This is a genomic window from Streptomyces sp. NPDC017979 (genome assembly GCF_044328175.1).
GTDB lineage: Bacteria > Actinomycetota > Actinomycetes > Streptomycetales > Streptomycetaceae > Streptomyces.
The window spans coordinates 1-57,334 of sequence record NZ_JBIRGU010000006.1; the positions used below are offsets into that span (position 1 = coordinate 1).

The 57,334-nt window shown below is 72.4% G+C and carries 44 protein-coding genes and 1 tRNA gene; 24 read left to right on the plus strand and 21 right to left on the minus strand.

Features of this window, described 5'->3' with window-relative positions:
* Positions 1–263: 263 nt before the first annotated feature.
* Positions 264–336, plus strand: a tRNA-Thr gene (locus ACH4E8_RS18070).
* A gap of 51 nt (positions 337–387) precedes the next feature.
* Here ACH4E8_RS18070 and ACH4E8_RS18075 read toward each other — a convergent pair.
* Positions 388–3,039: a SpoIIE family protein phosphatase gene (locus ACH4E8_RS18075; protein WP_398449243.1), complete on the minus strand. Its 2,652-nt coding sequence runs from the start codon at positions 3,037–3,039 to the stop codon at positions 388–390.
* A gap of 288 nt (positions 3,040–3,327) precedes the next feature.
* Between ACH4E8_RS18075 and ACH4E8_RS18080 the strand changes: the two genes are divergently transcribed.
* From ACH4E8_RS18080 to ACH4E8_RS18125, 10 genes are all read left to right on the plus strand, one after another.
* The gene (locus ACH4E8_RS18080) at positions 3,328–8,823 is read left to right on the plus strand and encodes a HAMP domain-containing protein (protein WP_398449245.1); all 5,496 of its coding nucleotides are present in this window, start codon (positions 3,328–3,330) and stop codon (positions 8,821–8,823) included.
* 317 nt (positions 8,824–9,140) lie between these two features.
* A complete protein-coding gene (locus ACH4E8_RS18085) occupies positions 9,141–9,818 on the plus strand; it encodes a two-component system response regulator (protein ID WP_398449247.1) in 678 nt (225 codons plus the stop codon).
* 157 nt (positions 9,819–9,975) lie between these two features.
* On the plus strand, positions 9,976–12,798 hold the full coding sequence (locus ACH4E8_RS18090; RefSeq protein WP_398449249.1) for a DNA translocase FtsK: 2,823 nt from the start codon (positions 9,976–9,978) through the stop codon (positions 12,796–12,798).
* A 306-nt stretch (positions 12,799–13,104) separates the two neighbouring features.
* On the plus strand, positions 13,105–13,935 hold the full coding sequence (locus ACH4E8_RS18095; protein WP_398449251.1) for a helix-turn-helix domain-containing protein: 831 nt from the start codon (positions 13,105–13,107) through the stop codon (positions 13,933–13,935).
* A 104-nt stretch (positions 13,936–14,039) separates the two neighbouring features.
* Positions 14,040–15,671, plus strand: coding sequence for a 30S ribosomal protein S12 methylthiotransferase RimO (rimO, locus tag ACH4E8_RS18100; protein WP_398449253.1), 1,632 nt, complete (start codon positions 14,040–14,042; stop codon positions 15,669–15,671).
* Positions 15,668–16,342: a CDP-diacylglycerol--glycerol-3-phosphate 3-phosphatidyltransferase gene (pgsA, locus tag ACH4E8_RS18105; RefSeq protein ID WP_398449255.1), complete on the plus strand. Its 675-nt coding sequence runs from the start codon at positions 15,668–15,670 to the stop codon at positions 16,340–16,342. Before rimO ends, pgsA begins: the two co-directional genes overlap by 4 nt.
* A gap of 8 nt (positions 16,343–16,350) precedes the next feature.
* Complete coding sequence (locus tag ACH4E8_RS18110) at positions 16,351–16,869, plus strand: CinA family protein (RefSeq protein WP_398449257.1); 519 nt, start codon at positions 16,351–16,353, stop codon at positions 16,867–16,869.
* Positions 16,870–16,978: 109 nt separating this feature from the next.
* Positions 16,979–17,362 carry a helix-turn-helix transcriptional regulator gene (locus ACH4E8_RS18115; protein WP_361970588.1) on the plus strand — a complete coding sequence of 128 codons (384 nt, stop codon included), beginning with the start codon at positions 16,979–16,981 and terminating at the stop codon, positions 17,360–17,362.
* 215 nt (positions 17,363–17,577) lie between these two features.
* On the plus strand, positions 17,578–18,048 hold the full coding sequence (locus ACH4E8_RS18120; RefSeq protein WP_398449259.1) for a Dps family protein: 471 nt from the start codon (positions 17,578–17,580) through the stop codon (positions 18,046–18,048).
* Between the two features lie 170 nt (positions 18,049–18,218).
* Complete coding sequence (locus ACH4E8_RS18125) at positions 18,219–18,491, plus strand: hypothetical protein (RefSeq protein WP_398449261.1); 273 nt, start codon at positions 18,219–18,221, stop codon at positions 18,489–18,491.
* Positions 18,492–18,608: 117 nt separating this feature from the next.
* Here the strand turns inward: ACH4E8_RS18125 and ACH4E8_RS18130 are convergent, their stop codons facing one another.
* Together ACH4E8_RS18130 and ACH4E8_RS18135 are read right to left on the minus strand one after the other, a co-directional pair.
* Positions 18,609–19,436 (minus strand): DNA-formamidopyrimidine glycosylase family protein, encoded by an 828-nt coding sequence (locus tag ACH4E8_RS18130; RefSeq protein ID WP_398449263.1) that lies wholly within the window; start codon positions 19,434–19,436, stop codon positions 18,609–18,611.
* A 102-nt stretch (positions 19,437–19,538) separates the two neighbouring features.
* Positions 19,539–24,215, minus strand: coding sequence for an ATP-dependent helicase (locus tag ACH4E8_RS18135; protein WP_398449265.1), 4,677 nt, complete (start codon positions 24,213–24,215; stop codon positions 19,539–19,541).
* Positions 24,216–24,317: 102 nt separating this feature from the next.
* Between ACH4E8_RS18135 and ACH4E8_RS18140 the strand changes: the two genes are divergently transcribed.
* From ACH4E8_RS18140 to ACH4E8_RS18150, 3 genes are all read left to right on the plus strand, one after another.
* Positions 24,318–25,154 carry an AraC family transcriptional regulator gene (locus ACH4E8_RS18140; protein WP_398449267.1) on the plus strand — a complete coding sequence of 279 codons (837 nt, stop codon included), beginning with the start codon at positions 24,318–24,320 and terminating at the stop codon, positions 25,152–25,154.
* 70 nt (positions 25,155–25,224) lie between these two features.
* On the plus strand, positions 25,225–26,010 hold the full coding sequence (locus ACH4E8_RS18145; protein ID WP_398449269.1) for an AzlC family ABC transporter permease: 786 nt from the start codon (positions 25,225–25,227) through the stop codon (positions 26,008–26,010).
* The gene (locus ACH4E8_RS18150; RefSeq protein ID WP_398449271.1) at positions 26,007–26,315 is read left to right on the plus strand and encodes an AzlD domain-containing protein; all 309 of its coding nucleotides are present in this window, start codon (positions 26,007–26,009) and stop codon (positions 26,313–26,315) included. Before ACH4E8_RS18145 ends, ACH4E8_RS18150 begins: the two co-directional genes overlap by 4 nt.
* Before the next feature lie 13 nt (positions 26,316–26,328).
* On the opposite strand, the gene ACH4E8_RS18155 is transcribed toward ACH4E8_RS18150, so the two are convergent.
* On the minus strand, positions 26,329–27,273 hold the full coding sequence (locus tag ACH4E8_RS18155) for a hypothetical protein (protein ID WP_398449273.1): 945 nt from the start codon (positions 27,271–27,273) through the stop codon (positions 26,329–26,331).
* Between the two features lie 78 nt (positions 27,274–27,351).
* Here ACH4E8_RS18155 and ACH4E8_RS18160 point away from each other — a divergent pair, with 78 nt between their 5' ends.
* Together ACH4E8_RS18160 and ACH4E8_RS18165 are read left to right on the plus strand one after the other, a co-directional pair.
* A complete protein-coding gene (locus ACH4E8_RS18160) occupies positions 27,352–27,546 on the plus strand; it encodes a DUF3046 domain-containing protein (protein WP_398449275.1) in 195 nt (64 codons plus the stop codon).
* A 366-nt stretch (positions 27,547–27,912) separates the two neighbouring features.
* Complete coding sequence (locus ACH4E8_RS18165; RefSeq protein WP_398449744.1) at positions 27,913–29,052, plus strand: AI-2E family transporter; 1,140 nt, start codon at positions 27,913–27,915, stop codon at positions 29,050–29,052.
* A 104-nt stretch (positions 29,053–29,156) separates the two neighbouring features.
* Here ACH4E8_RS18165 and ACH4E8_RS18170 read toward each other — a convergent pair whose 3' ends face one another.
* From ACH4E8_RS18170 to ACH4E8_RS18180, 3 genes are all read right to left on the minus strand, one after another.
* A complete protein-coding gene (locus tag ACH4E8_RS18170) occupies positions 29,157–32,219 on the minus strand; it encodes a tetratricopeptide repeat protein (protein WP_398449277.1) in 3,063 nt (1,020 codons plus the stop codon).
* On the minus strand, positions 32,216–34,084 hold the full coding sequence (locus ACH4E8_RS18175) for an HSP90 family protein (RefSeq protein ID WP_398449278.1): 1,869 nt from the start codon (positions 34,082–34,084) through the stop codon (positions 32,216–32,218). Before ACH4E8_RS18175 ends, ACH4E8_RS18170 begins: the two co-directional genes overlap by 4 nt.
* A gap of 185 nt (positions 34,085–34,269) precedes the next feature.
* A complete protein-coding gene (locus ACH4E8_RS18180) occupies positions 34,270–34,461 on the minus strand; it encodes a hypothetical protein (RefSeq protein WP_398449280.1) in 192 nt (63 codons plus the stop codon).
* A 270-nt stretch (positions 34,462–34,731) separates the two neighbouring features.
* Here ACH4E8_RS18180 and recA point away from each other — a divergent pair, with 270 nt between their 5' ends.
* Positions 34,732–35,859 carry a recombinase RecA gene (recA, locus tag ACH4E8_RS18185; protein ID WP_398449282.1) on the plus strand — a complete coding sequence of 376 codons (1,128 nt, stop codon included), beginning with the start codon at positions 34,732–34,734 and terminating at the stop codon, positions 35,857–35,859.
* 2 nt (positions 35,860–35,861) lie between these two features.
* Positions 35,862–36,431 carry a recombination regulator RecX gene (gene recX, locus ACH4E8_RS18190; protein ID WP_398449284.1) on the plus strand — a complete coding sequence of 190 codons (570 nt, stop codon included), beginning with the start codon at positions 35,862–35,864 and terminating at the stop codon, positions 36,429–36,431.
* Between the two features lie 129 nt (positions 36,432–36,560).
* Here recX and ACH4E8_RS18195 read toward each other — a convergent pair whose 3' ends face one another.
* From ACH4E8_RS18195 to ACH4E8_RS18230, 8 genes are all read right to left on the minus strand, one after another.
* The gene (locus ACH4E8_RS18195) at positions 36,561–37,034 is read right to left on the minus strand and encodes a rhodanese-like domain-containing protein (protein WP_398449286.1); all 474 of its coding nucleotides are present in this window, start codon (positions 37,032–37,034) and stop codon (positions 36,561–36,563) included.
* A complete protein-coding gene (locus tag ACH4E8_RS18200) occupies positions 37,031–37,501 on the minus strand; it encodes a cysteine dioxygenase (RefSeq protein ID WP_398449746.1) in 471 nt (156 codons plus the stop codon). Before ACH4E8_RS18200 ends, ACH4E8_RS18195 begins: the two co-directional genes overlap by 4 nt.
* A gap of 215 nt (positions 37,502–37,716) precedes the next feature.
* The gene (locus tag ACH4E8_RS18205; RefSeq protein WP_361543929.1) at positions 37,717–37,803 is read right to left on the minus strand and encodes a putative leader peptide; all 87 of its coding nucleotides are present in this window, start codon (positions 37,801–37,803) and stop codon (positions 37,717–37,719) included.
* 33 nt (positions 37,804–37,836) lie between these two features.
* Positions 37,837–39,438, minus strand: a complete 1,602-nt coding sequence (locus ACH4E8_RS18210; RefSeq protein ID WP_398449288.1) for an FAD-dependent monooxygenase — start codon at positions 39,436–39,438, stop codon at positions 37,837–37,839.
* A 432-nt stretch (positions 39,439–39,870) separates the two neighbouring features.
* Complete coding sequence (locus tag ACH4E8_RS18215; protein WP_398449290.1) at positions 39,871–40,755, minus strand: amino acid ABC transporter permease; 885 nt, start codon at positions 40,753–40,755, stop codon at positions 39,871–39,873.
* Positions 40,752–41,426, minus strand: a complete 675-nt coding sequence (locus ACH4E8_RS18220; RefSeq protein WP_398449292.1) for an amino acid ABC transporter permease — start codon at positions 41,424–41,426, stop codon at positions 40,752–40,754. Before ACH4E8_RS18220 ends, ACH4E8_RS18215 begins: the two co-directional genes overlap by 4 nt.
* A 90-nt stretch (positions 41,427–41,516) precedes the next feature.
* Positions 41,517–42,344: a glutamate ABC transporter substrate-binding protein gene (locus ACH4E8_RS18225; protein WP_398449294.1), complete on the minus strand. Its 828-nt coding sequence runs from the start codon at positions 42,342–42,344 to the stop codon at positions 41,517–41,519.
* A gap of 197 nt (positions 42,345–42,541) precedes the next feature.
* On the minus strand, positions 42,542–43,336 hold the full coding sequence (locus tag ACH4E8_RS18230) for an amino acid ABC transporter ATP-binding protein (RefSeq protein WP_398449296.1): 795 nt from the start codon (positions 43,334–43,336) through the stop codon (positions 42,542–42,544).
* Between the two features lie 299 nt (positions 43,337–43,635).
* Between ACH4E8_RS18230 and ACH4E8_RS18235 the strand changes: the two genes are divergently transcribed.
* Positions 43,636–44,355 (plus strand): response regulator transcription factor, encoded by a 720-nt coding sequence (locus tag ACH4E8_RS18235; protein ID WP_398449298.1) that lies wholly within the window; start codon positions 43,636–43,638, stop codon positions 44,353–44,355.
* Between the two features lie 7 nt (positions 44,356–44,362).
* The gene (locus tag ACH4E8_RS18240) at positions 44,363–45,778 is read left to right on the plus strand and encodes a sensor histidine kinase (RefSeq protein WP_398449300.1); all 1,416 of its coding nucleotides are present in this window, start codon (positions 44,363–44,365) and stop codon (positions 45,776–45,778) included.
* Between the two features lie 111 nt (positions 45,779–45,889).
* Here the strand turns inward: ACH4E8_RS18240 and ACH4E8_RS18245 are convergent, their stop codons facing one another.
* The 5 genes from ACH4E8_RS18245 to ACH4E8_RS18265 all read right to left on the minus strand — a co-directional run bounded on the left by ACH4E8_RS18245 (position 45,890) and on the right by ACH4E8_RS18265 (position 52,555).
* Positions 45,890–46,894, minus strand: coding sequence for a TAXI family TRAP transporter solute-binding subunit (locus ACH4E8_RS18245; RefSeq protein WP_398449302.1), 1,005 nt, complete (start codon positions 46,892–46,894; stop codon positions 45,890–45,892).
* A gap of 235 nt (positions 46,895–47,129) precedes the next feature.
* Positions 47,130–48,704 (minus strand): class I adenylate-forming enzyme family protein, encoded by a 1,575-nt coding sequence (locus ACH4E8_RS18250; protein ID WP_398449748.1) that lies wholly within the window; start codon positions 48,702–48,704, stop codon positions 47,130–47,132.
* Positions 48,704–49,597 (minus strand): arylamine N-acetyltransferase, encoded by an 894-nt coding sequence (locus ACH4E8_RS18255; RefSeq protein ID WP_398449304.1) that lies wholly within the window; start codon positions 49,595–49,597, stop codon positions 48,704–48,706. Before ACH4E8_RS18255 ends, ACH4E8_RS18250 begins: the two co-directional genes overlap by 1 nt.
* Positions 49,598–49,754: 157 nt before the next feature.
* Entirely contained in the window at positions 49,755–50,981 is a 1,227-nt protein-coding gene (locus ACH4E8_RS18260; RefSeq protein ID WP_398449306.1) for an IS701 family transposase, read from the minus strand.
* Positions 50,982–51,247: 266 nt separating this feature from the next.
* Entirely contained in the window at positions 51,248–52,555 is a 1,308-nt protein-coding gene (locus ACH4E8_RS18265) for an MFS transporter (RefSeq protein WP_398449308.1), read from the minus strand.
* Positions 52,556–52,815: 260 nt separating this feature from the next.
* Here ACH4E8_RS18265 and ACH4E8_RS18270 point away from each other — a divergent pair, with 260 nt between their 5' ends.
* Entirely contained in the window at positions 52,816–53,490 is a 675-nt protein-coding gene (locus tag ACH4E8_RS18270) for a TetR/AcrR family transcriptional regulator (protein ID WP_398449310.1), read from the plus strand.
* Positions 53,491–53,553: 63 nt separating this feature from the next.
* Here ACH4E8_RS18270 and ACH4E8_RS18275 read toward each other — a convergent pair whose 3' ends face one another.
* Complete coding sequence (locus ACH4E8_RS18275; protein WP_398449312.1) at positions 53,554–54,057, minus strand: MarR family winged helix-turn-helix transcriptional regulator; 504 nt, start codon at positions 54,055–54,057, stop codon at positions 53,554–53,556.
* Positions 54,058–54,288: 231 nt separating this feature from the next.
* Here ACH4E8_RS18275 and ACH4E8_RS18280 point away from each other — a divergent pair, with 231 nt between their 5' ends.
* The 3 genes from ACH4E8_RS18280 to ACH4E8_RS18290 all read left to right on the plus strand — a co-directional run bounded on the left by ACH4E8_RS18280 (position 54,289) and on the right by ACH4E8_RS18290 (position 57,271).
* Positions 54,289–54,852 carry an NADPH-dependent FMN reductase gene (locus ACH4E8_RS18280; protein WP_398449313.1) on the plus strand — a complete coding sequence of 188 codons (564 nt, stop codon included), beginning with the start codon at positions 54,289–54,291 and terminating at the stop codon, positions 54,850–54,852.
* Between the two features lie 391 nt (positions 54,853–55,243).
* Complete coding sequence (locus ACH4E8_RS18285) at positions 55,244–56,287, plus strand: 3-oxoacyl-ACP synthase III family protein (protein ID WP_398449315.1); 1,044 nt, start codon at positions 55,244–55,246, stop codon at positions 56,285–56,287.
* A gap of 159 nt (positions 56,288–56,446) precedes the next feature.
* The gene (locus tag ACH4E8_RS18290) at positions 56,447–57,271 is read left to right on the plus strand and encodes an arylamine N-acetyltransferase (RefSeq protein WP_398449317.1); all 825 of its coding nucleotides are present in this window, start codon (positions 56,447–56,449) and stop codon (positions 57,269–57,271) included.
* Positions 57,272–57,334: the final 63 nt, after the last annotated feature.

Consider the following 57,334-nt stretch of genomic DNA (forward strand, 5'->3'; position numbering starts at 1 on the left):
GGGGGACCCTGTGGGAGAGTAGGACGCCGCCGAACAATTTTTAGCCGTGGTCCCCTGGAGTTTATCTCCAGGGGACCACGGCCTTTTTGCGTTTCAGTGCTGCATTCCCAGAGTTGGTGACCGATCCACTGCCCCGGGACGGACCGGTGCCACGGCCACCCTGTGGGCCTTGCCGCAGCGGTCCAACCAACTCGGGCGGCTCAGGTGGTGCAGAGCACGACCCAACTCGGGGTATGATTTACCTCGTTGCCACAGCGCAGCAGGCCCCAATAGCTCAGTCGGTAGAGCGTCTCCATGGTAAGGAGAAGGTCTACGGTTCGATTCCGTATTGGGGCTCAGTACCACGAAGGCCCCCGCCACTGGCGGGGGCCTTCGTCATGTCTGGGGTCAGCCCCGGCGGGGCTCAGGGATGCGCATCGCCAGGATCGCCATGTCGTCCGAGGCCGGTTCCGCGGCGAAGCGCTCCACCGCGCGGAGCACGCGGGAGGCCACGGCGCCCGCCGTCAGTCCCGTACAGGTGGTGAGGACTTCGGCGAGGCCGTCGTCGCCCAGCATGCGGGAGCCCTCGCGGCGCTCGGTGACGCCGTCCGTGACGCACAGCAGGACGTCGCCGGGGTCGAGGGTCACCATCTGCTCGAACAGCTCCAGGTCCTCCATGACGCCGAGCAGCGGCTGGGATTCCGCTGCGGACTCCACGGAGCCGTCCGGGCGCAGGCGCAAGGGGAGCGGGTGGCCCGCGCACACGACCTTGAGGTGGGCGCTGCCGTCCTCCTGCGGCCACAACTCGCCGTAGAGCAACGTCAGGAAGCGGCTGCGGGCGCCCTCGTCGAGGATGGCCGCGTTCAACCGCTCCAGGACCGCGGGGCCGCCGAAGCCCTCACGGGCCAGCAGGCGCAGGGCGTGCCGGGCGAGGCCGGTGACCGCGGCGGCCTCCGGGCCCGTACCGCAGACGTCGCCGATGGCGAAGCCGTACGCGCCGTCGCGGATGGGGAACACGTCGTAGAAGTCGCCGCCGACCTCGTTGCCCTCGCCGGCCGCGCGGTAGATCACCTCGACCTCGACGCCCGGGATCTGCGGGGACTCCGGCGGCAGCAGGCTGCGCTGCAGCGACTGGCTGATGGCGACGCGCTCCGAGTACAGACGGGCGTTGTCCAGGGCCAGGGCGGCTCTGCGGGACAGGTCCTCGGCCAGTTCCAGGATCTCCTGGCGGAAGTGGTCGTCGGAGGGCTTGCCGAGGGTCAGCATGCCGATCACGCGGTTGCGGGCCACCAGCGGAAGGACGACCGTCTCACCGCCGACGGCGGCCGCGGTGGCCAGTGTGGTCGCGATGCCGGAGGAGACCGGCGATGAGGAGCCGAGGCCCAACTCGCGCTTGGACGTCTGGAGGGCGGCCTCCTGGGCCGCCCGGGCCGGCGCGTGCCAGACGCGGGCGCCCGGAGTGGGCACCGGGTCCGGCGGGGCGATCTTGGCCAGCAGGTCCTTCAAGCCGTCGATGCGGTCCTCGTCCTCGTGGAGCACATAGCTGAGGTACGGGTCGGACGCCTGGTCGGCGATGGTGTAGACGGCACACCAGGTGGCGAGCGTGGGGACCGTCATCTGCGCCATCAGCGCGAGGGTCTGGTCCCGGTCCAGCGTGCCCGCGAGCAGGTCGGACGCCTCGACCAGGAAGGACAGCGAGCCGCGGCGCAGGCGCTCCAACTCGCCGAGGCGGGCGGACTCGACGGCGAGCGCGATGCGGTCGGCGGCGAACTGGAGGCGAAGGGCCTCCTCGTTCGTGTACCGGCCGGCCGATTCCGCCGCGACGCCCAGGGAGCCGGTGAGACGGCCCTCGACCTTGAGCGGGACGGTGACCACGGAGCGCATCCCCGTGGTGTTGAGCAGGGGTACGGCTCCGGGCACCGAAGTGAGGTCGTCGTGGACGGCGGGCATCCGGGCGGAGCCGTACCGCCCGGTGCCGGCTTCGACGGGGACGCGGGCGAAGCGCTGGCGGGCCGACGGCAGCCCGGTGGTGGCCCGCACCTCCAGTTCGGTCTCGTCGTCCGTGGCCAGCAGCAGGAAGGCCGAGTCGCCGTCGAGCATGTCGCGGGCGCGTTCCACCGTGCGCTGGAGGAGGCCGTCGAGGTCGTCGGGGGCGGGTGAGCCGATGAACACCTCGAAGGGGTCCTGGCTGTGGGGCTCGGTGCCGGTTTCGGCGCCGGCGCCGCGCTGCGGGGTCTGCAGGACGGCGCGCTCCTCGTCCCGTACGAGGAGGCAGACCGTCGACGGTTCGCCGTTGGTGTCGCGCACCCGCAGGTGGGAGGCGTACACGGGGACGACGCGGCCGTCGGTGTTCCGGATGCCGTAGCTGCCCTCCCAGCGGGAGAGCTGGAGCGCCTCGGCGATGCCGGTGCCGATGCCGGGGGTGTGCGGCCAGGCCGCGAAGTCGGTGAGCGGCTTGCCGACGACCTGGTCAGCGGGGTAGCCGAAGAGGCGCTCGGAGTCCTCGTTCCAACTGGAGATGGTGCCGTGCCGGTCGATCTGGACGACGGCGACGCGGACGCGTTCGTCCGCGACGGGCAGCATGGGGGTGGGCAGGACGGGGCCGGCGGAGCGGGTGCCCACCGGACGTTCGGGCAGGTCGAGCTGGAACCAGACCTGCTTGGAGGTGGGAGCGTACTCGACGCCCCAGCGGGAGGCGAGGGCGGAGCACAGCAGCAGCCCGCGGCCGTTCTCGCTGTCGAGCGGGGCGAGGACGTGGCTGCCCTGGATGGGGATCTCGCGCTCCGGGTAGCGGTCGGCGACTTCGATGCGGACGCTGTCGTCCGTGCGCAGGCAGAGCACGTCCGCGGCGGTGCCGGCGTGGATCACCGCGTTGGTGACGAGTTCGCTGGTCAGGACGACGGCGTCGTCCACGATGTCGGAGTGGCCCCAGCCCTGGAGGGTGTCGCGGACGAAGGCGCGGGCGGTCGCCACGGACCGTCCGACGGGGTCGAAGGTGGCGGCGGCCCGAGCGGTGATCACTGAACTCCTCGTACGCGTCTCGACGCCCGGCTCTGCCATGATCGGCCTGCCCCTCCCGGTGCCCGGTACATTCCTCGTGCCCTGGTCGCCCAGGCCGGGCGGACCGGGGCGGTTGGACAGCCGGATGCCAGGTTACTTACCTTCGCAGTCCGAGCGGATGCCGGTCGCCGCTGTTTCCGCCCTCCGGGGGCGGGGACGCTGTGCGAAGCTGCCGAACTGTTATGGCCTGGTTCGGTACGAGTGAAACACTGGGCACGCATTCGATGCGGGCTCGGGCACTCTGACAAGGACCCGAGCAGTACGGTCAACCCCTGCGGGAGGGACACGGTGGAGTCTGGCGTGGCGGCGCGCGGGAGGAACTCGCGCGCGAAAGGCGGACGGTCCCGGAGCAATGGGACGGTCGAGGTGGACGCGGTGGCCCTCAACCGGCTGCTGACCGCCTTGACGTCCATGCGCGACGGGAACTTCCGCAAGCGCCTGACCGTGTCGGGCGACGACGTGATGGCCGAGATCGCGGCCGTCTACAACGAGGTCGCCGACCGCAATCTCCACCTCACGGGTGAGCTGGCCCGGGTCCGCAGGGTCGTGGGACGCGAGGGCAAGCTGACCGAGCGCTTGGACACGGGAGCCTGCGAAGGGTCCTGGGCGGCGGCGATCGACGCGTCGAACGCGTTGGTCGACGACCTGGCGCGGCCGGTGTCCGAGGTCGGCCGGGTGCTGTCCGCGGTCGCCGACGGCGATCTGGTGCAGCGCATGGAGCTGCGCTCGGAGGGCGCGGACGGGGTCGTACGGCCGCTGCGCGGCGAGTTCCTGAAGGTCGCCCGTACGGTCAACAGCCTGGTCGACCAGTTGTCGGCGTTCACGGACGAGGTGACGCGGGTCGCCCTGGAGGTGGGCACCGAGGGCAAGCTCGGCGGGCAGGCGCAGGCGCGGGGGATGTCCGGGTCGTGGAAGGACCTCACGGACTCCGTCAACACCATGGCGCAGCGGCTCACCGCGCAGGTGCGGGACATCGCGCTGGTGACCACGGCGGTGGCCAAGGGCGATCTGTCGCAGAAGGTGACGGTGCACGTCGCCGGGGAGATGTTGGAGCTGAAGAACACCGTCAACACGATGGTGGACCAGCTCCAGTCCCTGGGGTCCGAGGTGACCCGGGTGGCCCGCGAGGTGGGCACCGAGGGCGAGCTGGGCGGGCAGGCCGAGGTGCCCGGCGTCGCTGGCGTGTGGAAGGACCTCACCGACTCGGTCAACATGATGGCCGGCAATCTGACGTCGCAGGTGCGGGCGATCGCCGAGGTGACGACGGCGGTCGCGAACGGTGACCTGACGCAGAAGGTCACGGTGAACGCGCGGGGCGAGGTGGCGCAGCTCGCCGAGACCGTGAACCAGATGACGGAGACGCTGCGGACGTTCGCGGACGAGGTGACCCGGGTCGCCAGCGAGGTCGGCGGCGAGGGGCTGCTGGGCGGCCAGGCGCAGGTGCCGGGCGCGGCGGGGACGTGGAAGGACCTCACCGACTCGGTGAACACGGTCTTCCGCAACCTGACCACTCAGGTGCGGGACATCGCGGCGGTGACCACGGCCGTGGCGAACGGCGATCTGTCGCAGAAGGTCACGGTGGACGTGGCCGGGGAGATGTTGGAGTTGAAGAACACCGTCAACACGATGGTGGACCAGCTCCAGTCCTTCGGGTCCGAGGTGACGCGGGTGGCCCGGGAGGTCGGCATCGAGGGCCGGCTGGGCGGCCAGGCGCGGGTGCCGGGCGCGGCGGGGACGTGGAAGGACCTCACGGACTCGGTGAACACCGCGTTCCGCAACCTCACCGGTCAGGTGCGGGACATCGCCCAGGTGACGACGGCGGTCGCGAACGGCGATCTGTCGCAGAAGGTCACGGTGGACGTGGCCGGCGAGATGTTGGAGTTGAAGAACACCGTCAACACGATGGTGGCGCAGCTCTCCTCGTTCGCCGAGCAGGTCACGCGGATGGCGCGGGACGTGGGCACCGAAGGCAGGCTCGGCGGTCAGGCGCGGGTGGACGGCGTCAGCGGCACGTGGCGGGAGCTGACGGACTCCGTCAACTTCATGGCGGGGAACCTGACGTGGCAGGTGCGGCAGATCGCACAGGTCACGACGGCGGTGGCGCGCGGTGACCTGTCGCAGAAGATCGACGTGGACGCCCGGGGCGAGATCCTGGAGTTGAAGAACACCATCAACACGATGGTGGACCAGCTGTCGGCGTTCGCGGACCAGGTCACCCGGGTGGCCCGGGAGGTCGGCACGGAGGGCCGGCTCGGCGGGCAGGCGCAGGTGCCCGGCGTCGCCGGCGTCTGGCGCGATCTGACGGACTCGGTGAACGGCATGGCCGGCAACCTCACCGGTCAGGTGCGCAACATCGCCCAGGTCGCCACGGCGGTGGCGCGCGGTGACCTGTCGCAGAAGATCGAGGTCGACGCGCGGGGCGAGATCCTGGAGTTGAAGAACACCATCAACACGATGGTGGACCAGCTCTCGAACTTCGCCGAGCAGGTCACCCGGGTGGCGCGAGAGGTGGGCACCGAGGGCATGCTCGGCGGGCAGGCCGAGGTGCAGGGGGTCTCCGGCACCTGGAAGGACCTCACCCAGTCCGTCAACTCGATGGCGAACAACCTCACCTCGCAGGTGCGCAGCATCGCCGAGGTCACCACGGCGGTCGCCAAGGGCGACCTGTCGAAGAAGATCACCGTCGACGCCAAGGGCGAGATCCTCGAACTGGTGACGACGGTGAACACGATGGTCGACCAGCTCTCCGACTTCGCCGACGAGGTCACCCGGGTGGCCCGGGAGGTGGGCACCGAGGGCGTGTTGGGCGGCCAGGCCCGGGTGCGCGGCGTCACCGGCATCTGGAAGGACCTCAGCGACAACGTCAACCTGATGGCGAACAACCTGACGAACCAGGTGCGGAACATCGCCCGGGTCTCGGCGGCCGTCGCCAACGGCGATCTGACGAAGAAGGTGACGGTCGAGGCGCGCGGCGAGTTCGCCGAGCTGGCGGAGACCGTCAACACCATGGTGACGACGCTGTCCTCGTTCGCTGACGAGGTCACCCGGGTGGCCCGGGAGGTGGGCACCGAGGGCGAGTTGGGCGGCCAGGCGCAGGTGCCGGGCGTGTCGGGCACCTGGAAGGACCTGACCGAGTCGGTGAACTCGATGGCGTCCAACCTCACGTGGCAGGTGCGCCAGATCGCCACCGTGACCACCGCCATCGCCAAGGGCGATCTGACGCGGAAGATCGACATCGAGGCGCGGGGCGAGATCCTGGAGCTGAAGACGACGATCAACACGATGGTCGACCAACTGTCGTCGTTCGCCGGCGAAGTGACCCGGGTGGCCCGCGAGGTGGGCACGGACGGGCAGCTCGGCGGTCAGGCGCGGGTGCGGGACGTGGACGGCACCTGGCGGGACCTGACGGAGTCGGTGAACGAGATGGCCGGCAACCTGACCCGTCAGGTGCGGGCGATCGCCGCCGTGGCCACCGCGGTGACACGTGGCGATCTGAACCTCAAGGTCGACGTGGACGCGGCCGGGGAGATCCAGGTCCTCCAGGACAACATCAACACGATGATCGCCAAGCTGCGCGACACCACCCTCGCCAACGAGGAGCAGGACTGGCTGAAGGGCAACCTGGCCCGGATCTCCGGTCTGATGCAGGGGCGCCGCGACCTCGACGACGTGGCGTCGCTGATCATGAGCGAGCTGACGCCGGTCGTCTCGGCCCAGCACGGCGCGTTCTTCCTGGCCATGCCCGCGGGCGGCATCTCGGAGGTGCCGGGCGAGGAGGAGACGTCGTACGAACTCCAGATGCGTGGGAGCTACGGCTATTCGGCGGGGCTGATGCCGACGTCCTTCCGGCCGGGGGAGACGCTGATCGGGACGGCCGCCGAGGAGAAGCGGACGATCCAGGTCAGCGTGCCGCCGGGATACTTGAAGATCTCCTCGGGGCTGGGTGAGGCGTCCCCGGCGTACGTGATCGTGCTGCCGGTGCTGTTCGAGGGCAAGGTGCTGGGCGTGATCGAGCTGGCGTCGTTCCAGCCGTTCACCCAGATCCAGCGGGACTTCCTCAACCAGTTGGCGGAGATGATCGCCACCAGCGTCAACACGATCAGCGTGAACACCAAGACCGAGGTCCTGCTGATGCAGTCGCAGGAGCTGACGGAGCAGCTTCGGGAGCGTTCCGCGGAGTTGGAGAACCGGCAGCGGGCGCTGGAGGAGTCCAACGCCGAGCTGGAGGACAAGGCGGAGCTGCTGGCCCAGCAGAACCGCGACATCGAGGTGAAGAACACCGAGATCGAAGAGGCCCGGCAGGTGCTGGAGGAGCGCGCCGAACAGCTCGCGGTCTCGATGCGCTACAAGAGCGAGTTCCTGGCGAACATGTCGCACGAGCTGCGCACTCCGCTGAACTCGCTGCTGATCCTGGCGAAGCTGCTGGCGGACAACGCGGAGGGCAACCTCTCGCCGAAGCAGGTGGAGTTCGCCGAGACGATCCACGGCGCGGGGTCGGACCTGTTGCAGCTGATCAACGACATCCTGGACCTGTCGAAGGTCGAGGCCGGCAAGATGGACGTCTCGCCGACCCGGATCGCGCTGGTGCAGTTGGTGGACTACGTGGAGGCCACGTTCCGGCCGTTGACCGCGGAGAAGGGGCTGGACTTCTCCGTACGGGTCTCCCCGGAGCTGCCGGCGACGCTGCACACCGACGAGCAGCGGCTGTTGCAGGTGCTGCGCAACCTGCTGTCGAACGCGGTGAAGTTCACCGACTCGGGCGCGGTGGAGCTGGTGATCCGGCCGGCCGGCGCGGACGTGCCGCAGTCCATCCGGGAGCAGTTGTTGGAGGGCGGCTCGCTCCAGGACGCGGACTCGGAGCTGATCGCGTTCTCCGTGACCGACACCGGGATCGGGATCGCGGCCGGCAAGATGCGGGTCATCTTCGAGGCGTTCAAGCAGGCCGACGGGACGACGAGCCGCAAGTACGGCGGCACGGGGCTGGGCCTCTCCATCAGCCGGGAGATCGCCCGGCTGCTCGGTGGCGAGATCCACGCGGCGAGCGAGCCCGGCCGCGGTTCGACGTTCACGCTGTACCTGCCGCTGCACCCCGTCGAGCAGTCGACGCAGGGGCAGGGCGGGCACGGCGGCGAGGGTGCGGAGGCAGGCGTTCCGCTGGAGCGGCCGGAGCGCATCGTGCCGGGTGACACCGGTCCGGGCGCGCTGTTCCGCCGGCGGCGCAAGGCGCTGAGCGGGCTGCCGCAGAAGCCGGCGCTGCCGAGCACGGCGACGGGTGCGGGCGGCGACGTCAGCCCCAACGGCGTCGCGTCGGTTCCGGTCGCCGTGCCGGGCTTCGGCTCAGCGGTGGGCCGGGAGCCCCAGTCGCCCGGTCCGCAGGAGTCGTCGGAGCCGCGCCGCACCTTCGTCTTCGACAACGAGAAGGTGCTGATCGTCGACGACGACATCCGCAACGTCTTCGCGCTCACGAGCGTGTTGGAGCAGCACGGGCTGTCGGTGCTGTACGCGGAGAACGGCCGGGAGGGCATCGAGGTCCTGGAGCAGCACGACGACGTGACGGTCGTCCTGATGGACATCATGATGCCGGAGATGGACGGCTACGCGACGACGACGGCGATCCGCAGGATGCCGCAGTTCGCCGGGTTGCCGATCATCGCGCTCACCGCGAAGGCGATGAAGGGCGACCGGGAGAAGGCCATCGAGTCGGGTGCGTCGGACTACGTGACCAAGCCGGTGGACCCGGACCACCTGCTGTCGGTGATGGATCACTGGATGCACGAACAGTGACCGCGAGTGACCGTGGTGTGATCACGCAAGGGCGAAATCGTTGCCGGTACCTGACGTTTCCGTGTCGGTTGCTGACTGACTCTGCCTGAAGGTGTGTGCGACGGTGGTTTTCGGGGAACGTTTTCGTCTCACCGTCCGTTTCAGCTCCGGGCACTGTGACATCGCGGTGACAGGGTGTGGCGACCGGCGGGGTGCGGCTACCATGACCGGCACAAGGGCGGGCGGCGCAAGGGAGCCGTCCCCCGGGGCGGCGCCCGGTGTGTTTCCCGTGCTCAAGGAGTCGGGGAGACCCCAATCCGGGGCGAGGAGGACGGGGCATGGTGCAGAAGGCCAAGATCCTCCTGGTCGATGACCGGCCGGAGAATCTGCTGGCGTTGGAGGCCATTCTCTCCGCGCTCGATCAGACGCTGGTGCGGGCATCGTCCGGGGAGGAAGCGCTCAAGGCGCTGCTGACGGACGACTTCGCGGTCATCCTGCTGGACGTCCAGATGCCCGGCATGGACGGGTTCGAGACGGCCGCGCACATCAAGCGCAGGGAGCGGACCCGCGACATCCCGATCATCTTCCTCACCGCGATCAACCACGGCCCGCACCACACCTTCCGCGGGTACGCGGCCGGCGCGGTCGACTACATCTCCAAGCCGTTCGACCCGTGGGTGCTGCGCGCGAAGGTCTCCGTCTTCGTCGAGCTGTACATGAAGAACTGCCAACTGCGCGAGCAGGCCGCGCTGCTGCGCCTCCAGCTCGAAGGCGGCGGTCAGGGCGCGGTGGGCGCGCTCGGCCGGGAGCCCGTGGCGCTCCTCGCCGAACTCTCCGCACGCCTCGCCGCCGTCGAGGAGCAGGCCGAAGCGCTGTCCAAACAGCTCGACGACGAATCCGCCGACGCGGCGGCCGTGGCGACCGCGGCCCACCTCGAACGCAAACTGACCGGGCTGCGCAGGGCGCTGGACGCCCTGGAGCCGGGCACCGGCGGCCACTCCGCCCCACCGCTGTAGCCGACGCCCCCGCGGGAGCGCCGCGAGGGCTGCCGGGGCGCGTTCCGCACCGGCCCGGCTGAGCGGGCGTCACCTTTGCGCCGCGGCAAGGCGACACGTTGGGGTGAAGCGGTGGGCACGCGTGTCCACCGCCCTTCACACCGGTAACCTCACCCCCATGGCCTCACGTACGTCCGGCAAGGGTTCCCAGGGCACGTCGGGCACCGAAAAGCCGCGCCCCGGCCGTACGAACGGTGCCCCCGCCGCCAAGAAGGCGGCGCCCGCGAAGAAGTCCGCCGCCAAGAAGCCCGCGGCGAAGAAGACGGCGAAGCCTGCCCAGGCGGCGCCCGCGAAGAAGGCACCGGCCAAGAAGGCCGCGGCGAAGAAGCCCGCGCCCAAGCCGGCACCGTCGCCGACCGGCGGCGTGTACCGGGTGGTGCGCGCGGTCGGCGTCGGCGTCGCCCACGGCGTCGGGGCGATGTTCCGCGGCATAGGGCGCGGCGCGAAGGGCCTGGACCCCGCACACCGCAAGGACGGCCTCGCGCTGCTGCTGCTGGGCCTGGCCCTGGTCGTCGCGGCGGGCACCTGGTCGAATCTGCGCGGCCCGGTCGGCGACCTCGTCGAAATGCTCGTCACCGGCGCCTTCGGCCGGCTCGACCTGCTGGTGCCGATACTGCTGGGCGCGATCTCGATGCGCCTGTTCCTCTATCCGCAGCGCCCGGAGGCCAACGGACGGATCGTCATCGGTCTGTCCGCGCTCGTCATCGGCATTCTCGGGCAGGTCCACATCGCCTGTGGCTCACCGGGTCGCGGCGACGGCACCGAAGCCATGCAGGACGCCGGCGGCCTCATCGGCTGGGGTGCCGCCAAGCCGCTGATCTTCATGATGGGCGAGGTGCTGGCCGTACCGCTGCTGGTGCTGTTGACGGTCTTCGGGCTGCTCGTCGTGACGGCGACACCGGTGAACGCCATTCCGCAACGGCTCCGCCTGCTCGGCGTCAAGCTGGGCCTGGTCCAGCCGCTGCACGAGCCGGGCGACGCGCAGGGGGCGTACGGCAGCGACGACGACCGGCGCTACGACGAGCAGTGGCGCGATGCGGTGCCCGCGGGCCGGAGCCGCCGCCGCGGCCAATCCGCGCACGACGCCGCCGACGCCTTCGACGCCGACGAGGCGGAGTCGCAGGAGCTGTCGCAGCGGCGCCGGCCGCGCCGGGGCTCCGTGCAGCCGGCGATGCACCGGCCGATGGACGCCGTGGACGTGGCCGCCGCTGCCGCCGCCGCGCTGGACGGCGCCGTCTACAACGGGCTGCCGCCGTCCCCGCTGGTCGCCGATCTGACGAAGGACGTCACCGCGGACATCCGCCGTGCCGCCTCCCCCGTACCGCCCGCGCGCGAACCGCGGCCGGGCGGTGCCAAGGCGGCGGAGCCCGAGGCGGAGCGCTCGTCGTCCGTGCCCGACCTGACCAAGCCGGCGCCCGCCGAGGACCGGCCGCTGCCGCCGCGGGCGGAACAGCTCCAACTCGCCGGTGACATCACGTACGCGCTGCCCTCGCTCGACCTGCTGGAGCGCGGCGGTCCCGGCAAGACGCGCAGCGCCGCCAACGACGCCATCGTCGCCTCGCTGACGAACGTCTTCACCGAGTTCAAGGTGGACGCCGCCGTCACCGGCTTCACCCGCGGTCCGACGGTCACCCGTTACGAGGTCGAGCTCGGGCCCGCGGTGAAGGTCGAGCGGATCACCGCGCTCACCAAGAACATCGCGTACGCCGTGGCCAGTCCGGACGTGCGGATCATCTCGCCCATCCCCGGCAAGTCCGCGGTCGGCATCGAGATCCCGAACACCGACCGGGAGATGGTGAACGTCGGCGACGTGCTGCGGCTCGCCGACGCGGCCGAGGACGACCACCCGATGCTGGTCGCGCTCGGCAAGGACGTCGAGGGCGGCTACGTGATGGCGAACCTCGCCAAGATGCCGCACGTGCTCGTCGCCGGCGCCACCGGCTCCGGCAAGTCCTCCTGCATCAACTGCCTGATCACCTCGGTGATGATAAGGGCGACCCCGGAGGACGTCCGGATGGTGCTGATCGACCCCAAGCGGGTCGAGCTCACCGCCTACGAAGGCATCCCGCACCTGATCACCCCGATCATCACCAACCCCAAGCGGGCGGCCGAGGCCCTCCAGTGGGTCGTCCGCGAGATGGACCTGCGCTACGACGACCTCGCGGCCTTCGGCTTCCGCCACATCGACGACTTCAACCAGGCCATCCGCGCGGGCAAGGTCACCCTGCCCGAGGGCAGCGAGCGCGACCTCCAGCCGTATCCGTACCTGCTGGTCATCGTGGACGAGCTGGCGGACCTGATGATGGTCGCGCCGCGCGACGTCGAGGACGCCATCGTGCGCATCACCCAGCTCGCCCGCGCCGCCGGCATCCACCTCGTCCTCGCCACCCAGCGGCCGTCCGTCGACGTCGTCACCGGTCTGATCAAGGCCAACGTGCCGTCCCGGCTCGCCTTCGCGACCTCCTCGCTCGCCGACAGCCGGGTCATCCTCGACCAGCCCGGCGCGGAGAAGCTGATCGGCAAGGGCGACGGGCTCTTCCTGCCGATGGGCGCCAACAAGCCCACCCGCATGCAGGGCGCGTTCGTGACGGAGGACGAGGTCGCCGCCGTCGTGCGCCACTGCAAGGACCAGATGACGCCGGTCTTCCGCGACGACGTCACCGTCGGCTCCAAGCAGAAGAAGGAGATCGACGAGGACATCGGCGACGACCTGGACCTGCTGTGCCAGGCGGCGGAGCTGGTGGTGTCCACGCAGTTCGGGTCCACGTCCATGCTCCAGCGCAAGCTGCGCGTGGGCTTCGCGAAGGCGGGGCGGCTGATGGACCTGATGGAGTCGCGGAACATCGTCGGGCCGAGCGAGGGCTCCAAGGCGCGCGACGTGCTGGTGAAGCCGGACGAACTGGACGGGGTGCTGGCCGTGATCCGCGGGGAGTCCGCCTGAGGAACGGGCAGAACGGGCGGAGCGCACCGCAGCGGACGGAGGCGGCTGCGACACGCCGGAGGCCGTTGCGGGGCCCCGCGGAACTTCGCCCTCCGAAGGCTTCGGCACCGCGTTCGACGTTCGAGCAACCGTTTCCCTTGTCCGTACGTCAAGTTGGGAGGAGGGGCAGGATAGACCGGCCCCGACGCCCGGGTGCACCGGCCATTCCGATGGCGTACAAAGTCCCGCCGCCCGGTTGCCCCACCCTTTCGTACCACCCTTAGACTGAACCTCCAGCAGGTGGTTACACGCTCGAAAGGCGCCCCCGTGTCCATCGGCAACTCCCCCGAAGACGACCGGCCTTCCGCCCGGGACGAACAGCCGCCCATCGGCCGCGTCCTCCAACAGGCCCGCATCGCGGCCGGCCTGACCGTCGACGAGGTCAGCGCCACCACCCGCGTCCGGGTCCCCATCCTCCAGGCGATCGAGCACGAGGACTTCTCCCGCAGCGGCGGCGACGTCTACGCCCGCGGACACATCCGCATGATCGCCCGCGCCGTGGGCCTCGACCCCGATCCGCTCGTCGAGCAGTACGACTCGGAGCACGGCGGGCGGCCCGCGCCGACCCCCGCCGCGCCCCTGTTCGAAGCCGAACGCATCCGCCCCGAGCCGCGCCGGCCCAACTGGACCGCGGCCATGGTCGCCGCGATCGTCGCCGTCGTCGGCTTCGTCGGCTTCACCCTCTTCTCCGGCGGCGACGAGGGCGGCGACCATGGCCCCGTCGCCAAGGGGCCGGAGGCGGAGCGCTCGGCGTCCAGCAGCACGGGACCGTCCAAGGGACGGACGGGCGCCCCCGCGCCGGTGCCCTCGGAGTCCGCGATCGCAGGGGCGCCCGCGGACAAGGTCACCGTCAAGCTGACCGTGGTGAACAACCGGAGCTGGATCCAGGCCAAGTCGGCCACCGGCAAGCAGATCTTCGACGGGACGCTGAACAAGGGCCAGACCAAGACCTTCCAGGACGACCGGCGCATCGACCTCATCCTCGGCAACGCCGGCGCGATCGAGCTGTTCGTCAACGGCAAGAAGATCGAGGACGACTTCCGGCCCGGTCAGGTCGAACGGGTGTCGTACACGAAGGGTGACCCCGAGGCCGGCTGACCGGCGGCCCGGCGGCCCCCGGGGGACCGCGACGAGGGCGCGTACGCCCTGGTTGGACGGGCTGGGGGAGAGGGGGCGGCTCGGGACGAAGTAGTCTTGAGCCCATGCCCGAACGCCGTACCGTCGCCCTTGTCACTCTTGGCTGCGCCCGTAACGAGGTGGACTCGGAGGAGCTAGCGGGCCGTCTGGCAGCGGACGGCTGGGAGCTGGTCGAGGACGCCGCCGACGCGGACGTCGCCGTCGTCAACACCTGCGGCTTCGTCGAGGCCGCGAAGAAGGACTCCGTCGACGCCCTGCTGGAAGCCAACGACCTCAAGGACCACGGCAAGACCCAGGCCGTGGTCGCGGTCGGCTGCATGGCCGAGCGCTACGGCAAGGAGCTGGCCGACGCCCTGCCCGAAGCCGACGGGGTCCTCGGTTTCGACGACTACTCCGACATCTCCGACCGCCTCCAGACCATCCTCAGCGGCGGGAGCCACGCCGCCCACACCCCGCGCGACCGGCGCAAGCTGTTGCCGCTGAGCCCGGTGGAGCGGCAGGCCGCCACCGGCGTCGCACTGCCCGGGCACGGAGCCCCCGCCGAAGAGCCGGCCCAGGCCCCCGCGGACCTGCCGGCCGGCGTCGCGCCCGAATCCGGTCCGCGCGCCCCGCTCCGTCGCAGACTGGGCAGCAGCCCCGTCGCCTCCGTGAAGCTCGCCTCCGGCTGCGACCGGCGCTGCACCTTCTGCGCGATCCCCTCCTTCCGCGGCTCCTTCATCTCGCGGCGCCCCGCCGACGTCCTCGGCGAGACCCGCTGGCTGGCCGAGCAGGGCGTCAAGGAGGTCATGCTCGTCTCCGAGAACAACACCTCGTACGGCAAGGACCTCGGCGACATCCGGCTGCTGGAGACGCTGCTGCCGGAGCTGGCGGCCGTCGACGGCATCGAGCGGGTCCGGGTCAGCTACCTCCAGCCCGCGGAGATGCGGCCCGGGCTGATCGACGTGCTGACCTCCACGCCCAAGGTCGCGCCCTACTTCGACCTCTCGTTCCAGCACTCCGCGCCCGGCGTGCTGCGGGCGATGCGCAGGTTCGGCGACACGGAGCGGTTCCTCGAACTGCTGGAGACGATCCGCGGCAAGGCGCCGCAGGCCGGTGTGCGCTCCAACTTCATCGTCGGCTTCCCCGGCGAGAGCGAGGCGGACTTCGCCGAGCTGGAGCGCTTCCTCACCCATGCACGGCTGGACGCCATCGGCGTGTTCGGCTACTCCGACGAGGAGGGCACGGAGGCCGCGACGTACGACGACAAGCTGCCCGACGACGTCGTCGCCGAGCGGCTGGCGCACCTGTCGCGGCTGGCGGAGGAGCTGACCGCGCAGCGCGCCGAGGAGCGGCTGGGCGAGACGCTGGAGGTGCTGGTCGAGACGGTGGCTTCGGGGCCCGACGACGGCGAGGAGCCGGCCGTGGGGCGCGGTGCCCACCAGGCGCCCGAGACGGACGGACAGGTCGTCTTCACCTCGACCGAGGGCCTCGCGCCCGGCCGGATGGTGCTGGCGAAGGTGGTCGCCACGGAGGGCGTCGACCTGGTGGCCGAGTACGCCGGCCTGCCGACGGAGGCCCCTGCGCCGTCGGGCACCACCGCGGCCGCCGGCGGCCGCTCGGCCCTGGACGCGCTGGTGACCGGGGCCACCGCCCTGGGCGCCCGCGGAAAGGCCCGGGACGGCGGCCCGCGCGCGGTGGGCGAGGAGGCGGCCAGATGACCGGAGTGCCGGCATCCGCGGGGGGTGGCACCGGCAGGCCCGGTCGACCCGCGCCCGGAGGAAAGCTCGGCGCTGCGGCCGTCAATCAGGCCAGCCTGTGGAACATCGCCAACATCCTCACCATGCTCCGGCTGGTGCTGGTGCCCGGCTTCGTCATCCTGCTGTTCCAGGACGGCGGCTACGACCCCGCCTGGCGCGCCTGGGCCTGGGCGGCGTTCGCCGTCGCCATGATCACCGACATCTTCGACGGCCATCTGGCCCGTACGTACAACCTGGTCACGGACTTCGGGAAGATCGCCGACCCCATCGCGGACAAGGCGATCATGGCCGCGGGGCTGATCAGCCTCTCCATCCTCGGGGACCTTCCGTGGTGGGTGACGGGCGTGATCCTCTTCCGCGAGCTGGGGATCACCCTGATGCGGTTCTGGGTGATCCGGCACGGAGTCATTCCGGCCAGTCGCGGCGGCAAGATGAAGACCCTCGCGCAGGGCACCGCGGTCGGCATGTACGTGCTCGCGCTCGTCGGACCGCTGGCCACCTTGCGCTTTTGGGTGATGGGGCTCGCGGTCGTGCTGACCGTGGTCACCGGTCTGGACTACGTGCGACAGGCGGTCCTGCTGCGGCGCAGGGGGCTCGCCAAGGAGCGCAGCGCGGCCCCGGGCGGGCGGTGAGGGACCCGATGGCGGACGGCACTGCCGCGGCACGCGTACTGGAGCTGCTTGCGGAGCGTGGTCAGACGCTGGCGGTCGCCGAGTCCCTCACGGGCGGTCTGGTGGCCGGGGAACTGACCGGGGTGCCGGGTGCATCGCGTTCCTTCCGCGGCTCGGTGACGGCGTACGCGACGGCCCTGAAACGGGACGTCCTCGGCGTCGACGCGACCCTTCTGGCGGAGCGCGGAGCGGTGGATCCGACGGTTGCTTCGCAGATGGCGGCGGGTGTGCGGGCCCGGCTGGGGGCGGACTGGGGGATCGCGACGACGGGCGTCGCGGGACCGGACGCACAGGACGGCCAACCGGTCGGCACGGTCTTCGTCGCGGTGTCGGGACCGGACCGGAGCGAGAAAGTGACGGCGCTGAGGTTGAACGGCAGCCGGGCGGAAATCCGTAAAGAGAGTGTACGGAGCGTGCTGGAACTGCTCCTGGGTGAACTGCACGGCCCAGTGCGGGCGAAGGATACGGAACAGAACGGGGGGAATTGATGTTTACAGCCCTGAGTGAACACGTCATCGCTCCCCGCACGGCCGCAGCGCGAGGCGGTACGGTGGGGCGTGAAGGATGCGGCTACGCGGTCCGAGGAGGGAGCCACCGATGATTCTGCTCCGTCGCCTGCTGGGTGACGTGCTGCGTCGGCAGCGCCAGCGCCAGGGCCGTACTCTGCGCGAAGTCTCCTCGTCCGCCCGAGTCTCGCTCGGCTATCTCTCCGAGGTGGAGCGGGGGCAGAAGGAGGCTTCCTCCGAGCTGCTCTCCGCGATCTGCGACGCGCTTGACGTACGGATGTCCGAGCTCATGCGAGAAGTGAGCGACGAGCTCTCGTTGGCCGAGCTGGCCGAGTCGGCGGCGGCGAGCGAACCGGTGCCCGCACCGGTGCGCCCGATGCTGAACACCGTCTCCGTGACGTCGGTGGCCGGTGTGCCGACGGAACGCGTGACGATCAAGGCGCCGGCGGAGGCCGTCGACGTCGTCGCGGCTTGACGCGCACCTCGACCCTGGCTTGAGCCCCGGTCGTCCGACCACCCCGTGCTTCGTGCCCGGGGCCGGACGGCCGGGGCTTTCCCGTGCCCGGGCTTCCGCAGGCGGCGCCGGGGTTTCCCCGCGTGATCGGGGGTAGGCGCCCGCTGTCGAAATGTTCCCTCTCAGGTGCTATGTCATGGTGAGAGGGAGCGGACCGGAAACCGAGTGGAGGACGCATGTCTGTCGTGAAGAGCCCGCTGTCCGACGCCGACCTCAAGACGGTCGGAGAGGCGCTCCAGGGAGCGCTGGTCGACCTGGTGGACCTCGGGTTGGTGGCCAAGCAGGTGCACTGGAACGTGATGGGGCCGCGCTTCCGGTCCGTCCACCTCCAACTCGACGAGGTCGTGGACACGGCGCGGCTGCACTCCGACACCGTGGCCGAGCGCTGTTCCGCGATCGGGGTGCCGCCGGACGGGCGGGCCGCGACGGTGGCGTCGCAGAGCGCGATCAACGGGGTGCCGGACGGCTGGGTCAAGGACACCGACGCGGTACGGATCCTGGTGGACGCGCTCGGTGCGGTGATCTCCCGGATGCGGGAGCGCATCGGGGTGACCGGGGACCCGGATCCGGTGAGCCAGGACATCCTGATCGGGCTGACCGCCGACCTCGAGAAGCACGCGTGGATGTTCCAAGCGGAGAGCGTGTGACGCCAGAGGCGTGCGGGTGCGGCGGCCGGGCCGGGGCACGGGATCGCGGTCGGTGTCGTCGGGGCGGATGGCGGCGTGGTGCGCCGGGGGCGTGCGCGCCGGGTCTGCTTCTGGTGCGCCCTCCCTGTGGGTGACTGCACCCGTCTAGTTTGGTCCGGAGGGAGGCAGCCATGGCGGGACGCGGGTTGGTGCGCGTGCCGGTGGTTGCCTGGGGGCTCGGGTTGGTCGCCTTCGTCGGTGGAGTGCTGTGGTGGTGGGCCGTGTTGCGGCTGCTGACGGTGCCCGAGCGGGTCGGTCTGGTGGAGGGTGCGGTCGCGGCGGGCGGCTGGGGCTTGAGCCTCTTGCCGGTCCATGTGACGGCCTTCGCCGGGCGTCGTGGCGCGGCCCGGCTGCGGGGCGAGGCGCTCACCGAGGCATGGCGACGGCGTCGTTCGGGCGGGTGACCCGGCCCGTGGTGCCTGGCTGGCGTCGTGGGGTGGGGAGCGCGGTGATCTTGTGGCTGCTCGTGAGGGCGTACTCGGTGACGGATCGTCAACGGTCGTTTCGAGCAGGGGATTTCCTCAGCGGGGCGATGGGCCCGACTGGCAGCCGGGGCACCAGTACGTGACGCGTTCGCCGTCGGGTTCTGCGCCCTGCGCGCTCGGGCGCGCGTCCCGCTGGGCGGCCTTGCGCACGGGGGTGCCGCAGCGCAGGCAGGGCTCGTCGCGGCGGCCGTACACGTACAACAGGGGGCGGGCGCTGCCGGGGACGGTGCGGCGGTCGAAGGTGCGCTTGTTCGCTTCGAGGAGTCGGTGCGCGGTGGCGACGAGCCGCGGGGCGATGCCCTGCGGCAGCTCGCCGACCGGGAGCCAGGGCGTCGCTCTCGCCAGGAACGCCAGCTCGGAGCGGTACACATTGCCGATGCCCGCGAGGTTGCGTTGATCGAGCAGGGCGTCGCCCAACGGGCGGGTGGGGTCGGCGAGCAGGTTCGCCAGCGCCGTCGCCGCGTCCCAGTCGGGGCCCAGCAGGTCCGGCCCGAGATGGCCGACGACCTGCGGCTCGTCGCGGGTGCGCAGGACGTCGAGCACCGGGAGCCGGTAGCCGACGGCGGTGTGGGCGGCGGTGCCGAGGACGGCGCGGATCTGGTGCGCGGGGCCGCCGCGCCAGCTCTCGGCCGCGGCGAACACCCGCCAGGCGCCGTCCATCCGCAGATGGGAGTGGAGCGTGAGGCCGCCGTCGAACCGCATGAGCAGGTGCTTGCCCCGGGCGGCCACCTCCTGGACGGACCGGCCGGTCAGATCCACGGTCGCGAACCGGGGGACGCGCAGGTCGAACCGGGTCAGCACCTGGCCGGCGAGGGCGGTGTGCAGACGGTGCGCGGTCAGCCAGACGGTGTCTCCTTCGGGCATGGCATCCATGATGGGCGACGGACGGGGCGGGGCGCGGCCGCGACGTACGCGTACGCACGGTTCTTCGGCCCGGTGCCTACGGTCCGGCCGCCGGGCAACGGGTCAGGGGCGCAGGCGCAGGCCCCTCGGGGTGGCGTGGAAGCCCGCCGTCTCCAGCGCCCGGGCGTACGGCGAGGTGAGGGCGGACGCGCCGTTCGCCCGCTCGACCGTGACCGTGCCGAGCGCGCCCGCGCGCGCCGCCTCCGCCAGCGCCTGCGCGGCGCTGTGCAGCGCGGGTGACTCGGGGTCGGGCCAGGCCAGGAGCGTCTTCCCGCCGCGCTCCAGGTAGAGCGCGAGGTCGCCGTCGACGAGGACCACGAGGGAGCCCGCCTTGCGGCCGGGTTTGTGGCCGGCGCCGTCCGGCGGATCGGGCCAGGACAGCGCCGCGCCGTACGCGTTCGCCGGGTCGGCGGCGGCCAGGACCACGGCCGGCGGGGCGGTGTGTTCGTCGCCGCGCTCGCGGGCGGTGGCCGCCGCGCGTAGCCGGTCCACCGCGCCGTCCATGGCGAACTGGGCCGCGCCGAGCCCCTCGACGACGTAGCCCCGGCGGGCCTGGCCGCTGTCCTCGAAGGCGGACAGGATGCGGTACGTGGCGGAGAAGCCGCCCTCGACGCCCTCGGCGGCCACCGCGCCGCGGGTCACCACGCCGTGCCGGTCGAGCAGGGTGCGTGCGAGGGCGTGGGCGCGCTGGGTCGGGTTCGCCTCCGGGGGCGGCAGCAGCGACCACCGGCCGCTGACCGTCGGCGGGCCGCCGCGGGACGCGGGGCGGGCCGCGGCGGTGAGCCCGCCGTACCGCCCGCGGGGCACGGTCCTTCGGGCGCGGTGGGCGGTGGAGCCCGCGGTGCGGCCCGAGCCGAGCAGGGAGCGCAGCGGGGCGAGCGTGTCATTGGTCAGCCGCCCGGACCAGGCCAGGTCCCAGATCGCATCGGCCAACTGCGGGTCGGTGGCGTCCGGGTGGGTGGTGGCCCGGACCTGGTCGGCGATCTGGCGGAAGAAGAGGCCGTAGCCGGGGGCGAGGGCGGTGAGGACCGAGTCGTGCAGCGCGGTCGGCTCCAACGGATGGGGCGCGGGCAGCAGCAGCGGCGCCGCGTCGGCGAGGTACAGCGAGACCCAGCCGTCCTTGCCGGGCAGCGAACCGGCGCCCGCCCACACCACCTCGCCGGTGGTGGTCAGCTCGTCCAGCAAGGTGGGCGAGTAGCCCTGGACGCGGGACGGCAGGATCAGCTTCTCCAGCGCGGACGCGGGCACCGCGGCCCCCTGCAACTGCTCGACCGCCCGGGCGAGGCCGTCGATGCCGCGCAGGCCGTGACCGCCGCCCACGTGCTGCCACTGGGGCAGGAACGTGGCCAGCGCCGGCGGCGGCACCGGCTCCAACTCCTGGCGGAGCGCGGCCAGCGAACGCCGCCGCAGCCGCCGCAGCACCGTCGCGTCGCACCACTCCTGCCCGGTCTCCAACTCGGACGCGGGAACGCCTCCGGTGTCGTGCGCCACCAGGTGCGGGCGGAACTCGCCCCGCACCACCCGGCCGCCCGCCGCCAGGCGTTGCAGCGCGCCGTCCGTCACCGCAGCGCCCAGGCCGAAGCGGGCCGCCACCTGAGCGGAGGTGAACGGGCCGTGCGTGCGGGCGAAGCGGGCGAGGAGGTCGCCGAGCGGATCCTTGACGGGCTCGGTGAAGGCTTCCGGGACGCCGACCGGGAGCGCGGTGCCGAGGGCGTCCCGCAACCGTCCCGCGTCCTCGATCGCCGCCCAGTGGTCCGCGCCGGCGATCCGGACGCCGATGGCGCGCCGGGCCGCGGCCAGGGACCGCGGCCACTGCGGGTCCGCGCCGCGCTCGACCAACTCGGCGTCGGTGAGCGGCCCGAGGATGCGCAGCAGATCGGCCACGCCCTCCTCGTCCCGCACCTTGCGGTCGTCCGTGAGCCACTGGAGCTCCTGCTCCAGGGCGACCAGCACCTCCGGGTCCAGCAGCTCGCGCAGCTCGGCCTGCCCCAGCAACTCCGCCAACAGCCGGGAGTCGAGGGAGAGGGCGGCGGCCCGGCGCTCCGCGAGCGGCGAGTCCCCCTCGTAGAGGAACTGGGCCACGTAACCGAAGAGGAGGGAGCGGGCGAAGGGGGACGGCTCGCTGGTGGTGACCTCGACCAGCCGCACCCGGCGCGCTTCGATGTCGCCCATCAGCTCCGTGAGCCCGGGGACGTCGAACACGTCCTGGAGGCACTCCCGGACGGCTTCCAGGACGATCGGGAACGAGCCGAACTCGCTCGCCACCTGGAGCAGTTGCGAAGCGCGCTGGCGCTGCTGCCACAGCGGGGTGCGCTTGCCGGGGCTGCGCCGGGGCAGCAGCAGGGCGCGCGCCGCGCACTCGCGGAACCGGGCGGCGAACAGCGCCGAGCCGCCGACCTGGTCCGTGACGACCTGGCCGATCTCGCCGTGGTCGAAGACGGTGTCGGCGGCGCCCACGGGGGCCTGGTCGCCGTCGAACGCGGCGTCCAGGTGCGTCGGGTCCTGGTCGAGCAGGTCGAGGCCCATCAGATCGGCGTCCGGCAGCCGCAGCACGATGCCGTCGTCGGCGTGCATCACCTGGGCGTCCAGCCCGTAGCGCTCGGCGATGCGGGCGCCCAGCGCCAGGGCCCAGGGCGCGTGCACCTGGGCGCCGAAGGGGGAGTGGATCACCACCCGCCAGTCGCCCAGCTCGTCCCGGAAGCGCTCCACCAGGATCGTCCGGTCGTCGGGGACGTGGCCGCAGGCCCGGCGCTGCTCGTCCAGGTACGCGAGCACGTTCTCCGCGGCGAGGGCGTCCAGACCGGCGGCGAGCAGCCGCAGCCGCCCGTCCTCCGGCGTGAGCGCCCCGACCTCCCGCAGGAACGCCCCCACGGCCCGGCCCAGCTCCAGCGGCCGGCCCAGTTGGTCGCCCTTCCAGAACGGCAGCCTGCCCGGCACCCCGGGTGCGGGGGTGACCAGGACCCGGTCACGGGTGATGTCCTCGATCCGCCAGGACGAGGTGCCCAGCGTGAAGACGTCGCCCACCCGGGACTCGTACACCATCTCCTCGTCGAGTTCGCCGACCCGCCGCCCGCCGCCGCCCTTCTCCGAGGTGCTGCCGGCGAGGAAGACGCCGAACAGGCCGCGGTCGGGGATCGTGCCGCCGGAGGTGACCGCCAGGCGCTGAGCGCCGGGGCGGCCCGTGACCGTCCCCGCGACCCGGTCCCAGACCACGCGCGGACGCAGCTCCGCGAACGCGTCGGACGGATAGCGCCCGGCCAGCATGTCCAGCACGGCCGTGAACGCCGACTCCGGCAGGGACGAGAAGGGCGCCGCCCGCCGCACCAGCGCCAGCAGGTCGTCCACCTGCCAGCTGTCGAGGGCGACGATCGCGACGAGTTGTTGCGCCAGCACGTCCAGCGGGTTCGCCGGGATGCGCAGCGCCTCGATCGCGCCCTCGCGCATCCGCTCGGTGACCACTGCGGCCTGCACCAGATCGCCCCGGTACTTCGGGAAGACGACGCCGCGGGAGACCGCGCCGACCTGGTGGCCCGCGCGCCCCACGCGCTGGAGCCCGGACGCCACCGACGGCGGCGACTCGACCTGGACGACCAGGTCCACCGCGCCCATGTCGATGCCCAGCTCCAGGCTGGAGGTGGCGACCACCGCCGGCAGCCGGCCGGCCTTCAGGTCCTCCTCCACGAGCGCCCGCTGCTCCTTGGAGACCGAGCCGTGGTGCGCCCGGGCCAGCAAGGGCGGCGCACCGCGGGCGGCCCCCGACTGGGCCATGACCTCCGCGGGCGGGGCGCCCTCGGCCAGCGGCTCGCCCACGGCCCGCTCGTACGCGATCTCGTTCAGGCGGTTGCACAGGCGCTCCGCGAGACGGCGGGAGTTCGCGAAGACGATCGTCGAGCGGTGGGCCTCGACGAGGTCGGCGATCCGCTCCTCCACGTGCGGCCAGATCGAGGGGCGGTCGCCACCGGGCGCCCCGGGCGCGTCGGTCGCGGGGGAGCCGCCCAACTCGCCCAGGTCCTCCACCGGGACGACCACCGACAGGTCGAACTCCTTGCCCGACGGCGGCTGGACGATCTCCACCTTGCGCTGCGGGGACAGATAGCGGGCCACCTCGTCCACCGGCCGCACGGTCGCGGACAGCCCGATGCGCCGGGCCGGCCGCGGCAGCAGCTCGTCCAGCCGCTCCAGCGAGAGCGCCAGGTGCGCGCCGCGCTTGGTGCCGGCGACGGCGTGCACCTCGTCGACGATGACCGTCTCCACGCCCGCGAGGGCGTCGCGCGCGGCGGAGGTCAGCATCAGGAACAGGGACTCGGGCGTCGTGATGAGGATGTCCGGCGGGCGGGTGGCCAGGGCCCGGCGCTCGGCCGCCGGGGTGTCGCCCGAGCGGATCGCGACCCGCGCCTCGGGCTCCGGCAGCCCGAGGCGCACCGACTCCTGCCGGATGCCCGTCAGCGGGCTGCGCAGATTGCGCTCCACGTCGACCGCGAGGGCCTTGAGCGGGGACACGTACAGCACCCGGCAGCGCGACCGGGGATCCGCCGGCGCCGGTGCGGACGCCAGCCGGTCCAGCGCCGCGAGGAAGGCGGCCAGCGTCTTCCCGGAGCCCGTGGGCGCCACCACGAGGACGTCGGACCCCTCGGCGATCGCCCGCCACGCGCCCTCCTGCGCGGCCGTGGGCGCACTGAAGGCCCCTGCGAACCATCCCCGGGTCGCGGGAGAGAACGAGTCGAGCGCATTGCCGGCCATGCACCCCATCGTGCACCGCACCACTGACAATCGGCCCCCGCCGCCCCCGCCGCCCCTCGCACCCGCAGGTCAGCGCCGCAGCGGCGGGCGCACAATGGGGGCATGAGCGGGTCGGCGGGGCAGGAGTGGGCGAGGCACTGGCGGTACGAGGCGCTGCCCGGCCTCGACCTGCTGCACGCCCAGTACGTCAGCCACACCTTCCCCCGCCACAGCCACGAGGGCTACCTCCTCGCCACCGTCCTGCGCGGCGTGGAGGACATGCGGGTGCAGGGCGGCGGACTCCACGTCCTGCCCGGCTCCGTGATGACCCTGAACCCCGAGGAACGGCACGCCGCCCGCTCCGGGCACCCCGACGGCTGGGCCTACGTCGCCCTCTATCCGCAGCTCGACACCGTCCGGCAGATCGCCGACGAGATCGGCACCCTGCGCGGCACCCCCGGGTTCTCCGGTCCCGTCGCCGATGACCCGTACGCGGCCCGACTGCTGTGGCGGACGTACGAGGCGGCCGACGGCGGCAACGCCCTGGCCGCCGACATCCTGCTGCGGTCCGCCGTCACCCGCCTGCTGACCCGCAACGGCACCCCGCTGCCGGCCCGTGCGCCCAAGGCCGCCGGGCGGCGCGCGGCCGCCCTGGCCCGGGCGCTGCTGGAGGCGCAGATGACCGAGCCGCCGTCCCTGGAGCTGCTGGCGCGGGAGGTGGGGGCGAGCCCGTACGCGCTGCTGCGGGCCTTCAAGGCCGAGTACGGCATGCCGCCGCACACCTGGCTGACGGACGCGCGCGTGCGCCGGGCCCAGCTCCTCCTGGCGCAGGGGCACCCGCCGGCGCAGGTCGCGTCCGACGTGGGCTTCACCGACCAGCCGCACCTGAACCGACACTTCACCCGCATCGTGGGCGTGCCCCCGGGGGCGTACCGCAAGGAGCGGGCGGGCCCGCTCTGAGCCGCCCCGCGGACCTGGAGCGCAATAACGTACAAGACGACCGGCGGGCCTCGGCCGTACCGTCCCAGGCATGGCAGAGACGACAGCACCACCGGACAGCGGCCCGCCCGAGCCCACCACGCGCCCCCACGACACCGAGGCCCCGGCCAAGCCCGACTCGGCGGTCGTACGGGACGCGCTCGGCGTCGGCGTGGCCGTCGGGCTGTCCGGCTTCGCCTTCGGCGTCACGGCGGCCGGCTCCGGCCTCACCGTTCTCCAAACGTGCGCCCTGAGCCTGCTCGTCTTCACCGGTGCATCGCAGTTCGCGCTGGTCGGAGCGTTGGCAGCGGGCGGCAACCCCTTCACGGCGGCGGCCGGCGCCTTCTTCCTCGGGGTGCGGAACGCCTTCTACGGGCTGCGGCTGTCCCAGCTCCTCGCGCTGCCCCGCGCCGTGCGCCCGTTCGCCGCGCACTGGGTGATCGACGAGACCACGGCGGTCGCGCTCGCCCAGCCGACGCGACGGGCCGTCCGGCTCGGCTTCACCGTGACCGGTCTGACGCTGTACGTCCTGTGGAACGTGACCACCCTCCTCGGCGCGCTCGGCGCCGAAGCCATCGGCGACACCGACGCCTGGGGGCTCGACGCCGCCGGGCCGGCCGTCTTCCTGGCGCTGCTGGCCCCCATGCTGCGGACGTCGACCGAGCGCGTGGTGGCCGGGCTCGCGGTGCTGCTCATGCTCGGGCTGCTGCCCGTGCTGCCGGCCGGGGTGCCCGTGCTCGTCGCGGCCCTCGCGGCGCCCGCCGTGCTGTGGTTCAAGGGCCGCGGTGGCGGTCCTGCTGAGCAGGCGCAGCAGGACCCGGAGGGGGACGCCCGATGACCATCTGGATCGCGATAGCCGTGACGGCCGTCGGTTGCTACGTCGTCAAACTGGCCGGCCTCCTGGTGCCGGCGAACGCCCTGGAGCGCCCCCTCGTGCAACGGCTGGCAGCGCTCCTGCCCGTCGCCCTGCTGGCCGCGCTCACCGCCCAGCAGACCTTCAGCACGGCCGGCTCCCTGGTGCTCGACGCCCGGGCCGCCGGGGTGGCCGCGGCAGCCGTCGCCCTGGTCCTGCGGGCGCCCTTCCTGCTGGTCGTCGCCGCTGCCGTGCTGGTCACCGCCGGTGTACGGGCGATGGGCGGCTGACGAGGGAGCGCCCTCACCGGCGGCCGGAGACGTCCCGTCCGTACGCCCGCAGGGTCCGCAGCGCCTCGATCGTCACGATCGGCCGGGCCTCCAGCGCGGTGCCCGGCGCCCACTGCCGCCAGGTGATCGGCCAGCCGCCGTCCTCGCGCTGCTCGCCCGCCAGGTGGTCCAGGCTCCGGGCCATCTCCTCGTCGGTGAACCAGTGGCGGGCCAGCGACTGCGGCGTGCGGGCGTAGTCGTACGCGTAGTGGTGCTCGCCCGGGGCGTATCCGGCGGCGACCGGCTGACCGTCGGCCGAGGCCGGGTCGAGCACCACCAACCGCTGCTCCCGCACCAGGCGCCCCAACCGGTCGGCGGCCGTGCGCGCCCGGGGCCGGTCCGGGACGCCGTCGAGGAAGGCGACCGCCGCCTCGACCTCGTACGGATGGGACCGCTCCAGCGCATCGACGGCGGCCCAACAGAAGTCGGTGGCCCGGAACAGCCAGGCGTGCCACACCTCGTTGCGGTGCAGCAGCCCCACCACCGGGCCCGTCGTCAGCAGCGAACCCGGGGGGTCGTCGACGACGGGCACGAACGGCGCGGCCGGATAGCCGCGCTGGGAGGGGTGGATCGCGGGCAGTGCGCCCTCCGGCGTCGACACCCCGGTGAGGTAGCGGCACAGCCGCTCCGCGCGCAGCCCCCCGCAGCGGCCGATGGAATCGAGGACGCGCAGGGCGTGCGCGGTGTGCAGGGGCTGGCTGACCGGACCGCGCAGGTCCGGTTCGAGGGCGTGGCCGTAGCCCCCGTCCTCGTTGAGGTACGGCGACAGGGCGGCTTCGACGGCGTCCGCGCCGCCGCCGAGGAAGAGGTGGGCGAAGCGCCGCTGCTCCAGGACGCGGGCGGTGAGCCAGACGAAGTGCTCCGCACGGGCCAGGGGCGACGGCGGCGGGGGCGCAGGAGCCGTTCCGGTGTCAGCCATGTCCCGACCGTAGAGCGCCCGGTCCGCCCCGAGCACGGCAGACGACCGGCGCACCCCCGGGGGCGGGATACTGGCGTCATGCGGTTGACGATTTTCTGGGAGCGGATGGCGGACCACTTCGGGGCGGGGTACGCCGACTCCTTCGCACGGGACCACGTGATGGCCGAACTCGGCGGGCGGACGGTGCACGAGGCGCTGGAGGCGGGCTGGGAGGCCAAGGCCGTGTGGCGCGCGGTCTGCGTCGCGGTGGACGTCCCCGCCGACAAGCGGTGACGCCGCGGCCCGGCCGTGACGCCGCGGATCGCGGGGACCTGACGCCGGGCCGGGTCCTCGATCACGCCGAACGTACGCGACACTGACCCGGTGGCCCCGAAGAGCGACAAGCATGACGAGAACGAGCCCGACGCAGATCGGGCCCCGCACGGACGCGACCGACGCGACGGGCACGACGGCCGTGCCGCCGTACCCGCGCAGGGCGCGACCCACGGCCCGGCCGGCGGCGGCACCGCGACGCGCACGGCCGACGGCCGTGCGGCGCCCGGCTCCCACGCACCGCACGAACACACCCCGTCCGAAGGCGTGACCCCGCCGAACGAGCCGCCGCCCGCCGCGGCGGGCGGTGCGCTCGGCCCGGTGCGCATGCCCCGCTGGCTGCCCCGAGCGATCTTGCTCGCGCTGGCGCTCTACGCGTGCTTCCAGCTCGGCAGCTGGGCCTTCCACCAGCTCATCGGATTGCTGACGAACATCCTGATCGCCTTCTTCCTGGCGCTGGCCATAGAGCCCGCCGTGGGGCGGATGGCCTCGCGCGGCATGCGGCGGGGAGTCGCCACCTTCCTGGTCTTCTTCGGGATCCTGGTCGCGACGGTCGGCTTCGTCGTCCTCCTGGGGTCGATGCTGGCCGACCAGATCGTGACGATGGTCGACGACTTCCCCAAGTACCTCGACTCGGTGATCAACTGGATCAACCACACCTTCAAGACCGAGCTGTCCCGGGTGGAGGTCCAGGACAGCGTGCTCCGCTCGGACTGGCTGCAGAGCTACGTCCAGAACAGCGCGACCGGGGTGCTGGACGTCTCCGCCACCGTGCTGGGCGGGCTGTTCCGGCTGCTGACGATCTTCCTCTTCTCGTTCTACTTCGCCGCGGACGGCCCCCGACTGCGGCGCGCGCTGTGCTCCGTGCTGCCTCCCGCCAAGCAGACGGAGGTGCTGCGGGCCTGGGAGATCGCGGTCGACAAGACCGGCGGCTACCTCTACTCGCGCGGTCTGATGGCGCTGATCTCCGGCGTGGCGCACTTCGTCCTGCTGGAGATCCTGGGCGTGCCCTACGCGCCGGCGCTGGCCGTCTGGGTCGGCCTGGTGTCGCAGTTCATCCCGACGATCGGCACCTACCTGGCGGGCGCCCTGCCGATGCTGATCGCCTTCACCGTCGACCCCTGGTACGCGGTGTGGGTGCTCGGTTTCGTCGTGGTGTACCAGCAGTTCGAGAACTACGTCCTGCAGCCCAAGCTCACCTCCAAGACCGTCGACATCCACCCGGCCGTGGCCTTCGGCTCGGTCATCGCCGGCACGGCCCTGATGGGGGCGGTGGGCGCGCTCATCGCGATCCCGGCCGTCGCCACGCTCCAGGCGTTCCTGGGGGCGTACGTGCGGCGGTACGCCGTGACCGACGACCCCCGGGTGCAGGGCCACCGGAGGCACGGCGGACAGCAATTGCTCAAGCGGATCAAGCGAGTGCCGGGGATGCGGCGCGCCCAGCCGCAGCCGGACGAAGGGGCCTGAGCCGGCTCGTCAGGACCGTCCGAGGCGGGGTGGACGACGGGTCGCCGTCAGCCACCCCGCCCTCGGCTACGAGGCCACGGCCACGGCCCCGGCCCCGGCCGCGGTCACAAACGGTCGCGTATCTGCTCGGCCTGCCGCCGCAGCTCCTCGGCCTCCGAGCCCTCCTGGTGCGACAGCTCTGCGATCAGGGCCGTGATCCGCGCCCCGGCCTCCGCCGCGCGCCCCAACTCCTGCTCCGTCCACGAGGCGCGCACCAGGGACTGGAAGCGGTCCCGCAGCGCGGCCGCGCCGAACTCGGCGAAGACTTCCGCCGCCTCCAGCACCAGCCGCAGCGCCCGCTCCCGTACGGCCCGACGCTCCTGAAGGCCGGGGCCGGAGCCGGGGCCGTCGTCCGAGCCGTCGTCGTCGGCCTCTTCGTAGCCGTACAGCTCCTCTTCAAGAAGCCGGGCCGACTGCTGGCAGGTCTGCGCCCACTCGTAGCGGCACTGGGGGTCGTCGATGTCGCGGAGCACCGCGAACGCCTCGTCCATCAGCGCCTGCGCGCCCGCGTACGCCGCGGCGGCACGAGCAGGGGCCCGGTCGTCGCCCTCCTCCTCGTCGTGGTCGACGTCCTCCACCGCCAGCCACGCCAGGGAGCGCAGCACCCGCACCTCGGCGACCGGATGCCCGCCGGCGCGTCGCCACAGTTCCAGGGTCTGCCGGTACGCCGACCGGGCCTCGGTGCTCAGGTGCGCGGCCGAGAGCGCGTCCGCCGCCGAATTGGCGAGCGACGCCTGCGCGCGGACGTCCTCCCAGCCCTTGGCGATCTCCGCGCCCATCAGGAACTGCTCGGCCGCGGCCTTCGGGTCGTTCAGTTCGTGGAGCAGCCGGCCCAACAACTGGCGCGCCTGGACGACCTCGTCCTCGCCGTGCTCCGCGACGAGGTCGGGCAGCGCCGAGTGCAGCACCTCCACCGCCTCGACGGTGCGGCCCGCCTCCGCGTACGCCCGGGCCAGCAGCGTGCGCGCGCGGGCGCCGGACGTCGCGGCCAGCCCTGCCTGGTCCAGCCAATGAGTGGCCTCAAGGGCGTGCTCCGCCGCCTCTTCGGCCCCGTCGCCGCGCTCCAGCAGGACGTCCGCCAAGGTCAGCCGCACCGACGACTGCTCCTCCGGGTCGACCAGCTCAAGGGAGTGGCCGAGGGCGGCGCGGGCGCTGGCTTCGGCCGCCTCCAGATCGCCCATCGCGGCCAGCACGCTGGCGCGCATCGACAGCGGCCGGCAGGCGGCCCAGGGGCGGCCACCGGCGATCTGGTGACCCGCCGCCGAGGCGAGCAGGGGCTCCGCCGTCCGCAGGTCCCCAGCGGACAGCAGGGCCTGGGCGAGGTCCGACTCGGCCTGGCCGAGGACGTCCACCGTGCCCTGCGGCAGCTCGGTGTCGGCGCGGGCGGCGATGAAGCTCCGGAGCGCGGTCACCAGGCCGGTGTCCAGCTCCTGGTCCCCCGGGGCCTCTTGGGCCGGCCGCTGGGGCTCCTGCGCTTCTTCTGCTGCGGCCCGGTGCTCCTTGGCCGTCAAGAACGCCTCGATCCGCAGCGACGTCAGCTCGGCGAGCGCGGTGCGGCGCGGGCGCACCGGATCCGTCGCGGGCAGCTCGCCGGCGGACCGCACGGCCGCGGCGAGCAGCGCGCGGACCTCATCGGCCGGCGCGCCGAGTCCGGTCGCGCTGCTGGCCGCCGCCAGGTCCACGAAGGCCGCCCGGCTCTCCCGGCCGGCCGCCCGATGGGCCTCGGCGGCCCGGACGAACATCGCCGTCGACTCCGCATCCCCGGCGTCCAGCGCCGCCATCGCCCGGTGCTCCAGGACGTCCGCGGCCAGCGCCGGGTCCGGCGTCAGCCCGGGCTCCGCCTCGATGCGGCGCACCACTTCGGCCCACAGGGCGTGGGCCGAGGGGCGGCCCTCCGCCCGGGCGGCCCGCGCCCGCTCGACCGACTCGTCGAAGGCGTCCGCGCCGTTCGACGGCACGGTCGGGGCGGCTCCGGTCACCGGGGCGCCCACCGACGCGGTGATCGCCGCACTGCGCACCCCGAGGGGCAGCGCGTCCAGCAGCGGCTGCTGCGCGATCCGGTCGGCCAGCCGCTGCGACACCAGTGCGGTGCCGTTGCGCGCGTCGAAGCGGGCGGTGATCGCCGCGGCGTCCGCCTCCAGCAGCTCGTACAGCTCCCCGACGGTACGGACCGCCCCCCGGTACGGGACCGCGGCCCGGTCCGCGAGCCCCAGCTCGCGCAGCCGCCGCAGCAGGACGAGGATGCCGCCGGTGAACTCCAACTGGGACTCGACGTCCCCGAGCGGGCCGAGGTGCGCGGAGTGCTCGGCCAGGACCTCCAGGCCCCGGGACTCGTTCCCCGTCAGGGCGCAGAACTCGATGTGCTCGCCGATCGAGCGCAACAGGCTCTCGTTGCCGCGGGCCATGCGGTAGCCGCGCAGGTGGTGGGCGCGCGCCTCGCCGGAGCGGCCGAGGCGGACCAGGGGCAGCAGGGAGTGGGCGAGCACCCGGTGCGGCTCCTCCATGCAGGACAGCCCGCCGGTCAGCACGGGCTCCCAGATCCGCACCGCTTCGGCGTCCTCGCCCCGGCGCGAGCGGTACCACCCCTGGGTGTTCAGCTCGCAGGCGTGGCAGTCGCTCATCTCGTCCCGCTCGGCGGCCGTCCAGCCGGCCACCGCACGCTCCATCCGGTCCGCGTCCCCGGTCGCGTCGGCCAAGTAGAACTCGGCCTGCCGCACCGCGCGCTCGCTGTAGCCGGCCAGCCGGTAGCGCCGCTCCATGTCCGCCAGCCAGCGGTCCACGGACGCCAGCGGGATGTCGGGGGACTCGACGATCCCGCCGGCCACCCACTTGAACCGCCAGTACAGGCTGCGGACCTCGTGGGCGGCGAAGGAGGACGGGTCGCGGTCGTACTCCTGGAGCAGCCGGGCGAAGGGCACCACCATCTTGGTGCGCTCCGAGCTGTACTCGTACGCGTCGACCAGACCCTGGAGGGACTGGCGGAACAGGTCGGCCTCTCCGGTCGCCTCGGCGGCGGCCGACAGGAACTCGGCCCGGGTGACCCGCGCCGAGCCGTGGGGCGCGCCCGCGTTCTCGAAGAGGCCCTGGCGGACCTCCTGCGGGGACATCGGGGGCATGGATGCGGTCACGGCTGGTCCTCCTGGGGGGTGGCGCCCTGGGCGGCGGAGTGGGTCGCCCATTCCAAGAGCCCGAGGAAGGCCCGGTTGAGCAGGGTGGTGTCGGCGGGGCGCAGGGGCCGCTGCGACATCAGCAGCGCCTGGCCGTACAGCGATTCGACCGCGGTGGCGGTCAGCTCCGGGTCGGGGAGCGCGGCGATCCTGCGGATCAGCGGATTGTTGTGGTTCAGCACCAGCCGGGCCCGGGGCGCCGTGTTGCGCAGCGAGCCGAGGATGTCGCTCCACAGCGAGTCGGCGTTCTCCTGGGCGGTGGCACGGTCCCGCTCGTGGCGGGCCTGGCGGTCGTCGAGGAAGAGCGCGGGCATCGTCACGGGCTGGAAGGCGCGCAGCACCACGTCGCAGCCGTGCGGGTCCAGTCGGGTGCGGGCGGTGGCGAGGAAGGCGGCGAGGGCCAGCTCGGCGGAGGTGGCGACCGGGTCCAGGCGCTCGGTGACGGCGCCGGCGTCCAGCTCGGTGACCTTCACGGCGGGGCGGACCGCCGGCAGCAGGGCGAGCAGGTCGGCGTCGTAGGTGTATCCGGCGTTGACCACGCCCAGGCCGTGCGCGGCGGCGATCGGGGCGATCTGGCGGAACTCCTCGACGGTCCTGGTGAAGTGGACCTCACCGTGCGCCGCGGCGAACCCGTCCAGGCTCAGCTGGCCGTCGCTGGTCTCGAACGGCAGCCAGGGCAACATCAGCTCGAACAGCTCTGCGTCGTGCCGCGCCAGGGACTTCACCCCGAGGTGGTGCACGCTCAGGAAGGCGGCCAGCCGCTGCGGGTCGCTCGCCGCCAGCTCGGCCAGCCACTGCCGGACGGCACCGCCGAGGGCCTCGCGCACGGCGGCGAGCGTCTCGTCGTCGTACAGGTTCTCCCGGGAGGCGGTGGGGCGGAGGGTGTCCGTGTCCACGACGGCGCGGACGAAGAAGGCCCACTCCGGCAGCAGGTTGTCCGCGCGGTCGGTCAGCAGCATGCCCTTGAGGTACGTGCGGTGGCCGGCCCGGTGCGCCGGGCTGGTGGGCTCCGGCAGCACGTAGGCGACGCCGCGCACCCCGGCCACCGGGAGGTCGAGGTCGATGGTGTCCAGCGGGGTGAAGCCGAACAGCTTCGCGCAGTGCCCGCTGAGGGCGACCCGGCGGGCCGCGGGGGAGGGGTGCTCGCGGTCCCAGACGGCGGGCCGGTCGGTGATCGGGCGCTCCGGGCCGCCGTCCGCGCTGAAGACGATGTCGTACGGCAGCAGGGAGCCGAAGTCGCGGGCCAACTCCTCGACCCGGTCCGGGCGCGTCCACTCCTCGGAGCCGGGGCGCGGCTCCAGGTGCACCGTCGTGCCGGGCTCGGGCCGGGCCGCGTCGGGCAGGATCCGCACGGTGTACGAGCCGTCGTCGGACGCCAGCCACTCCACCGGGGCGGCGTCGGGCGTCCGTGCGGAGCGGGTGACGACGCGGATCTGGCGGGCCACGACGAAGCAGGCGAGCAGGCCGATGCCGAACTGGCCGAGGAACTCCCGGCGGGCCGACTCCAGGCCGTGTTCGCCGCCGCGCTTGGAGCTGCGGCCGATGGTGGCGAGGAGGGTGTGGACCTCCTCTGCCGTGAGCCCGATGCCGCTGTCCTCGATGGAGACGCGCCCCGCCGCGCTGGCGAGTCGGATGCGGACCCGGGCTTCCGGGTGCAGCGCCTGCCGCGCGGTGACCGCGTCCACTGCGTTCTGGAGCAGCTCGCGGACGTACACCCGGGGGCTGGAGTACAAGTGGTGGGAGAGCAGGTCGACCAGGCCGCGTAGATCGACCTGGAAGCTGTTCGCCTCGGGCGGAGTCGCCTCCGCTGCACCGGCGGACGTCATGGCACATCACCTCGCGCTACATACGTGTGGGTAGGAGCGATCGCGAGGTCCCCCCTCACAGATCACGAACGTGGAAGGCAGCGTAGTAGTGCGCGCCGACGTTCTCCGCCGCAACGGCCGGTATGACCGGGGCCGGCCGGCTCGGGGGCGGTGGCCGGGCGGGACGCGCGGTGGAGCGCCGCGCGTCAGATGCCGTACTGGTGCCGCAGCCGCTGGAAGGCGGTGGGGGCGGGCCGCTCGGGGAGGAACCGTGCGATGCGGCGGGCGCGGTCGAGCGGGGTCGCCGTGCTCGTGCCGCAGCTCGACGTGCCGTTCAGGAAGACGATCAGCCCGTCCGCGTCGTGGTCGTCCTGCTCGGTTCCCGGGCGTCCCCGCATCGTGTGCCCGCTCCCGCTCGTTCGATCGTTCGCTCGTTCACGACCCGGCCCGCCGTTCGAGCCGGGCCGTCCGCCACGGTCACTCGACCGGCGGCGCGCCGGGCGGGATGCTTGACACTAAAATCGAACATCCATTCTTATGGGGGCTCCGGCGCCGCGCTTCACCGGAGAGTTGTCCACAGGCGGGACGGGCGTCGGGGCCCGTTGTCAGTGGCAGGGGTTAGCGTCTTTGACGTGAAGCGATCGACACAAGCAAATCGGGTGGAACCCATGGCAGGAACCGACCGCGAGAAGGCGCTCGACGCCGCGCTCGCACAGATTGAACGACAATTCGGCAAGGGCGCAGTGATGCGCCTGGGCGAGCGGCCGAACGAGCCCATCGAGGTCATCCCCACCGGATCGACCGCGCTCGACGTCGCGCTGGGCGTCGGCGGACTGCCGCGCGGCCGCGTCGTCGAGGTGTACGGACCAGAGTCCTCCGGTAAGACGACCCTCACGCTGCACGCGGTGGCCAATGCCCAGAAGGCCGGCGGCGCCGTCGCCTTCGTGGACGCCGAGCACGCCCTCGACCCGGAGTACGCGAAGAAGCTGGGCGTCGACATCGACTCCCTCATCCTCTCCCAGCCGGACAACGGCGAGCAGGCCCTCGAAATCGTCGACATGCTGGTCCGCTCCGGCGCGCTCGACCTGATCGTTATCGACTCCGTCGCGGCCCTCGTGCCGAAGGCGGAGATCGAGGGCGAGATGGGCGACTCGCACGTGGGCCTCCAGGCGCGGCTGATGAGCCAGGCGCTGCGGAAGATCACCAGCGCGCTGAACCAGTCGAAGACGACCGCGATCTTCATCAACCAGCTCCGCGAGAAGATCGGCGTCATGTTCGGCTCCCCGGAGACCACGACCGGTGGCCGGGCCCTGAAGTTCTACGCCTCCGTGCGGCTCGACATCCGCCGCATCGAGACCCTGAAGGACGGCACGGACGCGGTCGGCAACCGCACCCGCGTCAAGGTCGTGAAGAACAAGGTCGCGCCGCCCTTCAAGCAGGCCGAGTTCGACATCCTGTACGGCCAGGGCATCAGCCGCGAGGGCGGCCTGATCGACATGGGCGTGGAGCACGGCTTCGTGCGCAAGGCCGGTGCTTGGTACACCTACGAGGGTGACCAGCTCGGCCAGGGCAAGGAGAACGCGCGCAACTTCCTCAAGGACAACCCCGACCTGGCGAACGAGATCGAGAAGAAGATCAAGCAGAAGCTGGGCGTGGGCGTCCATCCGGAGACCGCTGCCGGCGAGACGGGCGGCGACGCGGCGGGCGCGGCGGCGGCCCCGGCCGCTGACGCGAAGTCGGTGCCCGCTCCCGCCACCAAGGCCAAGACGGCCAAGGCGGCGGCGACCAAGGGCTGAGCGTGACCCGGCGCACCGAATGGCCGGGCGACGGCACCGACTCGTCGAGGGCCGAGAAGGAGCTGTCGCCCCAGGACCCGGCTGAGCGGGCGCGGGCGATCTGCCTGCGCCTGCTCACCGGGACGCCGCGCACCCGCAAGCAGTTGGCGGACGCGCTCCACAAGAGGGAGATCCCTCCGGAGGTCGCCGAAGAGGTGCTCGCGCGCTTCGAGGACGTGGGGCTGATCAATGACACCGCGTTCGCCCAGGCGTGGGTCGAGTCGCGGCACCACAGCCGGGGGCTCGCCCGTCGCGCCCTCGCCCGCGAGCTGCGGACGAAGGGGGTGGCCTCGGCCCTCGTCGACGAGGCGGTGGGCCAGCTCGACGCGGAGCGCGAGGAGGAGACCGCCCGTGCGCTGGTCGCCCGCAAGCTGCGGGCCACCCGCGGGCTCGACCGCGACCGGCGCATCCGGAGGCTGGCCGGCATGCTGGCCCGCAAGGGGTACGGCGAGGGGCTGGCGCTCAGGGTCGTACGGCAGGCCCTGGAAGAGGAGGGCGAGCAGGACCTCGACGATCTGTCGGAGCCGTGGTGAGCGGCCACGGCAACCACTGCGGCCGCTGAGCAACGACGGCCGCTGAAGACACGACGGCCGCCGACCGGCCTCCACCGCCTTCCGCGCCGGGGCGGGGAAGGCAGCGGAGGCCGAGGGACGCGGGTGGCGTCATCCCTCCGGGGAGGGCACCCCGGCGTTCGGGGCGGAATCCACCGCGGTGGAGGGGGCGGCTCCGGCCGTGACGGGAAGGCCCGCCGCCCGCCACGCCTGGAAGCCGCCGATCAGATCCGTCGCCCGGTGCAGACCGAGCTGTTGCAGGGAGAGGGCCGCGAGGGAGGAGGCGTACCCCTCGTTGCAGATCACCACCACCCGCAGGTCGTGACTGACGGCCTCGGGCGCGCGGTGGCTGCCCTGCGGATCGAGGCGCCACTCCAGCTCGTTGCGCTCCACGACCAGGGCGCCGGGGATCAGGCCGTCCCGGTCGCGCAGGGCCGCGTAGCGGGTGTCCACCAGGAGGGCGCCCGCCGCTGCTTCGTCGAAGGCGCGCCGGGCGTCCACCCGGTCGAGCTGCACGCGGACGCGCTCCAGGAGTTCGTCTATGCCGACGGCCCCTGCGGGCACGGGCTTGGGAAGTGTGGTCACTGCCAGTCCTCCGGACGTTCGACCTGCTCCAACCGGAGCACGGGGCCGGTGCGGCTGAACCGTCGGATCAGCGGCAGCGGCGGATGGTACGCATGGACAGAGACGGCGTGCTCGGACGATTCGTTGAGCACCTCGTGGACGTGGTGCCGACCGAACCCCCGGCTCTGACCGGAGGTCAGCCGTCGCTCGCGGTCCAGCCCTTCGCTCAGTTCGAGGGTCTTCCACCCGCGGGCCGGCAGCCGTGCGGCCAACGAGTGCTCCGTCAGCTCGCCCACCGCGGTGGCGAACGCCCCGACGGACTCGGCGTGGTCGTGCCAGCCGGTGCCCGTGCCGGGCGGCCAGCCGATGATCCACGCCTCGCTGCCGCCCGGACCGTCCAGGCGGACCCAGGTGCGGCCCTGTGGATCGAGCGGGAGCGAGGCGATCAACTCGGCGTCGGCCGCCGCGGCCCGTACGAAGTCGAGCAGCTCGGCGGGGGTGGGTGCGGCGGTGGAAGTCGCGGTGTCGGAGGCGGTCGTTGACGCCGCGGCGGTGGCCCGGGGCGTGGAGTGCGGGGTCGATGAGGACACGGAGTACCGTCCTGGGAGTTCGCTGAAGGGCGCGCAGGGGTGCGGCGCAGCGACCCGCGGGGCGCGCGGATGACGAGGGGACCCCCGTGCCCGTCAGGCGCGGGGGAGCGAAGTCAGCAGGACGGTCGACACAGGCAGCCCGCGTACCGGAGGAAGTCCATGTGGACCCTCCGCCACAGGCGCACGTCGGTGCCGGTCATGTTCGCGAGTAGACCACGGTGCTCACCGGAGGGTCAATTGACGTCCGCGGTGCGGTCGCCGGCCGTCGTCGGCGCCGGCGCACCGCCGCGGGCCGCGTCCGCCGCCGCGTACAACTCCGCGGGCCGCACCCCCGCGAAGGCCGCGACCAGGTGGCCGTCCGGGCGGACCAGCAGCACCGCGTGCGCCGAAGCGCCCGGGTACTCCTCCGTCACCAGCAGCTCGGCCCGTACGGGCAGCGCGGAGACCGCCGCCGCGAGCCGCGGCATCACCCCGGCGCTCTGCCAGTGCCTGCGGTCCCACACGCCCGTGCCGGGAGCGACCAACAGGACCAGCAACTGCCCCTGGTCCAGCCTGTCCCGCAGCCGTGCACTCGTCCCGTCGGGGGTGGTGACCCGTACGTCCTCCACCACGGCTCCGGTCTCCGTGCCGACGGGGACGTGAGCGGGGGAGTGCTCCGGCGCGAGCGGGGAGTGCAGGTAGACCGGGAGCGCGCCGAGCGGGCCCTGCCCCAGGTGCGCGTCGGTGAGCAGCGCGTCCTGCCCGCGCGCCGCACCGGGCAGATAGGCGCGCAGCGGGCTGGTGCCGCGCAGGGCCGGCAGGGCGTGGTCGGCGGCGCGCAGCCGGGCGGCGACCGCGGCCCTGCGCTCGGCTTGGTAGCTGTCCAGCAGGGCGGGCGAACCGCCGTGGTGCCAGGTGTGCGCCAGCTTCCACGCCAGGTTTTCCGCGTCCCGCAGCCCTTCGTCGAGGCCCTGGGTGCCGAGCGCGCCCACCAGGTGGGCCGCGTCGCCCGCCAGGAACGCCCGGTCCACCCGCCAGCGGCGCGCCAGCCGGTGGTGCACGGTGTACACGCCGGTGTCGAGCAGGTCGTACGGCGGGGTGCTGCCGTCGCACCAGCCCGCGAGGGTGTCGCGCACCCGGGTCACCAGCGCGTCGGGGGTGACCAGTTCGCCGTCCGACGGCAGCAGCCAGTCCAGCCGCCAGGCGTCGTCCGGCAGCGGCCGGGCCGTGATCTCGTTGCCGCTGCCGCGCCACGGCGGCTGACGGTGCAGCACCGCCTCGTCGGGCCAGGGCAGTTCCGTGCGCAGGGTGGCGACGGCGTGGCGTTCCACCGCGGTGCGCCCGGGGAAGCGGACGCCGAGCAGCTTGCGCACGGTCGACCGGGCGCCGTCGCAGCCCACCACGTGACTGCCGCGCCACCAGGTGCCCTTGGGACCGCGGGTGTGCACCGTGACGCCGTCGGCGTCCTGCTCAAGCGCGTCGACCCGGCTCTCGCCGACGAGTTCCACCGACTCCTCGGCGGTGGCGGCGGCCCGCAATCCGCGGGTGAGGGCGTGTTGGGGCACGTGCAGCGGTGAAGGGAGCGTCTCGGCGCCGAGCGGCAGTCGGCGCAGCTCCTGCTTCCGACGCATCGTGCGCCAGCCGGTCCACCGGGCGCCCTCGTCGCGTACGGTCGCACAGCCCAGCCGCTCCACCAGGGCCGCCGTGTCGGGGCGCAGGACCGCGGTGCGCGCGGGGCGCGGGTCGTCGCCGCCGCTGCCCTCGTCGAGCACGACGGTCGACACGCCCTGGTGGGCGAGTGCCAGGGCGAGCGCCAGTCCGACCGGACCCGCACCGACGACGATCACCGGGTCCACGACGCGGCTCCTCGGGCTCGCAGGGGCGTGCGGACGGTCGTAGTCGTCGTAGTCGTCGTAGGGGGAGGTGCGGTGGAGCCCCGGTGCGCGATCACAGAACGTATGCAACCGATTGGGGGTGCCCGCGTCAAGTGACCCCCGAGCGGCATGGCGGACACTGGTCCGCACGGGGGTGGCGGGGCCTCTGAGCTCGGGAAAGCGCGATGCGGGGGAGGGGAGTGCGATGTCGAGGGAGCGTCGGGGCCCGCTGGGGCGAACGGTGGTAGGTGCCACGGGTGTCAGCCGGTGGGGCCGATGGTGCAGCACCGAACGGTGCGCCGGAGCCGATGCACCGGGGGCCGACGCACCGGGAGGCGGTGGCGCCGCCGCGCCACCGCCTCCCGGATGCCCGGCCCTTCTGGGGCCGTGGACCATGGATGAACCGCTCCCGCGTCAGGGCTTCGCGTCGACGACGCCGCCCGCCTCCAACTCCTCCCGGTTCACCACCGCGCCGGTGCCCTTCTTCCCCCGGCGTATCCGCGACTCCAGCCAGCTCGCGAAGGAGGTCAGCAGGAAGTTGAGGAGGATGAACAGCACGGAGATGACCGTCAGCGTGGCGATGGTGTTGGCGCCGTAGTTCGCCGTGATCGCCCGGTTCTGGTACAGCAGTTCGGTGAAGCCGAGCAGCGCGCCACCGAGGGCGGTGTCCTTCACGATCACCACGAGCTGGCTGACCAGCGCGGGCAGCATCGCCGTGACCGCCTGCGGCAGCAGGACGAAGGTCATCGTCTGGCCCTTGCGCATGCCGATCGCCTTGGCCGCGTCCGACTGCCCGTTCGGCAGCGAGAGGATGCCGGCACGCACGATCTCGGCGATGACGGACGCGTTGTAGAGCACCAGGCCGGTGACCACCGCGTACAGCGGCCGGATGTCCGACTCGATGTTGGAGAACTCCACGAACGCCTGGTAGGCGAAGAGCATCAGCAGCAGCACCGGCATGGCGCGGAAGAACTCGACCACGGCGGAGACGGGCACCCGCACCCAGGCGTGGTCGGAGAGCCGGCCGATGCCGAGCGCGGCGCCGAGGGGCAGGGCGATCACCACGGAGATGCCCGCGGCCTTCACCGTCTCCCAGAGTCCGGGCAGCAGGAAGGTCGTCCAGACCTTGGAGTCGTTGACGAACGGACTCCACTTCTCCGACGTCAACTGCTCCTTGTCGGCCATGGTGCTGAGGACCCACCAGGCCACCAGGGCCAACACCGCCAGGAAGACGACGGTGTAGAGGACGTTGCGGCCCTTCGCCTTCGGGCCGGGCTCGTCGTACAGGACGGACGTCATCGCTTCACCGCCACGCGCTTGGCGACCCAGCCCAGCAGCAGACCGGTGGGCAGGGTCAGGACGAGGAACCCGAACGCGAAGACCGCGAAGACCGCGATCAGTGCGTCGGACTCGTTCTCGATCATCGTCTTCATCAGGGCCGACGCCTCGGCGACGCCGATCGCCGAGGCCACGGTGGTGTTCTTGGTGAGGGCGATCAGCACGTTCGCCAGCGGGGTGACGACCGCGCGGAACGCCTGGGGCAGCACGATCAAGGTCAGCACCTGGAAGAAGCCGAGCCCCAGTGCCCGGGCGGCCTCCGCCTGTCCGACGGGCACGGTGTTGATGCCGGAGCGCAGCGCCTCGCACACGAAGGTGCCGGTGTACGCGACCAGGCCCAGCACGGCCATCCGGAAGCCGATGTCCTTGAAGTTGTCGGCGCCGAGGTTGACGCCCATCGTCTGGCTCAGCCCCAGCGAGCAGATGATGAGGACGACCGTCAGCGGGGTGTTGCGGATGACGTTGACGTAGCCGGTGCCGAAGGCCCGCATCAGGGGGACGGGGCCGACCCGCATGCCGGCCAGCAGGGTTCCCCAGATCAGGGAACCTATTGCCGAGTAGACGGCGAGTTTCGCCGTCACCCAGAACGCGTCGAGCAGGTCGTACTGCCCGGAATCGAGGAAGTCGAACACGTTGACCCGCGATCTCTCCTGGTCGGAACGTTCGGAAGGAGGGGATCAGGGCCGCCGGCCGGGGTGGGCCGGCGGCACGTCACCGCTGGCTCAGCTGAGCTTGCCGATCTCCGGCGCGGGCTCGCTCTTGTAGCCCGCCGGGCCGAAGTTGGCGTCGACGAACTTCTTCCAGGAGCCGTCCGACTTCATCTTCTCCAGGGCCTTGTTGATCTTGTCCTGGAGGTCCTTGTCGCCCTTCTTGATGCCGATGCCGTAGTTCTCGTTGCTCAGCTTCAGACCGACGAGCTTGAACTTGCCCTGGTGCTCCTTCTGGGCGGCGTAGCCGGCCAGGATGGAGTCGTCCGTGGTGAGCGCGACGACGGACTTGTTCTCCAGACCGGTCAGGCACTCGGAGTAGCCGCCGACCGGGATGAGGTCGGCCTTGGGGGCGATCTCCTTCTGGATGTTCTGCGCCGAGGTGGAGCCGGTGACCGAGCAGAGCTTCTTGTCGTTGAGGTCCTCGGCCTTGGTGATCGAGGTGTCGTCGGCGCGGACCAGCAGGTCCTGGTGGGCCAGCAGGTACGGGCCGGCGAAGTCGACCTTCTCCTTGCGCTGGTCGGTGATCGAGTAGCTCGCGGCGATGAACTTCACGTCACCGTTGGCGAGCATCGTCTCCCGCTGGGCGCTCGGGGTCTGCTTCCACTCGATGTCCTTGGCGTCGTAGCCCAGTTCCTTGGCGACGTACGTGGCGACGTCGACGTCGAAGCCGGTGTACTTGCCGTCCTGGGTCTTCAGGCCGATGCCGGGCTGGTCGAACTTGATCCCGATCTTGATCTTGCCGCCGCCGCTGCCCGAGTCGTCGCTGCTGCCGCACGCGGTCGCGGCCAGCGAGAGGGCAACGACCGTGGCGACGGCCGCGGATACCTTGCGGAGCTTCATGGTGAACATCCCTTGCGTCGTGGTTCGCCGATCGTCGAGCCGATGCGTCGGCCGGCACGGAGGTTCGGCACGGAAGGCCGGTACGGTCCGGCGCCGGGTTGTAGATGTCGGCCGACGGGTCCAGAGGTGACGCGGCTGGCCCGCCGCCGCGGGGGGCGCGGGTGCGGGGCCGGATGCGTCAGCGGGGGCGCGGTGCGTCAGTGGTGCAGGATCTTCGACAGGAAGTCCTTGGCCCGGTCGCTGCGCGGATTGCTGAAGAACTCGTCGGGCGTGGCCTCTTCGACGATCCTGCCGTCGGCCATGAACACCACGCGGTTGGCCGCGGACCGGGCGAACCCCATCTCGTGGGTGACCACGACCATCGTCATCCCGGCGCGGGCGAGCTGCTGCATGACCTCCAGCACCTCGTTGATCATCTCGGGGTCGAGCGCCGAAGTGGGCTCGTCGAAGAGGATGACCTTGGGGTCCATCGCCAGGGCGCGGGCGATCGCGACGCGCTGCTGCTGACCGCCGGAGAGCTGGGCGGGGTACTTGTCGGCCTGCGAGCCGACGCCGACGCGGTCCAGCAGCTCGCGCGCCTTGCTCTCGGCTGCGGCCTTCTCCGTCTTGCGGACCTTGACCTGGCCCAGCATGACGTTCTCCAGCACGGTCTTGTGCGCGAAGAGGTTGAAGGACTGGAACACCATGCCCACGTCGGCCCGCAGCCGGGCCAACTCCTTGCCCTCCGCGGGCAGCGGCTTGCCGTCGATGGAGATCGAACCGGAGTCGATCGTCTCCAGACGGTTGATGGTTCGGCAGAGCGTGGACTTGCCGGACCCGGAGGGCCCGATGACCACGACGACCTCGCCCCTGCTGATGGTCAGATCGATGTCCTGAAGCACGTGCAGGGCACCGAAGTGCTTGTTGACATTGCTCAGTACGACCAGGTCGCCCTGGGGTCCCTGGGCGGGAACGGCGTCCCCGGCATCCTTGGACACAGACACTCCGCTCATCGGCCCACAGCTCCGTCCTCCTCGGTTGGGAGGACAGTAGTGACGCGGTGCGACCAGCGTCATTACATCTGAGCGGAAATTGAGGATAACGATCTGGCCTCGTACGGACACGATGCGTGAGGGCGGTTACCGTCGGCGTACCGGCTGGGTAACGGAAAGCGGCCGGGGGTCGAATCTCTCTTGACTCCCTGCCCGGGAATCAGCCTTGATGCCGTGGGTACGCGATGGCGTGCGCTGGGAAGAGCAACTGAGGGATCACGGGCCGATCGGGCCACGGGACCACCGACCGAAGGGGGGCCATGAGGCTGCTGCTCGTCGAGGACGACGACCACGTCGCCGCGGCCCTGTCCGACATACTCGCCCGGCACGGGTTCGACGTCGTACACGCACGCAACGGCGAGGAGGCGCTACGCGCCGTCCTGCCCACCGCCCACCCCGGCAAGCCGCCCTTCGGGGTGGTCCTGCTCGATCTGGGCCTGCCCGACCAGGACGGCTACCAGGTCTGCGGCAAGCTGAGAAAGCTGACGTCCACCCCGGTGATCATGGTGACGGCCCGCGGTGACGTGCGCTCCCGCATCCACGGCCTCAACCTCGGCGCCGACGACTACGTCGTCAAGCCCTACGACCCCGGGGAACTGCTGGCCCGCATCCACGCGGTGGCCCGGCGCACCGCGACGGGCGACGAGGCGTCCCCGGCCGCGGGCGGCGCCGGCTCCGGCGACGACGCGATCCGGCTCGGCCCGATGACCATCGAACTGCCCACCCGGCGCGTCAGCGTCGCCGACGAGGTCGTCCAACTGACCCGCAAGGAGTTCGACCTGTTGGCGCTGCTCGCCCAGCGGCCGGGGGTGGTCTTCCGGCGTGAGCAGATCATCAGCGACGTCTGGCACACGAGTTGGGAGGGGACCGGTCGCACCCTCGAAGTGCACGTGGCCTCCCTGCGCGCCAAGCTGGGGATGCCCGCGCTGATCGAGACCGTGCGCGGCGTGGGCTACCGCCTCGTCGCGCCCGCCGGCTGACCGCCCGGTGCGCACCCGCCTCCTCCCGCTGCTCATCGTCCTCATGGCGGGCGTGCTGCTCGCGCTCGGCTTCCCCCTGGCGGTGAGCGTCGCCGCGGCGCAGCAGCAGGAGGTGGTGGTCGACCGGATCGACGACACCGTGCGGTTCGCTGCGCTCGCCCAGTTCGTCTCCGAGAGTCCGACCGTGGCGGACGAGCGCAGCACCACCCTTCAGGACCAACTCGACCGCTACCACGCCACCTACGACATCAACGTCGGCGTCTTCCTCCGCAACGGCACCTCCGCCATGGCCCGGGCGCCCGAGGGCTGGGCGGTGCCCGTGGACGGCGAGGGCCGGAAGGCGTTCCGCGAGGCGCTCACGGGCCGGCGCAGCCAGGACCCGCCGCAGGTCTGGCCCTGGCAGACGAACGGCCGGCTGGTCGTCGCGTCGCCCGTCGTACGGGACGGGGACGTCGTCGCCGTGGTGCTCACCGACTCGCCCACCGACCACCTGCGCGAGCGCACCCTGCGGGGGTGGGCCCTGATCGTGGCGGGCGAGAGCGCGGCCATGCTGCTCGCCGTCGGGGCCGCCTTCCGGCTCACGGGATGGGTGCTGCGGCCGGTGCGGGTGCTGGACGCGGCCACCCACGACATAGCGACCGGCCAGCTCAACTCCCGGGTCGCCGCCGCGAGCGGCCCGCCCGAACTGCGCCGGCTCGCCCGCTCCTTCAACGAGATGGCCGACAACGTCGAGGGCGTGCTCGAACAGCAGCGGGCCTTCGTCGCCGACGCCTCCCACCAACTGCGCAACCCCCTGGCCGCCCTGCTGCTGCGGATCGAACTCCTCGCACTCGAACTGCCCGAGGGCAATGCGGAGATCGCCTCGGTACGCACCGAGGGCCGCCGCCTCGCCCAGGTCTTGGACGACCTGCTCGACCTCGCGCTGGCCGAGCACTCGTCGGCAACGCTCGAACTCGCCGACATCGGCGAACTGGCCGCCGAACGCGTCGCCGCCTGGCGCCCGGTCGCGGAGGAGAAGGGGGTCCACCTCGGCGACGACGGCAGTGCGGTCACCGCGTGGGTCGACCCGATCGCCCTGTCCAGCGCCCTGGACGCGGTGATCGACAACGCGGTGAAGTTCACCCCCGGGGGATCGTCCGTGACCGTGACGGCGGCCGCTCACGGCACCACGTGCAGCATCGTGATCACCGACGGCGGGCCGGGACTGACGGACGACGAGCTGGCCCGCATCGGCGACCGCTTCTGGCGCAGCGGTCGGCACCAGAACGTCAAGGGGTCCGGGCTCGGCCTCTCCATCTCCCGCGCCCTCCTCTCCGCCGGCGGCGGCCGGATCGCCTACGAGCACCACGAGCCCCAAGGGCTGAAGGTCACCCTCACCGTCCCCCGCACCCCGCCCCCGGGCGCAGTGCACGGCGCCGACTGACGCCCACGGTCACGCCTGGCTCGGTGTCTCCGGCTGGTGGACACCTCCGAGCTCCTGCACACCGCCGGTCGTGGCCACGGCTTCGGCTACGACCACGGCCCGGCGGCCCGGCTACGGCTTGACCGAGCGGTAGTACCCGCGGGCGCCGTAGTGGAGGTCGAGCGGGGCCGTGTAGATCGCGGTCCTGAGGTCGACCAACTGGGCCGGGTGCACGGTGTTGCCGATGTCGTCACGGCTCTTGATCACCGTCCTGGTGAGCCCCTCCACCAGGTCGGCGTCTATTCGATCGGTGGTCACCAGCAGATTCGCCACCGCCATCGAGTTCACCGGAAGGCCGCTCTGCGCCAGCGGATAGAGGTCGGGCGGCATCACCGCCGACCGGTAGTGGCTCGTCGGAACGCCGGTGGCGTGCACCTTCTGGATCAGATCGTGCTCCAGCGGCACCAGCCGTATCGGATAGCGCTCGGACAGGGCCTGCACCGCAAGCGTCGGCAGCCCGCCCGACCAGAAGAACGCATCGATGTCGCCCCGCTCCAGCAACTGCGGGACCGTGTCGATCCCGTTCGGCACCGACTCGATGTCCTTCTGGGGGTCGAGTCCGGCGGCATCCAGCAGCCGATCGGCGATCAGCCGCACCCCGGAGCCGTTCTGGCCGACCCCCACCCGCTTGTCGCGCAGGTCCGACACCTTGCGCACGGACGATCCGTCGGGGACCACCAACTGCACGTAGTCGTCGTACAGCCGTGCGCAGCCGCGCAGCCCTTCGGCGCCCGGCTTGCCGTCCCGTTGGTACTTCGCGACGGCGTCCGCGGTGGCGATGGTGAAGTCGGCCTCGCCGGACGCGACGCGGTCCAGATTCTGCTGGGAGCCCTCGCTCGTCCGTAGCTCTATGTCCACCTGCGGCAGGTCCTTGGCGAGGACGTCCTTCAGCAGGACGCCGTAGCGCTGGTAGACGCCGTCGCGCACGCCGGTGCTGAAGGTGACGGAGCCCCGGGGCTCGGGCTCGCCGAGCGGCAGCAGCCACCACAGCAACACCCCGAGCGCCGCGAGGACCGCCGCACACCCGGCGACCACGCGGCCACGGCCACGGTCGACGCGAAGACCACTGAGGAACATGCTTGCGATCCTGCCAGCTCACTCAGCGTGATGGCCAGGCGCTGGCAGGGATACGCCAGAGGTGGAGCTTCCGCTTCCGGACGGCCCACCGCTCACGGCCCACCGCTCACGACCCACGGCCCAGCGTCCTCTGCCCACCGCCCCCGAAGCGCCCCACCGCCCCCGCCTGCCGAACCGCACCCCGGCTCCGGCCCCGGCCCCGCCCGCCGAGCGGCCGCCGGCCGGCCGCCGCCCCTCAGGCCGACTCCAGCCGCTCCCTGAGCCGGCGCGCCAACTCGATCCGCTGCACCTTCATCGTCGCCGTGCGCGGCAGCTCCGCGAGCGGGAGCTGCACGGGCTCGGCGAGCTGCGGGAAGTCGGTCACGGCCCGGCGCCACCGCTCCAGGTCCAGCGGCACGTTGTTCTTGGTGCACACCACGGGCACGGGCTCGTCGTCCGGCCCCGGCACCAGGACCAGCTCGATCAGCTCCGCCAGCCGCCCCAGCACGGCGTCCTCGACCTCCAGCGTGGAGTCCACGCTCTCGATCACGTCGACGGCGCGGTCCAGCACGTGCACCCGGCCCCAGCGGTCCCGGTAGCCCACGTCGCCCGTGCGCCACCACCGCCCGTTGCACTCCTGCTCGTACCGCTCCTCCTCCGCGTAGTACGTCACCGCCCGGCCGTCGCTCATCACCTCGATGAAGCCGGGCGTCTTCTTCGAGGGCCGCCGTCCGTTGCGCGGCACCACCCGCACGTGCGTCATCCCGGGCAGGGGGTAGCCCAGGCACCGCCCGTTCGCCCGCAGCGCGTTCTTCTGCGTGTACCAGCGCGCGACCAGCGGGCCGCACTCGCTCTGCCCGTAGAACTGGAAGAACACCGGATTGCGGCGGACCGAGGCCGACAGCAGCCGGTGGATGGTCGGCGGGTGGATGGCGTCGAAGGTGCCGCTGTAGTACTTGACGTGGGCGAGCGGCCGCAGCGGGTGGCCGACCAACTCCTCCCACTCCACGAAGGTGTTGGGGTGCGTCTCCACGATGCCCGGCCGGGTGCGGGCGAACAGCGGCGCCACCCGCTCCGGCGTCGCGTCGTCCATGACCACCACCGGCATGCCGTGCTCCAGCATCACCGCCAGCGCCATGTAGATCCGGGAGTGGACGAAGGACACGTGCACCGCGTACGTCTCCTTGCGGCGGATGAGCCGCACCAACTGGTCCTGCGGGCGGTAGCGGCCGCGCAGGGACAGCGCCGTGTGCACCACCAGCTTCGGCACCCCGGTGGTGCCGGAGGTGTGCGTCATCAGCGCGGGCTGGTCGCCGTCCAGCCGCACCGGCGGTCGGCGCGGGGCGCCGGCCAGCGAGTCCAGCGAGACGGTGCCGGGGCGGTCGCCGCGCGGCACGATCACCCGGGCCGTCTTGTCGTCGAGCGCAAGACCGGACAGCTCGTCATCGAGCTTGGCCCCGTCCGTCAACAGGTGCGGGCGCTCCAGCCGGTCGAGCAGCGCGGCCACCGTCGTCCCGTCGAGCGCCGGGGAGAGGAGCACCGGGACCGCGCCGATGCGGGACGCCGCACAGGCCAGGACGTAGATGTCGAAGTTGTGCGCCTTGTAGAGGGCCAGGTGCTCCCCGGCCCGGACCCCCGCCGCCCACAGTCGGGCGGACATGTCGTCGACCAACTCGGCGAGCGAGCCGAACGTCAGGTCGCGCCCGACCTCCGGGGCCACGTCCATGTCGTGGTCGAGGGTGACCGGCACGCCCGGGGCGCGGGCCGCGGCCTCCTCGGGGACCAGGCCGATCCGCAACGGCCTCTTGCTGGCGGGCAGGTGGAGCACCATCATGCCTCCTGACGGGAACGGAACGTGGTGGACAGCAACTGCTCCAACCGCAGTGCGTCCGGCTCTTCCAACCGGATCGCGAAGGTCTCGCGCAGCGCCCGGACGGCCTCTTCGCCACTGAGCTGCGCCAGGTCCGTACGGCCGTCGGCGTGGCGGGTTTGGAGCGTCGAGTTGGTCAGCGTCTGCTGGCTCTCGGCGTCGCCGCGCATCGCGACCAGCTTGCCGGTGAAGGTGGAGCGGGGGTGGTGGGCGGTGTAGTAGTTCGACACGTCGAAGTCGACGGAGTGGTGCCGTTCCAGGCGGAACGAGTAGAGGTCGAACCAGCCGTCGGAGCGCAGCGTGCGCAGCACCCACTGGTCGTCCTCCCGCACCACCTGCCAGCGGAACCCGCCGACCGTGCTCGTGGCGCCGTCGACCAGCGGGACCGGTTCGAGCAGCCCCTCCGCGCCGAAGCCCACGTCGGCGAGGAAGAGTTCGCCGTCGGCGATGACGAGCAGCGTGGTGTGGGCGCGGTAGCGCACCGTCGACCTGCCCTGCCGCACCCGGGCGAGCAGCCGGGTGACCGACAGCCCGAGGCGTTCGAGGGCGGCGGCGAAGAGCAGGTTGTGTTCGAAGCAGTAGCCGCCCCGCCCGGCCGTCACCAGCTTGCGCTGGACGTCCGGCAGTTCGAGCGAGACCTCGCGCCCCAGCGCCACGTCGACGTTCTCGAAGGAGACGGTCTCCTTGTGGGCGCGGTGCAGGGCGAACAGGGCGGCCGTCGAGGGGCTGCGGGGCCCCGGGTGTCCGACGCGCGCCAGATAGGCGTCGACGTCGAGCAGATGGGTTCCCCACTGTGCGTCGATCGGGTCGGCCGCAGCCGCTTGGAAGTCGAGCAGGGTGTGGTCCTTGGCCATGGGCCGGATCCTGCGGGGGCGTGCGGAGCCGGGCAACGCGGGCGCGGGCAGTCCGTCAGGTCCCCGGCCTCGGCGGCCGTCGGCGACCAGGTCCGTCGCCCGCTCTCCCGCCCGCTCCGGCCTGCGTTCGGAGTCGTTCCGTCGCGTCGGCACGGCGTCACCCGGTCAGGGCCGTGGTCGGTGCGGTCGCCATCGGCGCGCCCTCGTCCGGCAGCGTGGCGAGCGCCCTGACCGCGCAGGCGACCGAGGCCAGGGTGAGGTGGCGGTGCCAGCCCGCCAGCGACCGGCCGGCGAAGTCCCGCAGCCCGGCCCGGCCCGCGCAGTCCGCTGCCGCCCGGTCGACCCGGTCGGCCTCCTTGGCGAGCCGCAGCAGGGGCGGAGTGGGCAGCCGTACGTTGCTGACCCAGAACTCGCTCGGCGCGTGCCGCTGGTCCGGCCACTCGCCCAGCAGCAGCGCGGGGTTGCGGGGTGCGGTCACGGCCGCGGTGGTCACCGGCATGGCGGCCGACAGCGATACCCGCGGGGCGGCGGGCGACGCGCCGTCGTACCACTCCACCGGCTGCCGCAGCGCCTTCACCGCGGTCAGGATGGACCGGGCGGGCACGGCGCCGGCGCCGTACCCCGGCATGGCGCGGTCGGCCACCCACAGCGGGGTGGTGGCGTCGGCCCGGACGACCGCGGGCAGACCCGCGAGGGGGAGCCGGCCCAGCGTGGAGCGGACGTTGAGCCCGCGGACGTCCACCACCACGGGCCGGCGCGGGGTGGACCGGACGTGCACCGTCTCCCGTACGGCAGCGGTGACGCTGTCCTCGTACGTCTCGCCCCCGGGGGCGGAGTCCCCGTCCGCGGGGGAGTCCGCGGCGGTTAACTCCTCGGGCAGGAACAGCCGCCACCCCACCGGGGTGACCACCTCGGGCGAGACGAACCAGACCCCGAAGGACTGCTGGCCGCGCAGCACGTGCCCGAGGTGGGGGTCGTAGCGGCGTCCCACGCCCACCGAGTGCTCCCCGCTCTTGGGTATCGGCATGGGCTGCACGACCCACGCGGACAGCGAGTGGGCCGCCGCCAACCACTCGATCAGGGCGGCCCGCACCGGGCGCCAGTCCCAGGTGGAGCTGGTGACCAGGTGCTGGAGGCGCTGTTCGGTGGCGGAGCCGCCGCCGGTGTGGGCGGCGATGTTGCGGATGGACTTGCGGCCGGGGGTGCACAGCAGCCCGCGCACGTACTGCTCGGCCCGGTGGCGCTGGTCGCGCCGTGGCAGGGAGCCGAACACCGCGCCGCACAGCTCCCGCAGCACCTCGTCCTGCGCCGGGGCGACGGGGCGGGCGGGGGCCCGCCCGGCCACTGCGGTGTAGCTGGTGTCCCTGAACGGAGTGGTGCGCATCGGCTTCTCCTCGAATCGCGACGACCTCCGCTACTTTTCGCGGAGTCGCCCCTCCTCGTGGAGGGCGGCCGACCACCCGTCGGGAGCCGATGGTGGTGGGCGGCCCACCACCATCGGCGCACCGGTGGCGGGCGGCGCACGCCCCGGGGGTGAACGGGCACGGTGGGGGCCGGCCCGGGTGTGGCCGGCCCACCACTTCCGGGCGGCGAAGTGGTGGGCCGAAGGGCGTCGGGGGAGGCGGGCGGCGCGCTGCGCCCGTCGGCGGTTCAGGCCAGCGTCACGGCCGCGATCGCGGGCCCGAACGCCCCGCCCAGTTGGTAGCAGAGGGTGAAGAGCCCGAGCGCGGTGGTGCGCTGTTGCTCCGCCACCCCGCCGCCCGCGACCACCGACAAGGTGGCCTGGCCGGAGGCGGCCACGAAGACCGCGACCCCCAGCGCGGCGAGCAGCAGGAGCGGCGCGGCGGCGACGGCGCCCGTCAACGGGGCCAGCACGCCGAGGACGAGGAGCACCGCGAGGACGGTGGAGCGCCGCACGAGGTGCGCGTACGCGGCCATGAACCAGGACGCGGTGGAGCCGATCAGCAGCACCACCAGGCTGCCGGTGCCGACGTCGACCCGGTCCCACTGCGCGTCGTCCTCCAACAGCCGCGGCACGGTGTAGAGCAGCGCGAAGTAGGCCATGGACAGGGCGCAGACGACGCCGCTGGCGATGAGGAAGACCGGGGAGCGGAGCACCGGGGCCGGGACGAATCCGTCCGGCCTGCGCCGGATGCTCGCCGCCAGCAGGAGGCCCAGGACGACGGCGCAGATCAGCGCGGGGACGGGGAAGCGGGCCAGCAGCACCAGTGCGCAGATCAGGGCCACCGTGAGGGCGGCCCCCACGGCGTCGAAGGGGGCGCGGGCGCCCTCGTCCCGCTGGTGCGCGGGGGCGCGCAGGACGACGTAGGGCACCGCGAGCAGTGCGAGGGCCGACAGGGCCAGCGGTACGTGCCAGGACAGGTGGTCGCTCAGCAGCGAGCCGGCGAGCGGGCCGAGCGCCCCGCACATCCCGCTGCCCGCGGTGACCACGCCCATGCGGCGCGGGGTGCCCGCCAGGTTGATCGCGGTGGTCACCAGGCCGCTGCCGCCGAGCGCCTGCGCGGCCCGGCCGACCAACAGCCCCGGCATCGACTCGGACACGGCGACGGCGACGGTGCCGACGACGATCAGCGCGGCGCTCACCAGCACCACCGCGCGTATCCCGCGGTGGCGCAGGAGGGCGGCGGCCAGTGGGGTGCCGACGGCCACGGCGAGCCCGAAGACGGTGGCGAGCCAGGTCGCCGTGCTCACCGAGACGCCGACGTCGTGGGCGACGTCGGGGAGGGCGGTGGTGGTCGCGTTGGTGCTCAGGGCGGTGGGGGTGGCCAGCAGCCCCAGGGCGGCGGCCGATACGGCGAAGCCCGGGGAGTCGTTCCGCGTCGGGTCCTTGGATAACCGGGTGCGCGGACGGCCGTCGGACCGCTTCCGGCCGGGCGCGGGCGACCGCGAAGCCGTGGACGGAGACGGGGACGGCGGCTGGGAAGACGAAAGGTGCATGGCGGCGCCTCCTTGCGGCGGATGCGGCACGGGCCTGTGGCTGAGGTGCGGCACGGGCTTGCGGCGGGGTCGTGGCACTGGGGTGCGGTGGAGCTCCGGCACGAGAAGAAAGTGCACTACTCCGTGTAGTATATCCATTGCACTGGCTAGTGCAATCCATCTTTCGGAAGCGGGTGCTGCGTCCGCCCGTCGATCACGGCCCCGGCGGCGGCGCGGGCGCCGGGTAGGCTGCCGGAACGCGGTCGCAGGGAAGGACTGGCATGGTCATGGAGACGGCGGCGGCGCAGCCGCGGCGCGGAATGCCGGAGAAGCGGCGTGCCATCACGGCGGCGGCCCGGGCCGTCTTCGGCCGCGAGGGCTACGCCCGTGCGAGCGTCGACGTCATCGCCGTCGAGGCCGGCGTGTCCAAGCGGACGATCTACAACCACTTCACCGACAAGCAGGAGCTCTTCCAGACGGTGGCGCTGGAGGGCGCCCAGCAGGTGACCGATGCCGTCGGGGCGATCCTGGAGCGCCATCTACGCAAGATCGTCGACCTGCGGGAGGACCTGATCGCCTTCGCTCTGGAGCGGGTCACCGCCGTCACGGACTTCCCCGACCACTTCGCGCTGGTCCGCACCATCGAGGCCGAGGTCACCCGCATCCCGACGGCCGTGCTGGAGGTGTGGAAGGAGATCGGCCCGCTGTCCTCCCACAAGAAGCTCGCGCCCTATCTCACCCGGATCGCCGAGCGGGGCCTGCTGCGGCTCGACGACGCGGAGCGGGCCGCGAACCACTTCAACCTGCTGACCATCACCGACGTGAACCAGCGGACGTTCTACGGCGCCCTGCCCCTGTCGGAGTCGGAGGTCCGCGACGTCGTGGTCAGCGGGGTGGACGCCTTCCTGCGGCTGTACGGGACGGACGCACCGGCGGTGCCGGCCCCCGCTTCCTGACCGCACCGCCCCCGGCGTCCGCCCCGGCGCCGCGGTCCTGGGTGTCGCGCGACCCCGCGCCCCTCACGTCAGGGTGGTGTCGCCGTACGCGGTCAGGAGCTTGCGCAGCAGTCGGGCGAGCTCCTCCGACTCCTCCGCCTCCAGGGCCGCGAGCATGCGCGACTCGTTCTCCAGGTGGAGCGGGAACAATTCGTCGATGACCTGCATGCCCTTCTCCGTGAGTTCGATCTGGACGGAGCGCCGGTCGCCGACGGTCGGCCGCACCCGCTCCACCAGGCCCCGGGCCTCCATCCGGTCGATCCGCTTGGTGACCGCCCCGGACGTCACCATCGACGCCTTGAGGAAGGCGCCGGCGGTCATCCGGTAGGGCGGGCCCGACCTGCGAAGGGTGGTGAGCACGTCGAACTCGCCGGACTCCAGCCCGTGCCGGCCGTCGAAGAGCTTCAGCTCGCGGTCCAGGACCCGGCTGAGCCGCTGGATCCTGCCCACCACGCCGACGGGCGAAGTGTCCAGGTCGGGGCGCTCCTCGCGCCAGAGTTCGCGGATGACGTCCACTGCATCTGTCATGGGTGCTCCTGGGTAGTCACGGCAGTTATCTGAACAGTAAGAGACTTGACAGTCAGATACCAGGGGTGTTCGTATGGAATCACGAAGCCTACGAGGGGGCGGTGGCCCAGCGCCACCGACCGACCCGAGCGACGCCGCGCCGACGGTCCCCCGACCGTGCGGGGCCCGGCGACGCGAGGGGGAGCGCGGCGCCACCATTTCGGAAATCACGCCGAGGGACGGGAATTGGCCATGGCCCAGGAAAACCTGCCGAGCATCCTTGCGTTAACGGGAAGCCTGCGGGCTCAGTCGTACAATTCGGCACTGCTGAGGGCCGCGGTAAAGAATCATTCCGGCAAGGTGTCCATCAATATCTACGACGACCTCGCCCGGCTGCCGATGTACAACCAGGACTTCGACAACGAGAATCCGCCCCCCGAGGTCGTCGAGCTGCGCGGGCGCGTGGCTGCGGCGGACGGTCTCTTCATCGTCACGCCCGAGCACAACGCGTCCATCCCGGCCGCTTTGAAGAACGCCATCGACTGGTGCAGCACCGCGCCGGCGAACGGCATCATGGTGGCCAAGCCCACCGCCATCGCGGGTGCTTCGCCGGGCGCCTTCGGCTCCGCCCGGGCCCAGATCGCGCTCCGTCAGATCCTCGCCAGCATCGGCTCGGACGTGCTGACCAAGCCCGAAGTGACCGTCTTCCAGTGCCATGAGCGCATCGACGCGGACGGCAACGTCAACGACCCCTTCACGCTGTCCCTGCTGGACGACCTGCTCAGCGCCCTCACCGCCCGCATCGCGCGCGGCTGAGGCGCCCGCGGGCCACAGTGCTCCGGGGCCGGCCGCTAACATCCCCCGCCGGCCGGCCCCGGTATTCCCGCCCGCAAGGCCGCGCCCATTTGTCGCAGCCGCTTTCAGGGTCGCTCATTTCCCGTGAAATGAGCGACCCTTTTTGTTTTTGTGTCGCACTGGTTCCACCGAATGGGGCCGGTCGGTCCCGACGGGCGTGACGGACCTGACGGATTCAATCCCGGTGCATTGTTCGACGGTGTAAAGGGGGTGAGTATGTCGAGGCAGGAAAGAATCCGACCCCGGGGAAATCGCGTCCCGTGCGGAAATCCCCCGGGGGTCTTTCCGGAGCGAGCCAAGAAAGCGGTGCCTTTCCGACCGTCGGAGGCCCTAGCGGCCGAGGGAGCCTGAGATGCCTGAGACACCTGAGACGCCTGAGATGAACCACGCAGGGGGAGGGCGGGCGCGGACGCCCGTGACGCCCGTGGGGATCCTCGGCACCGGCTCCTACCTCCCCTCCCAGGTGGTGACCAACGAGGCGGTGGGGGCGTCGGCCGGGGTGACCGACGAGTGGATCGTCCGCAAGACCGACATCCACCACCGCCGCTTCGCCGAGGACGACGAAGCCACCTCCGACCTGGCGGCGGCCGCCGCCCGCGGCGCGCTCGCGGACGCCGGGGTCCGCGTCGCCGACCTGTCGCTCATCATCGTGGCGACGTCCACCCCCGACTCGCCGCAACCGCCCACCGCGGCCCTGGTCGCACGTCTGCTGGGAGCCCCCAGCACCGCGGCGGCCTTCGACCTGAACGCGGTGTGCAGCGGCTTCGTCTACGCACTCGTCGCCGCCCAGCGGATGATCGCCGAGGGCGGCGGCCACGCCCTGGTCATCGGCGCCGACACCTACAGCAGGATCACCGACCCGCGCGACCGGCGCACCCGCGTCCTCTTCGGCGACGGGGCCGGCGCCGTCGTCCTCGGCCCCGCACGCGGCGGCCGGCGCCTGGCCGCGACCCGGCTGCTGACCCTCAGCGAGGGCCACGACCTGGTGAGCGTGCCGGCCGGCGGCTCGCGCCTCGGCGTGAGCGCCGAGACCCTGGAGCGCGGACTCCACTACTTCGCGATGGACGGCCGCGGCGTCAGGGACATCGTCGCCTCGAAGTTCCCCGAGACGCTCGACGCCTTCCTCGACGAGACCGGCGTGGGCAAGGAGGAGATCTCCCACATCGTCCCGCACCAGGGGAACGGCGTGATGCTCGGCGAGTTGGAGAAGGAACTCGGGTTCCCGCTGGCCCGGATGCACACCACGGTCCGCGAGTACGGGAACACCGGAGCGGCGTCGATCCCCGTCACGTTGGACGCGGCGGTCCGCCGGGGCGAGCTGCGCCCGGGCGAGAAGGTGCTGCTCACCGCCTTCGGCGGCGGCTTCTCCTTCGGATACGCCCTGGTCGAGTGGTGAAGCCGCGGGCGCAGCGGCGCGAGCACGGACGCACACAGCGAAGCAGCGAACGCAGACGAGCAAGGACGAAGAGCGACGTACGGGACGGGACGGGTGCGGACCGATGAGGCACCGGACCGCCCCGACGGGAGCCAGGACGAGCGAAGAGGGTGACGGAGGATGACCGTGGTCGACGTGGACGCCTACCTGAGGCGGATCGGGGCCGAACGGCCGGACCGGATCGATCTGGATGCACTGGCCCACCTCCAGGAACGCCATCTGAGGTCGGTCCCCTTCGAGACGATCGACTTCAATCTGGGCCTGCCCATCAAGCTGGGCGAAGAGGTGCTGGAGAAGATCGTGGACCGCGGCCGCGGCGGCGGCTGCTACGAGTTGAACACCGCCTTCGCCGTACTGCTGCGGGAACTCGGCTACGCGGTCGACCTGCTCCCGGCCCGCACGCTGCACAACGGCAAGGAGCCCCTGCTCGGCGTCCACGGCGGGCACATGATCCTCAGGATCGACGTCGAGGACGACTTCTGGCTGGTCGACGTGGGCTTCCGCTGGGCCAGCCGGAGCCCCCTGCGGCTGGCCGAACGCGGGCCGCAGAAGGACGAGAACGGTGAGTACCTGATCGTCGACGGCGAAGACGGCGACGTGGTCATCGTCCACGACGGCGTGCCGCGGATCCGACTGGAGACCAGGGCCCGGGAGACCGACGACTTCAACCCGACCCTGTGGTGGTACAGCACCGCCCCCGAATCGCCGGTCACCGGCGGCTCGGTGTGGGCCTCGCTGGTGACGCCCACGGGCCGGGTGTCCCTGTTGGACCGCACGCTCACCCGGATCGAGGACGACCGGGTGGTCCGCGAGGTCCTGGACGACGACGCCTTCCTGGCCGCCTGCCGGCGCTGGTTCGGCATCGACTTGGACCGGCTGCCCAACCTCCCGCCGCTGCCCGGCGCGTCCCCCTCCACCGGGCGGCCCGCCCGCGCGCAGCCGTGAACCCCGCGGCCACCGCGCGAACCCGATGAACGACGTGGACCGCGCGCAGCGCGCGACCCCCGC

Excerpts from the sequence above, each read along its gene's own strand:
- ACH4E8_RS18250 (WP_398449748.1), bottom strand. The coding sequence starts at position 48,704 with ATGGTGCTCCACCTGCCCGCCAGCAAGAGGCCGTTGCGGATCGGCCTG.
- ACH4E8_RS18205 (WP_361543929.1), bottom strand. The coding sequence starts at position 37,803 with ATGACCGGCACCGACGTGCGCCTGTGGCGGAGGGTCCACATGGACTTC.
- ACH4E8_RS18245 (WP_398449302.1), bottom strand. The coding sequence starts at position 46,894 with ATGTTCCTCAGTGGTCTTCGCGTCGACCGTGGCCGTGGCCGCGTGGTC.
- ACH4E8_RS18270 (WP_398449310.1), top strand. The coding sequence starts at position 52,816 with ATGGTCATGGAGACGGCGGCGGCGCAGCCGCGGCGCGGAATGCCGGAG.
- recA (WP_398449282.1), top strand. The coding sequence starts at position 34,732 with ATGGCAGGAACCGACCGCGAGAAGGCGCTCGACGCCGCGCTCGCACAG.
- ACH4E8_RS18255 (WP_398449304.1), bottom strand. The coding sequence starts at position 49,597 with ATGGCCAAGGACCACACCCTGCTCGACTTCCAAGCGGCTGCGGCCGAC.
- ACH4E8_RS18090 (WP_398449249.1), top strand. The coding sequence starts at position 9,976 with ATGGCCTCACGTACGTCCGGCAAGGGTTCCCAGGGCACGTCGGGCACC.
- ACH4E8_RS18145 (WP_398449269.1), top strand. The coding sequence starts at position 25,225 with ATGGCAGAGACGACAGCACCACCGGACAGCGGCCCGCCCGAGCCCACC.
- ACH4E8_RS18120 (WP_398449259.1), top strand. The coding sequence starts at position 17,578 with ATGTCTGTCGTGAAGAGCCCGCTGTCCGACGCCGACCTCAAGACGGTC.
- ACH4E8_RS18280 (WP_398449313.1), top strand. The coding sequence starts at position 54,289 with ATGGCCCAGGAAAACCTGCCGAGCATCCTTGCGTTAACGGGAAGCCTG.
- rimO (WP_398449253.1), top strand. The coding sequence starts at position 14,040 with ATGCCCGAACGCCGTACCGTCGCCCTTGTCACTCTTGGCTGCGCCCGT.
- ACH4E8_RS18175 (WP_398449278.1), bottom strand. The coding sequence starts at position 34,084 with ATGACGTCCGCCGGTGCAGCGGAGGCGACTCCGCCCGAGGCGAACAGC.
- ACH4E8_RS18215 (WP_398449290.1), bottom strand. The coding sequence starts at position 40,755 with ATGACGTCCGTCCTGTACGACGAGCCCGGCCCGAAGGCGAAGGGCCGC.
- ACH4E8_RS18235 (WP_398449298.1), top strand. The coding sequence starts at position 43,636 with ATGAGGCTGCTGCTCGTCGAGGACGACGACCACGTCGCCGCGGCCCTG.
- ACH4E8_RS18140 (WP_398449267.1), top strand. The coding sequence starts at position 24,318 with ATGAGCGGGTCGGCGGGGCAGGAGTGGGCGAGGCACTGGCGGTACGAG.
- pgsA (WP_398449255.1), top strand. The coding sequence starts at position 15,668 with ATGACCGGAGTGCCGGCATCCGCGGGGGGTGGCACCGGCAGGCCCGGT.
- ACH4E8_RS18130 (WP_398449263.1), bottom strand. The coding sequence starts at position 19,436 with ATGCCCGAAGGAGACACCGTCTGGCTGACCGCGCACCGTCTGCACACC.
- ACH4E8_RS18180 (WP_398449280.1), bottom strand. The coding sequence starts at position 34,461 with ATGCGGGGACGCCCGGGAACCGAGCAGGACGACCACGACGCGGACGGG.
- ACH4E8_RS18085 (WP_398449247.1), top strand. The coding sequence starts at position 9,141 with ATGGTGCAGAAGGCCAAGATCCTCCTGGTCGATGACCGGCCGGAGAAT.
- ACH4E8_RS18135 (WP_398449265.1), bottom strand. The coding sequence starts at position 24,215 with ATGGCCGGCAATGCGCTCGACTCGTTCTCTCCCGCGACCCGGGGATGG.
- ACH4E8_RS18110 (WP_398449257.1), top strand. The coding sequence starts at position 16,351 with ATGGCGGACGGCACTGCCGCGGCACGCGTACTGGAGCTGCTTGCGGAG.
- ACH4E8_RS18150 (WP_398449271.1), top strand. The coding sequence starts at position 26,007 with ATGACCATCTGGATCGCGATAGCCGTGACGGCCGTCGGTTGCTACGTC.
- ACH4E8_RS18230 (WP_398449296.1), bottom strand. The coding sequence starts at position 43,336 with ATGAGCGGAGTGTCTGTGTCCAAGGATGCCGGGGACGCCGTTCCCGCC.
- ACH4E8_RS18290 (WP_398449317.1), top strand. The coding sequence starts at position 56,447 with ATGACCGTGGTCGACGTGGACGCCTACCTGAGGCGGATCGGGGCCGAA.
- ACH4E8_RS18260 (WP_398449306.1), bottom strand. The coding sequence starts at position 50,981 with ATGCGCACCACTCCGTTCAGGGACACCAGCTACACCGCAGTGGCCGGG.
- ACH4E8_RS18125 (WP_398449261.1), top strand. The coding sequence starts at position 18,219 with ATGGCGGGACGCGGGTTGGTGCGCGTGCCGGTGGTTGCCTGGGGGCTC.
- ACH4E8_RS18225 (WP_398449294.1), bottom strand. The coding sequence starts at position 42,344 with ATGAAGCTCCGCAAGGTATCCGCGGCCGTCGCCACGGTCGTTGCCCTC.
- ACH4E8_RS18275 (WP_398449312.1), bottom strand. The coding sequence starts at position 54,057 with ATGACAGATGCAGTGGACGTCATCCGCGAACTCTGGCGCGAGGAGCGC.
- ACH4E8_RS18075 (WP_398449243.1), bottom strand. The coding sequence starts at position 3,039 with ATGGCAGAGCCGGGCGTCGAGACGCGTACGAGGAGTTCAGTGATCACC.
- ACH4E8_RS18265 (WP_398449308.1), bottom strand. The coding sequence starts at position 52,555 with ATGCACCTTTCGTCTTCCCAGCCGCCGTCCCCGTCTCCGTCCACGGCT.
- ACH4E8_RS18285 (WP_398449315.1), top strand. The coding sequence starts at position 55,244 with ATGCCTGAGACACCTGAGACGCCTGAGATGAACCACGCAGGGGGAGGG.
- ACH4E8_RS18165 (WP_398449744.1), top strand. The coding sequence starts at position 27,913 with ATGCCCCGCTGGCTGCCCCGAGCGATCTTGCTCGCGCTGGCGCTCTAC.
- ACH4E8_RS18155 (WP_398449273.1), bottom strand. The coding sequence starts at position 27,273 with ATGGCTGACACCGGAACGGCTCCTGCGCCCCCGCCGCCGTCGCCCCTG.
- ACH4E8_RS18160 (WP_398449275.1), top strand. The coding sequence starts at position 27,352 with ATGCGGTTGACGATTTTCTGGGAGCGGATGGCGGACCACTTCGGGGCG.
- ACH4E8_RS18115 (WP_361970588.1), top strand. The coding sequence starts at position 16,979 with ATGATTCTGCTCCGTCGCCTGCTGGGTGACGTGCTGCGTCGGCAGCGC.